Here is a 49,686-nt window from a genome sequence, read left to right on the forward strand (position 1 = left end):
GAGACCCATTTTCGCGGGCATTCCTTACCTGATGCATGGATCAGATCTCGCGGGCATCTTGACTTGATGCATCACGCACCCGCAATGTTGGCGCGACGTCCGGACCTGGCCGGGTGCCGGTGGGCAGTCGACCCTGAGCTCCGGCGTTCCGGCTCGTGGCGGGACCAGGCATCCAGTTTGGTAGCCCAGTGCGGATTCAGATCGATGGGAGCGGAACATTCCTGCCCGGGGGCTGTCGAATCCCCGTTACGCTGAATTCTCGCCGACTTTCTCGGTGGCGCTCCGACGGGAGAGGTAGCGATGGCTTCTGTGATCGCGTCGCCCGAAATGGTTGCCGCGGCCGCGACGGATCTCGCGGGCATCCGCGCGGCGATCAGCTCGGCCAACGCCGCCGCCGCCATCCCGACCACGGGTATGTTGGCCGCCGGGGCCGACGAGGTGTCGGCAGTCATCGCCGCGCTGTTCGATGCGCACGCGCAGACGTATCAGGCGTTGAGTGCCCAGGCGGTCGCTTTCCACGACCAATTCGTCCAGGCGCTCGGCGCGGGTGCGGCCTCCTACGCGACCGCCGAGGCGGCCAACGCGTCGCCGCTTCAGGCGTTGCAGACCCTGGAACAGAGCCTGCTCAACGCGGTCAATGCGCCCGCTCAGGCCCTGCTGGGCCGACCGCTGATCGGCAACGGCACCAACGGTTTACCCAACACCGGTCAGGACGGCGGGCCGGGCGGCCTGCTCTACGGCAACGGCGGCAACGGCGGCTCCGGCGGACCGGGTCAGCTTGGCGGCAACGGAGGGTCGGCCGGACTGATCGGCAATGGCGGGGCGGGAGGAGCCGGCGGTCCTGGCACGGTCGCCTCGGTGGTCGGCAAAGCGGGCGGGGCAGGCGGCAGCGGCGGGTGGCTATTCGGCAACGGAGGCGCCGGGGGGCCGGGCGGCGTGGGTGCGATCGCGGTAGGCGCCAATGGTGGGGCTGGTGGTGACGGCGGCAACGCTGTCGGTCTGTTCGGCAACGGTGGCCCCGGTGGGGCGGGCGGGGTCAGCGGGCCGGGAGCTAACGGCGGCAACGGGGGCAATGGCGGTGACGGCGGCCAGGCGGCGCTATTAGGGGACGGCGGGCTCGGCGGTGACGGCGGCATCGGCGCTGACAACGGTGGGCGTGGCGGTGCCGGTGGTATCGGCGGGCTGGTGGGTGACGGCGGCGACGGCGGGGCTGGCGGCTTCGGCAGCAACGACAACGGCGGCGGCGGCGGCAACGGCGGCAACGGCGGCTTGATAGGTACCGGCGGCGCCGGCGGGGTCGGCGGCTTTGCGGGCAGCGTCAACGGCGACGGCGGCGCCGGCGGCACCGGCGGAAGGGGCGGTGGGTTGCTCGGCGACGGCGGCGCCGGCGGGGACGGCGGGATCGGCTCCAATGCAGGGCTTGCCGGCAACGGTGGCGACGCCGGATTCTTCGGTAACGGCGGCGCCGGCGGCGACGGGCAGTTCGGCACCGCGGGCACGTCGTCGGCCGGTGGTGTCGGCGGTAGCGGCGGCATCGCCGTCGGCAACGGCGGCAACGGCGGCGCGGGCGGAATGGGCGCTCCGGGCGGCAAAGGCGGTAACGGTGGCAACGCGATCGGTTTGTTCGGCCAGGGCGGTGCCGGCGGCGCCGGCGGGCCCGGCCTCGGCGGCATCAGCGGTGGCGGCGGTGGTGACGGCGGCACCGCGGGATTCATCGGCTGGGGCGGGGCCGGTGGTAATGCCGGCACGAGCATCGGACAGCCCGCCGCCGGCGGCAATGGCGGTAACGCCCGGTGGATCGGCGACGGTGGCGACGGGGGGGACGGCATTTTCGGCGGGCCGGGAGGTGCCGGCGGCAAGGGCGGCACCGTCTATGGCTCCGACGGTGCTGCTGGGGCAAGCTAGCCGGCGTCAGTTCGGCGTTGCTTGAAGAACACGCTGACGCGGGAGATCAGACCGTCGTCGTTCTGCTCGAAGAGGATGCATTCGGGCCATTCGGCCTGAGCACCGTCGATCTCGAAGGCCTCGGTCAATTCGACGTAGGACAGCCGCGCATCCACCCTCGAGACCCGCTGCACCCGCAGCTGGTGGTCTTTGAGGCTGGTGAGCACCTTGCGCAGGTAGGCGACGTAGTGCTGTTTGCCCTCGATGACGTCGCAGAACGGGCCCTCCCGGGTCAGGCCGTCGTCGGCGATGGTGGCGGCCAGGCCGTCCCAATCATGAGCGGCCAGACAGGTCAGATAGCGCTCGACAACTCCGGCGCCGGTATCGGTCATGCCCTTGACTCCACGAAAAAACGGTAAGGCAACGCGCTGGGCCAAGAAATATGCGTTCGCCCAACCCACCGCACCCGCGGCGGCGACCCGGGCAAGAATGGTGCGATGAGTAGCCCCAGCGCACCGGAATCGCCGACCTGTTACCGGCATCCGGGCCGTCGGGCGTACGTGCGCTGCAACCGGTGCGAACGGTATATCTGCGCGGACTGCATGCGCGACGCCGCCGTCGGACACCAATGTGTGCAGTGCGTTCAGGCGGGTGCTCGGACCGTTCGACAGCCGCAGACCCGCTTCGGCGGCCGGCAGCGGTCGGCCACGCCGGTGGTCACCTACGCGCTGATGATGATCAACGTGGCGGCCTTCGTCGCGCAGATGTCGTCGGGGGACTTGGAAAAGCAGCTGACCCTGTGGTCGCCCGCGGTGGCCGACGGCCAGCTGTACCGCCTGGTGACCTCGGCGTTCCTGCATTACGGCGCGACGCATCTGCTGCTGAACATGTGGGCGCTGTATGTCGTAGGCCCACCACTCGAAATGTGGCTGGGGCGATTGCGTTTCGGCGCGCTATACGCGCTGAGCGGGCTTGGCGGGTCGGTGCTGGTCTACTTGCTGTCGCCGCTGAACACGGCGACCGCGGGCGCATCGGGAGCAATCTTCGGCCTGTTCGGTGCCACCTTCGTGGTGGGAAAACGGCTGGCCCTCGACGTTCGCTGGGTCGTCGCGGTGATTGTGATCAACTTGGTCTTCACTTTCGTCGTTCCGGCGGTCAGCTCACAACTGATCAGCTGGCAGGGACACGTGGGCGGGTTGGTCACCGGTGGGCTGGTCGCGGCGGCCTACGTCTACCCGCCGCGGGAACACCGGAACGCGGTCCAAGTCACTGCGACGGTCGTTGTGCTGGTCGCGTTGGCCGCGCTGACCTGGTGGCGCACCGCCAGTCTGCTCGCGGAGTTTTCGGCATGAGCTGGTGGGTGGCGTGCGCCGAGCGGACGTTGTCCGAATCAGTACCGGCGCCACCGGATCGGGTCCGCGATTTCTACGTGAACCTGGACAACATCAAGCTCGTGCACCCGCTGATCATTTCCGTGCAGCCGACGGCCCGCGCCGACACCGCGGATGGCTATCTGCAGAGCTATCGAGTGGTAGATCGGATCCCATTGGGGCCGTTTGCTATCCAGATCCGCTATCGGTCGCGGGTACAGGTCCCCGACGACGGCGATGTCAGCACCGAGGCCGACCAGTCGCCCGGGGTCCACGTACGCGCAACCGTGAGTTTCGAGGCGATTGACGCGGGCACCCGGCTCACCGAGCGGATCCGGATCACCGCGCCTCGGCCCCTGGCCCCGTTCACCATCCGCGAGGCGGTCAAGGCGCATCGGGCAATGCTGGCCGGCATCCGCCGCCACTTCGAATGCGGCACGGCGGGATAGGCGAGCACCCGGTGGCAGGTTAGTTTGCCACGGCGATTGCACTGTGTGCGTTTACCTCCCGCTGAATTGAGAGGCTTGCGCGCCACGTCAGAAACGGTCATGACTTACGCACCGCACCGCGTTTGCCGCCGATTTGGCTGGGGGCGGCAATCGAGATCGGTGCACGTGCGCGCGTTAGTTCCGTCGATGTTGGCAACGTATCTATACCATGTATATGTCAAACATAGGAGGCTTGTCATGTCGGTGACTCAGATCGACCTCGACGACGACGCGCTGGCCGAGGTGATGCGGATTGCGGGCGTACACACCAAGAAAGAGGCAGTAAACCTCGCCATGCGCGACTATGTCGCTCGCTTCCGGCGGATCGACGCGCTGGCCAAGTCCCGCGAGCAGGCACAGAGCTGGGATTATGAGGGTTGGCTGGACGCTCGAGCTGGTGAGAAGGCTGCGGGGGCTTGATCTGCTTCCTCGCGGATTCCTCCGCGGTCTGGCGGCTGCTGCGACAGCCCGACCTCACCACGGCGTGGACCTCATCGCTCCTGAGCGGGGCCGTTGGTTCGTGCGAACCACAACGAGCCGAGTTCCGTCGATCAGCGCGTAACACCGACGAGCTCGATCAGATGAACCGGACGTTTGGTGCCATTTTCCCTGACGTGCCGGTACCGAAATCCGTTTGGCGATGGATAGATTCAGCGCAATCCCGGCTCGCGGCCGCAGGTGCGGTACGGGCCCTGTCAGTGGTCGATTTGCTCATCTGCGGTACCGCCGCAGCGAGCGGACTGGTGGTCCTTCATGACGACGCCGACTACGAACTGGCACAGCGACACCTCTCCGATGTCAGAGCACGGCGCGTCACGACCGGCTGATCTCAGCGGATGCCGCACGAGAGTTGAACTGCGGCAGGTCAATTCGCTTGACGCTGGAATGACAGGCGTGCACGTTGTAGCAGAAACGGTCATCACCCACGCAGCGCAGGGCCTGCGTCGACGCAGTGGCGCCAATCGAGATCGGCGCACGTGCGTGCGCTAGTTCGGATCATTCAGTATGGCGCGGACGATGTCTGGCTGGGCGACCCTTATCCCTGGGACCCATGTACACGGCGCACTGGCCTGCCCGGTTCTGCCCGGCATATCTCGGGGTTCGCCCCCGGGCCGCGAAGGGGCCCTTCATACCACATGTGCCAATCAACCAAGTAGAAGCCTCGGCCGACGCATTGACTTGTGTGCCTATTAGGCACACAATGGGGTCTATGTCCAGGAAGACTGAGCGTTTCGCGGTGCGTCTGACACCTGAGCAGGATGCACTAATTCGTCGTGCCGCTGAGGTAGAGGGGACTGACCTCACCAATTTCACGGTGACGGCGACATTGGCGCATGCGCGCGACGTATTGGCCGACCGCCGACTGTTCCTGCTCGATGACGCAGCGTGGAGCGAGTTTCTGGCGGTACTGGACCGGCCGGTGTCGCATAAGCCGCATTTGGAAGAGCTATTCGCGGAGCGGGCTATTTTCGCCGCTGAGACGTGAGCGGTTACAGCGCCCCGCGACCGATCTGTGAGGGCGACGATGTCGCGACCTTTGACAGCGGCGAACCGAGCCTGGATGAGTACCTGTGTACGCGAGCGTTTGCGAACCACCTAGAAGGCGCATTGCGCTGCTTCGTGACATGCCGTGACGGGAGGGTGGTGGGTTTCTACGCGGTCGCGTCGGCGTCGGTGGAACGGCACGCTGCTCCAGGTAAGGTTCGGCGCAACATGCCTGACCCGGTGCCGGTAATCCTGTTGTCACGCCTAGCGATTGACCGCAAGGAGCAGGGCAAGGGGCTGGGCAAGCACTTGCTGCGTGATGCCATCACGCGAAGTGTCGGGGCGGCAGAAGTGATCGGGGTGCGCGCGCTGCTCGTGCACGCGCTGCATGAGGATGCGCGCGCGTTCTATATGCACTTTGACTTTGAGCCGTCCCCGACCGATCCGTTACACCTGCTGCTATTGATCAAAGATGCTCGCGCGCTCATCAACGCCCGAGGTTAGAAGTAGGCCCCGGCATTCATCTCTTGGTTCACCGGCTTTGCGCGACTGCCTCAATAGCCGAAGATTATTGGGATTGGCCCGGCCCACCAAGATCGCGGCCAACCCCGCACCAACACGTTCCATCACCCCGAAAACCTGCTCCACGACGATGACGACGACGACGAAACGGAGTAACTCGGTCAGCCACGAGCTAACTGCTAGCACGCATTTCGGAGTAGTTCGCCCCGACGCGAGGTTGTGAATAACGGAAAGCCCTTCTGTTGCAAGGGAAACTGTGGTTACCACACGCAACAGGTCCAAAGACAGAAGGGCACTTCCGAGTCTGGTTGCTATGACTGGTGGACCGAGGGCTTATCGGCGGCGATGGCGCCGACCAAGAAGCGCTGCCGTGGTCATGACCGGGGCCGGTGCTGACCCATCCGGGGGTTGCCATCGCCGACGTCCCGCATGGTCTATTCGGTTTTCCACTGCGCGGTCAGCGCAGATTCGGAAAGATATTTCGTGGAACTCCAGCCGCCGTCGACGACGATCGTCTGGCCGTTGATGAAGGACCCGCCGGGGGAGCACAGGAACGCCACGGTGCTGGCGACGTCGTCGACGGTCCCCAGCCGGGTATGCGGCGTCATCTCGACATTGATCCGCCGGAAACGCTCGTCCTGCAGCCGGTGCTCGGTCATGGGTGTCTGAATGACCCCGGGAGCCACGGCGTTACACCGTATTCCCTGCGCCCCGTATTGGCAGGCGATGTGGGTGGTCAGCGCGGTGAGCCCACCCTTGGCTGCCGAATAGGCCCCGCCGCGCATGCCGCCGACGACGGCGAACGTCGAGGTGATGTTGACGATCCCGGAGCCGGCGGGCAGGTGCGGCAGCACCTCCCGAATCAGCCGGAACGGCGACCGCAACATCAAGTTCAGGAAGTAGTCCAGCGCCTCGTCGTCCGTCTCGTGCAGCGGCTTCGGGCTGCCCACTCCGGCGGCGTTGACCAGGAAATCGACATGGCCCCAACGGGTTACCGCGGCGTCGGTGATCCGCCGGGGGGCGTCGTCATCGGTCAAGTCGACGGCCCAGGTGGTCACCCGTTCCGGATCGCCGATGGTGTGTGCCAGCGCGGCGAGCTTGTCCGCATTGCGTCCCGTCGCCACCACCGCCATGCCCATCTCGGCAAGCCTTGTCGCGCAACCGAACCCGATTCCGCCTGTTGCGCCCGTGACGATGGCCACCTGCATCTCACTGCTCGCTTTTCATCAGTGCCGCCTTGATCTGGTGCTTGAGGACCTTCCCCGCATCGTTCTTCGGCAGGACAGACCAGATCACCACCTGTTCAGGAATTTTGAACCGGGCTACCCCGGCGGCCTCGAGGAAGCGGCGCAATCCGGTGACGTCCGGCCCCGGCGGGCTGGTGGGTACGACTACGGCACAGGCCCGTTCCCCGGTGCGCTCGTCGGGCAGGCCGACGATCGCGATCTCGGCGATACCGGGATGGTTGACCAGGATGTCCTCGATTTCCTTGGGGGAGATGTTCTCGCCGTTGCGGATGATGACGTCCTTGGCCCGCCCGGTGACCACCAGGTAGTCGTCGTCGACCCAGCGTCCGAGGTCTCCGGTGCGGAAATAGCCCTCGGCGTCGAAGGATCCGGCCTCGTCGTCGGGGTGCTGGTAGCCGGCCAGCATCTGCGGGCCGCGCACCAGGATCTCCCCGGCCACCAGCTTGACGTCGGCGAACCCGACCCGGCCGTCGGTGTCGGCGGCATGGTCAGAGTCATCCGGTGAGCCTACGGTGGTGACCGGCACCTCTGTCGAGCCGTACACCCGGGTGACGACGGTATGGTCGAAATACGCTGCGGCGCTGCGGATCAGCGACGGGGAGACCGACGCGCCGCCGCACACCAACAGCTTCAGGTCGGGCAGCCTGGTGTCGGCTCGTCGCGCGGCGGTGAGCAGTTGCTCCAAGAATGGGGTGGCGCCGGCCAAATGGGTGCAGTGTTCGGCGTGCAGGAGCCGCAACGCATGCTCGGCGCTCCAGGCGTCCATCAGCACCGCGGTTGTACCCAGCAGCAGCGGGCATTCGAACGCATAGATGGAGCCGCCGATGTGGGCGATCGGTGACGGGACCAGGAACGCGTCGCCCTGCTCGATCAGCCAGTGCTCACCGATTTGACGGATCAGCGCATGGATCGAGTTATGAGTGTGCAGTACACCTTTCGCGCGGCCAGTGGTCCCCGAGGTGTACAGAATCATCCTGACGGCGTCGGGATCCGGCTCGGGCAGAAGGGTTTCCGGCGCCGGTTCGGCGAACAGCGACAGGAAGGGAATCTGGGTGTGATCGCAACCGCCGCGCAGCACGACGACATCGGGTGGGGACGCCAGCTCGGCGGTCACCGCACCCAACATCGAAGGATAATCCTGATGGCCGAAATATGAAGGGACAAAGATAATTCGGCTGCCAGAGTCGTCGAGGATGAACCGAAGCTCGTGATCCCGCAGGGACGGCAGGATGGGGTTAACCACCATCCCCGCCAGCGTTGCGGCCAGATAGATTACCGCCGCCTCGTGCCAGTTGGGCAGCATGAACGACACCACACTGTTCGGCGGCAGCCGCGCGTCTAGCTCGCGTGCCAGCGTGGTCGCCCGGTGGTGCAGGGTTTCGCAATCCAGGCGGTGATCGCCGTCCACCAGCGCCACCCGCTGCGGAGTGTTCCGCGCGGACCGGCGCAGTGCATCGGCCAGCGTTTCGCTTACCCACCAGCCGCGGGCGTACGCCTCGGCGGCGCGTTCATCATCCCAGCGAATCCATCGCCCGCCGAGCAGCTTCCGTTCTGCGGCCATGGTCAGCCGCGCATTCGCCGCATCGTCATCGAATGCCGAAACCGCGACGCAGGATGGGTGTTGAGAGTGACTTGGGCGACCCGCCCGTCGGACGCGGTGTAGGTACGGCGCACCCTCAGCGCAGGCGAACCCGGTTCGACGTCGAGACCGTCTGCCAACGCCGGTGAAATGAGTACGGCGGCAATCTCTTGATGAACCTCGACGATGCTTAGCCCGAACAGGTCTTCGATCAGCGGGAAAATGGGACCGTGGTGGCGCTGCAGCAGCCTGCCGACCGCGGCGAACGCGCGGTTGATGTAGTACTCCGTGCGGCACAGCGCTGCCTCGGCGGGCTCGTTCAGCCGGAATCCGCGGACGGCCAGCCATTGCTCGCCGGCGGCCAGACCGGTGGCGGCCGCCAACTCGTCGTCGACGGTGACCATGGCGATGGAGTCGATCGCGAATCTGGTGCCGGTGGCGAACGCGAGTAGATCGTTGATCGACATGACATGCTGGACATAGGAATCCGCCGACGGCCGCGGCATGACGAGCGTCCCGGTGCGTGGCCGCGACGACACCAGGTTGTCGTCGCGCAGGCGGCGCAAAGCCTCGCGAACGGTGTAGCGGCTCACCGCGAACCGCTCACACAGCTCGTGCTCGGTCGGCAACTGCGACCCCACGGGATACACGCCGTCGACAATCTCTTTGCGTAACGTGCGTGCGACCTGCAGGTAACGGTGGTCGATCACTTTTGGTTCGGACAATGTTGGCGCCCTTCAGGATTCCGGGCGCATTGGGCGCAAGGCCAGTATGCTGCCGTCGGCGTCCGCGGACACATACAGGGTGCCGTCGGGCCCGGCGGCGATGCCGGCGAACGGACCCTGTGGTCCGGAGAACGGCGGCATCCCGCGCAGCGGTTTGGGTATGACCCCCGGTGGAGCGCCGACCGGCAGATCGGACGCGATGGTGTGCCGGGCGCCGCCGTCCAGGTCGAAACGGACGAGTTCCTGTGCGCCGGCGTCGACGACGTAGACGTGCCGGTCGAGCACCAGGATGCCCTGGGGACGTTGCAGCCCGTCCAGCAGTGTTCCGGTGCCGCCGATACCGAGTACCCGGCCGGCGCCGGCTTCGGAGACCAGGCAGGTTCCGTCGGCTGTGATCGCCACCCCAACCGGCTCGCTCAGGCCCGATGCCACCACGTCGACCCGGTCGTTACCGATCGACAGCACCCGTCCGGTTCCCAGCTCGGCCACCACCACGGCGCCGGACGGCGCTACCGTCACACCGTAGAGTTGGTCGAAACCGCTTGCCACGACATCGCTTTCACGGTCACCGGGACGGTAGCGGGCCACTTCGCCGTTGGACGTGGTGACCACAAATTCCCCTGGGCTGACGGCCGTCACACCGCGCAGGAAGCCGGGATATCCTGGGGCGAACAGCATTCCAACGGTCCGCGGCGTGCCGTCCCCTGACAATAGGTAGAAGTATGTCCCGTCGGCGATGTAGAGGTTGCCGTCGGCGCCGTCCGCCAGATCCAGCGGCCAGTTCAACCCACCGTCCAGCACGGCGCTGGTAGTTCCGTCGGGAAGGATTTCGGTGATCGCGCCGGTGAAATTCGAGACGAACAGCCGCCCACCGGCGAAAGCCAGGTTGTCCAGGCCGGGTTTCAGCGTCGCCAGCACCGTGCGGTCCCCGCTGCGGGGATCGATTCGCAGCACCTGACCGGTCTGCACTTGGGTGGAGACGAGGTTGCCGTCGGGATCGAATTTCACCGCGTCGGGTACGCCGAGCTCGCCGGCCACGCATTCCGGGACGCCGCCGTCGGGATCGATGCGCCAAATCTCGTTGGCGCCCATGACCGGGAAGTACAACAACCCGTCCGGTCCGACCTCCATGGCGTTGGGTAACGGCACGTTTTCCAGCAGGACCCGCGGCTCACCACCGTTGAGGTCGAGTTCCAGCAGGCGTCCGGCTTCGCGGCATTCGCCGACGAACAACCGGCCCCGATGAAAGGTGATCCCGTTCGCGGACGGCACGTCATCCCGAAGCACCCGGGTGCAGCCGGCCTTGTCCCGCAGGCTGACCCGCCCGTCCATCACCTCGGTCGCGTAAAGGTTGCCGTCCGAGTCGAAGGCGATGTCGTCGGGTGCGACGATGTCGCCTCCCTTGGGACTGATGATGTCGAGGTGCCCGGTCGCCAAGTCGAGCGCACTGATCTGGCTGCCGCTCACCTGCGCTATATACACCCGGCCATCCGGACCGGTGCGTAGACCGTTGGCGCCGAACAGCGGGCTGGGGGCGGTGAGCCGGGTCAGGCTCCAGCCTTCGGCGACGCTCGGCGGCCGCGCGGCCGGGTAGCGGCCCTGGGGAGAGCCACTGTGTTGTCTCGATCCGGTTCCGGCAGTCACTGCTCGGACCATAGCAATCGCTCGCTGGTCCAGACAATATGACTACTGCAATCCGAGACAGCCTTGACGCGCCTTGCCCCTGGCGAGAATCATGTTCTTCGATGAATGCACGCCGTTATCTTGTCCAGACAATTAGATGAGTGGCGATCTGTTGAGTTTGGCCGGCCGGGTTGTGGTGATCGCCGGTGCGGCGGGCGGCGGTATCGGCACCACCGTGACGCGCCTGGTTGCCCAGGCGGGGGCGACGGTGGTCGCGGTGAGCCGCGGGCAAGACAATCTCGACCGGCACCTGGACCCGTTGATCGCCGAGGGGCTGCCGGTGGTGAAGGTGGCGGCCGATATCTCCACCGACGACGGCATCGATACCACCATGGACGCGGTCCGGCGCACCGACGGCCAACTGCACGGTCTGGTCAATGTCGCCGGCGGCGCCGACCCGCCGACCTGGATGCCCTCGACCCGGGTAACCCGCAGTGACTGGCGCGAGCTGTTCACCCGCAATCTGGAGACGATGTTCTTCATGAGCCAGGCGGTGGCCACGGAGTTGAAGCGCCAAAAGCATTCGGGGTCAATCGTTTCCCTCTCCTCGATCAGCGGAATGAATACCGCGCCGTTCCATATCGCCTACGGCAGCGCCAAAGCGGCGATCGTGGCGGCTACCCGCACGATGGCCCTCGAACTCGCTTGCGACGTCAGCGGAACCGCCATTCGAGTCAACGCGGTGGCACCCGGGATCACCGAGACGCCGGCGTCGCGCACCTACACCGGCGAGGACCCCGACCGCGACCGGCGTGCCATTGCGATGGGGCGGCGGGGACGCCCGGAGGAGGTCGCGGGCGCCATCCTCTTCCTGCTGTCCGACCTGTCGAGCTACATCACCGGACAAACGCTGCTGGTCGACGGCGGGTTGAACCTCAAGTGGGGACATCTGGGCGCCGACAACACCTCGTTGTTTCTCAAGGACGACTCGTTTCGCGCGGCAATCAAGCGCTGGGAGGCCTGAGCTGGATGGAGATTTCGATGAACCCGGCCGATAACGACGCTGAGCTGAGCGCACCGGTCACGATCGGCGTCGAAGCCTACGTTTCCGAAGACTACGCCCGCGCCGAACGGGACAAGCTGTGGCGCAAGGTATGGCAGCAAGTCGGGCGCGTCGAAGACCTGCCGAAGGTGGGCAGCTACCTGACCTACGACATTCTCGACGACTCGATCGTGGTGGTGCGCACCGCACCCGACACCTTCAGAGCACACCACAACGTCTGCATGCACCGCGGCCGCCGGCTGGTGGACGTCCCCGCGGGCGCCAAAAGCGCGTGCGGCCAGAAGAAGTCGTTCGTCTGCGGGTTTCACGGCTGGACCTACGACCGGGACGGCAACTGCATCCACATTCCCGAACACCAGGATTGGCAGGGTGCTCTGACCCCGGAGAACACCCATCTGGCGCCCGTGCACGTCGACACCTGGGGCGGCTGGATCTGGATCAACATGGATCCCGCCGCCGAGCCGTTACGCGACTATCTGGAGCCCGCCGCCACCACGCTCGACCCGTTCAACCTGCAGGACATGCGCTGCAAATGGCGAAAGTGGCTGCATTTCCAGTGCAATTGGAAGGTGGCGATGGAGGCCTTCAACGAGACCTACCACGTCGCGACCACCCATCCGCAATTCAACAAGTTCGGCAACTTCCGCGGCTGGGCCAAGGCGCACGGAAAGCACAGCAACATCGGCTACGACGCACCGAAGGGCCTGGAAGAAACCAAATCCAAGATCCGGCTCGGCACCGGCGCCGACCCGCGGGTGTCCACGGCCGAAATGCAGCGCTACACCCTGGAAGAGACCAACGCCACCACCACCAAGACGTTGGTGGACGCGGCACTTCGGCTGGTCGACGAGCTGCCCGAGGACACGCCCGCCGGCCAGGTGCTGGACCACTGGCTGACCTCGGCTCGCCGGGACGACGCCGCCCGGGGAGTGATCTGGCCGGCCATCAATCCCGAGCACCTGGCCGGCAGCGGTACCGCCTGGCAAATCTTTCCGAACTTCCAGATCGGGCAGGGCCTTACGACGGCGCTGTGCTACAGCGCCCGGCCGCACGGCTACCAACCCGACCAGTGCATCTTCGAGGCCGCCTGCTACGAGCTGTTTCCGAAAGGCGAAGAGCCCCACACCGAATGGGTGTATGCGTCACCCGATGACCCGAGCTGGCGCACTGTGCTGCCGCAGGACTTCTCCAATATGGCCGCGGTTCAGCAGGGCATGAAGTCGCTGGGCTTCCCCGGTCCCAAACCCAATCCCTACATGGAACGCAGCACCGCCAACCTGCACCGCAATCTCGCTAGGTATATGGACACCGGTGCGCCACGCCAATTGACAACGGAGACCAAGCGATGAAAGTCAATATCGGGCTGGGAGCACACAACTCCCACGACTGGGAACGCGTGCTGGCCGGAGATTTCGGCCACCCACCGACAACCCCGGACTGGCAGTGCGTCCAGGCCACGCTCGCGCTCGGTGATCTGGCCGAACCGCTCGGGTTCGACGGCATCTGGCTGCCGGAACACTGCGGCACCCCGTACGGCATGACACCCAACCCGATTCAGGCACTCAGCTACTTCGCCGGACGCACGCAGCGGATCGGACTGGGGACCTTTGTTGTCGTGGCGCCCTGGTGGCATCCGGTCCGGCTGGCGCACCAGATCGCCTATCTGGACATACTTTCCAACGGCCGCTACACCACGATCGGGGTCGGGCGCGGGGTGTCGAAGGGAGAGTTCGCCGCCGTCGGCGTCCCGCGTGACGAAAGCCGCCAGCGTTTCAACGAAACGCTCGACATCCTGCAGTTGGCATTGTCGGGGGAGCGGTTCGGCTACGAAGGCGAGATCTTCACGGTCCCGGAGATGTCGCTGCGTCCGGAGCCCCAAAGCCGCGACCTGTTCTCCCGGATCTACAGTTCCTCGTCGACGGCCGAGTCGCTGGAGATCCTGGCGCGCCGGGGTATGGTGCCGCTGTTCGTGGGCAACAAGCCGATCGAGGACGCCGGCCGGGAAGTCCAGCAGGTCAACATCTTCCGCAAAGAAGAAGGCCTGCCGCCGTGTCAGCCCAAAAACGTCATGTTCATGTATTGCACTGCCAACCCCGAAGACGCCGCCAAGTCCGAGGAGTGGATCTGGACGGCGAACCGGGATGTCACGGTGCACTACGGATTCGCCGATGCATCGAACTTCAAGGGCGTCAAAGGCTACGAGGCCTATGCGGCCCGCGAGGCCAGCGCCACCGCCGTGCTGGCCTCGTCGGTGACCGGCCCCTCGCCGAGTGACACCAAGAGCGCTCAAAAGACGCCCGGCTATCACGCCTCCAACTTGTTGATCGGCACGCCGGAAGAAATCCTCCAGCGGCTGAGCGCCGCTCAGCAGGCATGTTCATTCTGCGAGCTGACCATCGTCCCGCAATTCGGCACCATGCCCTACGAAGAGGCGATGGCCAGCACGCGACTGTTCGCCGCGGAGGTGCTGCCCGCCGCGCACGAAATGAAGGCGCCGCTGCATCCGGCGGCGCTGCCGGAAAACGCGCTGGCATGACGGCACCCGACTGCCCGCCGACGCAGACGCCGCAGGATATCGACCTGCCTGCGCTGCGGGAAAGGTACCGCCGTGAGCGGGAAAAGCGGCTGCGGCCGGAAGGCTCCCAGCAGTACATCGAGCTCGTCGACGAGTTTGCGGGGTATTACGAAACCGACCCGCATTCGCCGCTGCTGGTTCGCGATCCGATCTCGGCGGACATCGACGTCCTGGTGCTGGGCGGCGGCTTCGGCGGGCTGCTGTGCGGCGCGTATCTGAAGAAGGCAGGGGTCGACGACGTCCGGATCATCGAGCTGGGCGGCGATTTCGGCGGTGTCTGGTACTGGAACCGCTATCCCGGACTGCAGTGCGACAACGAATCCTATTGCTACATACCGCTGCTGGAAGAACTCAACTACATGCCCAGCAAGAAGTTCGCCGACGGCACCGAGATCTACGAGCATTGCCGGCGCATTGGAAAGCACTACGGGCTCTACGATTCGGCGATCTTCTCCACCCAGGTGCGCGCCTTGCACTGGGACGAGTCGATGAAGCGCTGGCGGGTGAGCACCAACCGCGACGACGACCTGCGGGCCCGGTTCGTGGTCATGGCGTCCGGGCCGTTCCACCGGCCCAAACTGCCTGGCATTCCGGGCATCAAAGACTTCAAGGGCCACAGCTTCCACAGTTCCCGCTGGGACTACGACTACACCGGCGGAGACAGCAATGGTGGCCTGGTCAAGCTCAGCGACAAACGCGTCGCCGTCGTCGGGACCGGGGCAACCGCCGTCCAGATCGTGCCGTACCTGGGCCGGTATGCCAAGCAGCTCTATGTCTTTCAGCGCACGCCATCGTCAGTCGGGCCGCGCAACAACGCACCCACCGATCCAGAGTGGGTGAAATCGCTGCGGCCGGGCTGGCAGAAGGAACGCCAACGCAACTTTCACGCCTGGACGTTCGAGGGTATGGCGCTCGGCCAACCCGACTACGTCTGCGACTTCTGGACCGAACTCGGACGCAACACCGCCGCACGGGTGCTCGCGCTACCGGATCCGGCGTCGATGACGCCGGAACAGTTCATGGCGATCCGGGAGGAGGAGGACTACAAGGTCATGGAGCGGCTGCGGCGCCGGGTCTCGAGCATCGTCGAGGACCCGGAAACCGCCGAGGCGCTCAAACCGTACTACCGGTTCCTGTGCAAGCGACCCTGCACCAACGACGAATACCTGCAGACCTTCAACCGTCCCAATGTGACGCTGGTGGACGTATCGGCGACCAAAGGTGTGCCGCGGGCCACCGAAAAAGGCCTGGTAGCCAACGATATTGAGTACGAACTCGACTGCATCATCTACGCCAGCGGCTTCGAGATCACCACCGAGATCAGCCGCCGCTATTCGATCGACACGATCGAAGGCCGGGACGGGCGTTCGCTGTTCGACTACTGGCGCAACGGCTACCGGACTTTTCACGGGTTCACCAGCCGTGGCTTTCCCAACCAGTTCTTCACCGGCTTCACCCAGGTCGGTATCTCGGCCAATATCGCCGCCAACTACGAACTGCAGGGCGAGCACATCGCCTACATCATCTCGCAAGCCCTGGCCCGTGGCGCCACGACAGTGGAGCCGACCCGAGAGGCACAAGACGATTGGTGCCGGACCATCCGGGAGACGGCGATCGACAACAGCGCGTTCGACCTGGAATGCACACCCGGCTATTACAACAACGAAGGCGGCGGCGGCGAAGGGATCCGATCGCATCTGGGCGAGCCGTATGGGCCGGGCTTCTACGCGTTCAGCGACCTGCTGACCGCCTGGCGCGACCAAGGCGACCTGGACGGCCTCGCCCTGGAATCCTGATGAGCGAACTCAGATTCGACGACCGGGTGGCCGTGGTCACCGGGGCCGGCCGCGGACTGGGCCGCTCCTATGCCCTGCTGCTGGCTGCCCGGGGCGCCAACGTCGTCGTCAACGACACCGGATCCAGCCTGACCGGCGAGGGTTTGGACCCCGGCCCGGCACATGAGGTGGTGGCCGAGATCCGGGCGGCCGGCGGCGACGCTGTCGCGTGCGTCGACTCGGTGGCCACCGCTGCGGGCGGCCAGGCGATCATCCGGACGGCCCTGGACCGCTACGGCCGGATCGACATCCTCATCCACAACGCCGGCACGGTGCGACGAGCCTCGTTGAAGGAGATGAGCTACCAGGACTTCGATTCGGTGATCGACGTGCACTTGCGCGGGGCCTTTCATGTGGTGCGGCCGGCGTTTCCGCTGATGTGCGAAGCGCACTACGGCCGCATCGTGTTGACGTCGTCGATCGGCGGCCTGTACGGCAATTGCGGCGTGGCCAGTTATGCTGCCGCCAAGGCGGGCCTAGTCGGCCTGTCCAATGCCGTGGCACTCGAAGGCGCCCCGGAAGGAGTGCTCTGCAACGTGATCGTTCCCGCGGCGGTGACCAGAATGGCTGACGGACTGGATATGTCGGCGTACCCGCCGATGGACGCCGACCTGGTGGCACCCGTCGTCGGGCTGCTGGCTCACGAATCGTGCCCGGGCACCGGTGAGATGCTGGTCGCCGTCGCCGGCCGGGTCGCCAGAGCGGTGGTCGCCGAATCCCCTGGCGTGTACCGTCCGTCGTGGTCGATCGAGGACGTGGCCGAATGCCTAGACGACATCCGCGACCTCACCGAGCCGCTGGTGTTTGCGGTGGTGCCCGACGGTCATGGCGAACATCTCCGGTACAGCTTCGAAATGGCGACGCGCAATACAGGTCTGCCAGATGCCTAGCAACAGCGCGGGCCCGCTGGTCGGGGTGCGTGTCGTCGATCTGACCGCGATGGTGATGGGGCCCTACTGCACCCAGATCATGGCCGACATGGGCGCCGACGTCATCAAGGTGGAACCGCCGGACGGTGACGACACCCGCTACATTTCGGTCGGTCCGGCCCGCGGTATGAGCGGTGTGTTCGTCAACGTCAATCGGGGCAAACGTGCCATCACTGCGGACTTGCGGTCCGACTCCGGAAAGGCCGCGCTGCGGGCGCTCGTCGAGCAGGCCGACGTCTTCATCCACTCGATGCGGTCCAAGGCGATCACCCGGCTCGGATTCGGCTACTCCGAGGTGGCCGCCATCAATCCGGGCATCGTCTACACCAACTGCTATGGATACGGCCGACACGGACCCAACCGAGATCTGCCGGCCTACGACGACACCATCCAGGCCGCTTGCGGTTTACCGTTCGTCCAGGAGCAGCTGACCGGTGAGGCCAATTATGTGGGAACGATTTTGGCCGACAAGGTCGCCGGTCTGACCGCCCTCTACGCCACGATGATGGCGCTGTTCCACCGAGAGCGCACCGGCGAAGGGCAAGAAGTGGAAGTCGGCATGTTCGAAACCATGGCCTCCTTCATGCTGGTGGAGCATGCCAACGGCGCCATGTTCGATCCGCCGCTGGGTCCGGCGGTCTATCCGCGCACGGTGGCTCCCAACCGGCGGCCGTACCGAACCAGCGACGGCTACATCGCCGCGCTGATTTACAACGACAAGCACTGGGCGGCGTTCGTCAACGCGGTGCGACCGCCCTGGGCCAACGGTTGTTACGCCACGCTGGAGGGACGAGCGCGCGAGATCGACACGGTGTATGCGCGATTGGCCGAAACGATTGCCCAGCGCACCACAAAGGAATGGCTCGAACTGTTCCGGGAGCTGGAGATACCGGCGTCGCCGCTGTCCAGTCCCGCAGCATTGTTCGACGACCCGCACCTCAACGCCGTGGGATTCTTCGAGACGGTGGCCACGCCCGCAGGCCCGGTGCGCTTTCCCGGTGTGCCGACCTGGTTTTCCCGAACGCCCGGCCGGGTCGCCGGCCCGGCCCCCGAACTGGGCGCACATACCGCAGAAGTGCTTGATGAGCTGGGACTGGGCGTCGAGGCCGACATCGCTGAATGAGCCCGCCCTCGCGTGTCTTCGAAGGATTTCTACGTCGCCGTAGCTAAGCTGGCTGGGATCAAGAGGAGGGGCAGCGACGTATCGGCAGCAACGACGGCGCCGGGCGGCAATGCGGTCAGGGCGCGCTAACAGCGAGCACTGAGCCGGACGGGAAACATTCCGTACCGGCACGTTCGGCAGCACGACGCCGTTGGGTGGCGCCGGTGCGCCGCGGCGGACGGCGGGCCGTCCCGGATCGGCCCGAGCGACACGGCGGTATCCCGGCGCTGGATGGGCTGCGCGCGATCGCGGTTGCCCTGGTCCTCGCCGGGCATGGCGGCATTCCCGGCATGGGTGGCGGGTTCATCGGTGTCGACATCTTTTTCGTCCTCAGCGGGTTCCTGATCACGTCGCTGCTGCTCGACGAGCTGCGGCACACCGGCCGCATCAGCTTGACCGCGTTCTGGATTCGCCGTGCCCGGCGGCTGCTGCCGGCGCTGGTGTTGATGGTGCTCACCGTCACCGCGGCCCGCGAATTCCTTCCCTACCAAGCGCTTACCGGTCTGCGCAGCGACGCGATCGCCGCTTTCCTGTGGATGGCGAACTGGCGGTTCGTGGCGCAGAAGACCGATTACTTCACTCAAGGCGCCCCGCCGTCACCGCTGCAGCACACCTGGTCACTGGGGGTGGAGGAGCAGTACTACATTGCCTGGCCGCTACTGCTGATCGCCGTGACGTTGCTGTTGGCGGCGCGGGCCAAACGCTACTTCGCCAAGACCACGGTGGGCCACGTTCGGTTCGCCGCCTTCGTGATAGCGACCCTGGGTGCGCTCGCCTCGGCCGCGGCGGCCATCGTCTTCGTCTCCGCGGCGACGCGTGACCGGATCTATTTCGGCACCGACACGCGTGCCCAGGCCCTGTTGATCGGCGCCGCGGCATCGGCTCTGCTGGTTCGGGATTGGGCCGCACTGAACCGCGGCTGGTGTCTGGTCCGCAGCCGGTGGGGGCGGCGAATGGCCCGCCTGCTCCCGGTCATCGGTGTGGCCGCGCTGGCGGCGATGATTCACTTCGCGACCGGCGGCGTCGCCGAATTCCGGCACGGTCTGCTGCTGGCCGTGGCCGTGGCCGCCGTCTTGGTGGTCGCCCCGGTGGCGCTCGAGCAACGCGGAGCGGTGGCGCGGGTGCTGGCGTGGCGGCCGTTGGTCTGGCTGGGCACCATTTCGTACGGCGTCTATCTATGGCACTGGCCGATCTTCCTGACGCTCAACGGTGAACGCACCGGCTGGACCGGATTCCAATTGTTCGGCGTTCGCTGCGCCGCCACCGTGGCCTTGGCCGCCGCGTCATGGTGGTTGATCGAACAACCCATCCGGCGCTGGCGACCCTCAGGTGTTCCGCTGCTGCCGCTGGCCGCGGCAACCGTGGCGACCGCGGCCGCGGCGACGATGCTGGTCGTCCCCGTCGCAACCGGACCCGGTCTGCGCGAAGTTGGTCTGCCGCCGGGCGTTTCGGCGGTCGCGGCGGTATCCCCGTCGCCACCGGGCGCGGGCCATTCGGGTCCGAATCCGGGCCCGCGGGATCCCAACCGGCCGTTCACCGTTTCGGTGTTCGGTGATTCGATCGGCTGGACCATGATGCATTACCTGCCGCCCACCCCCGGATTCAGATTCGTCGACCACACGGTCATCGGGTGCAGCCTGGTGCGCGGCACGCCGTATCGGTACATCGGCCAGACCCTGGAGCAAAGACCGGAATGCGACGGCTGGCCCAGCAGGTGGTCGACGCAGATCAGCCAGGATCAACCCGATGTCGCGCTGCTGATCATCGGCCGGTGGGAGACCGTGGATCGGGTCAACGAAGGAAAATGGACCCACATCGGTGACCCGACCTTCGATGCATACCTCAATTTCGAGCTGCAGCGGGCCCTCAATATCGTCGGCTCCAGCGGTGTCCGGGTGACGGTGGCCACCGTCCCCTACAGCCGCGGCGGTGAGAAACCCGACGGCCGCCTGTACCCGGAGGACCAACCCGTCCGGGTGAACCAATGGAACACCATGCTGCGCAACACCGTCCGCGACCACCCGAACGTCGGGATCATCGACCTCAACAAGAAGCTGTGTCCCGACGGTGTTTACACCGCCAAGGTCGACGGTATCCAGGTGCGCAGCGACGGTGTTCACCTCACTCCCGAAGGCGTGAAGTGGCTGTTGCCCTGGCTCGAGGAGTCGCTGAGGTAGTCAGCGGTAACCGCCTCGGTGATATCCCGTTTGACGCGCCGGCGGTACCGGTGTAAGCATTAAATCCGCAAGCACCTCGGTAGGTGAGGCGTCTGCGTGGATACAGGCCACTGACCCCGAACGTCGAGAGACGCCCCGGGTCAGGACAGCTCTTCCCGGCCTAAGGGTTGAGCCCAAGTGGCTTCCGGGCGAGGTCCGGATACGCCGTGCAGTGCCAAAGCTCCGACGAGAGGGGTGCGCCCAGCGGTTGGCGCCGGGCGAGCCCTCCTCGTACAGGTGACTGTGGTGACACCCCCGTGTGTCCTGGCCGTGAGGAGGTGAGGGCGAGATGAGTAGTCCGGGCGATAGTCCGTATCCGAAATCCGTCTTGTCCCGATCCGGCTCCGGCATTTCTGCCTTCTGAGTCTTCCCGGACTTCCGTTGCCGCGTAGGCGTTTTCATGCGGCACTTGGCCGGGTGCTCGGATCGCCGGCGAAGTGACGCAAGTCGATCGGGCTGCCGGCAGGAGAAAGCAATGACCACGATGGCCACGAATTTTGCGGTGCCGCGACGGTTTAACCAGGCTGCCAAGGTACGGGGCCGGTCGGTGCTGCGCACCGGCCGCAGGCTGTCGGGCAAGCTGAGCGCGTCCTTCACCATGACCCCACAGCAGCGGGCCGACGCGTATCTGGCGCGGATGCCTATCGCGGTGATCACCGACCCGCACTAAGCGACAACATGTCACTAACCGATTCAGCGGGCAGGCGTCGATCGGGCACCCGCCCGCTGAATCGGCCCGCCCGCCCGGCCAACCTCACTCAGATAGCGAGTAATCCGATGACTTCGATCACCACCCGGCGCCACGGTGGGCCACCCGGACGCGCGCCCGGCCAAACCCCGCCCACTCCCGTCGTGCCCGACCCTGTGGTGGCGGATATGGCACATTGCGGTGACATCGTCGGTGCTTTCGGACGGATTTCCCGCGATGGCGATGGCGACGGCGCAAGCCGCGGACGCTGGGCGCGTCTGCGGACCTTGATGATCATCAGTGGCCCCGGCCTGATCGTGATGGTTGGCGACAACGACGCCGGCGGTGTCGCGACGTACGCGCAGGCCGGTCAGGACTACGGGATGAAGCTGTTGTGGACGCTGACGTTGCTGATCCCGGTGCTGTATGTAAACCAGGAGATGGTGCTGCGACTCGGTGCCGTCGCGCGGGTTGGGCACGCGCGGTTGATATTCGAACGCTTCGGCAAATTCTGGGGCGCATTCAGCGTCGGCGACCTGCTGATTCTCAACGCGCTGACGATCGTCACCGAATTCATCGGCGTATCAATGGCACTCGGGTTCCTGGGTTGTCCCAAGGTCATTGCCGTTCCGGCCGCTGCGGTGCTGTTGTTCGCCGTGGTGGCCGGCGGGTCGTTCCGCCGCTGGGAAGCGATGATGTTCCTTCTGATCGCGGTGAACGTGGTGATCATTCCAATGGCTCTGCTGGTGCACCCGACCCTTACCGGGACCGTCGACGGACTGCGCCCACAGTTCCCGGGCGGACTCGACGCCACCGTGCTGTTGCTGATCGTCGCGATCGTAGGCACCACCGTCGCGCCATGGCAGTTGTTCTTCCAGCAGTCCAACGTGGTGGACAAGCGCATCACCACACAGTGGATTCCTTATGCGCGAGCCGATTTGGTACTCGGCATCGTCGTCGTGATGGCCGGTGCGACAGCGCTGATGGCGGTGACCGCGTTCGGATTGTCCGGCACCGCCGACGCCGGGCACTTCACCGACGCGGGTGCAGTGGCAACGGGGCTGGCCAACCACTTCAGCGGCACGGTGGGCATGCTGTTCGCGATCATCCTGCTCGACGCGTCATTGATCGGGGCGAACGCGATCGGCCTGGCCACCACCTATGCCGTCGGTGACGCGATGGGCAAGCGGCACTCGCTGCACTGGAAAGTCAGTGAAGCGCCGCTGTTCTACGGCGGCTACGCCGTCCTCCTTGCGGTGTCGGCCGCGATTGCGTTCAGTCCTGATCAGGTCCTGGGCCTGGTGACCCAGGGCGTGCAGGCGCTCGCCGGCATCCTGTTGCCCTCGGCGACCGTCTTCCTGGTCCTGTTGTGCAATGACCGCGCGGTTCTAGGGCCATGGACAAACACGTTGCGGCAGAACATCGTTGCCTGGTCGACGGTGTGGTGCCTGGTGTTGCTGTCGCTCGCGTTGACGACGGCGACGTTCTTCCCGCACCTGTCCACCACCACCCTGGTGACCGGGCTCGCGGCCGGAGCGGTGACCGGCATCATCGGCGGCATCGCCGTGCTGATCGCCGGCCGGCGCAAGGGCGATCGCCGCAAAGCGGAGACGATTTCGCGGGCATTCGGTGGCGGCCTGGATCCGCAAGACGTCGACGAACTCGACGACACCTCGCTGCTGACCCGCGCCGAGCGGCGTGCTGTTCGCCGGCAGGACCGGGCGAACTGGCGTACCCCCGATCTGGCCACCATCACCCGCCCGACCATGTCACCGGCCCGTCGTGCGGGCCTGTTCACCCTGCGCGGCTATCTGGTGGTGGCGGTCGTGCTGGTCGTCGTCAAGGTCGTCGAGGCCGGCCTGGGCTGATCGGGATCACGACACGCGGCACTGTCGACCCCGACCGTGGGCTGGTGCGGTTGGGTCGGCGGCTGACGGTGCCGAGTGTGCGCGGATGGCGCCGAGTGTGCGCTCAGGGCGGGCCGATCGTGAATGTTCCCGCCCTACATGCACAGTCAAAGCCGTCACCGCACACTCGATACGGCGGCATGACAGCCGATTCGGTGAGCACGTGAGACATCCCCCAAACGCCTGCCATCACGAGAGGTTTGAGCGAAGGTGCGGTATCGGCGCGCCGAAAACGCTGAAAACAGAGCCAGGCATCCAAGGCTGCGCAAGAGAACATTGTTCACCAGCAGCATTCGTGCTCACCATGAATTTCCAAGTGAGGCGGGCATTTTCACGAGTCGACGCGCACCGGGCTCAGCCTGGGGCCCATGTGAAAGATGTGATTGCCTTACCCGGGACTCCGCTCAGCGCGGTGACTAGATCAGCACCGTCTTAGGCGACCACTTCGATCGGATCGCCGACGTTGACGGTGTTGAAGTACCAGGCGGCGTTGTCCGGACTGAGGTTGATGCAGCCATGGCTGACGTTGGCGTAGCCCTGTGAGTTGACCGACCACGGCGCCGAGTGCACGTACACGCCGCTCCAGGTGACCCGAACCGCGTAGGAGGCGGTGATCAGATAGCCGTCGGAAGAGTTCAGCGGAATGCCGATGGTGCGTGAATCCATTACCACAGTGCGCTCTTTCGACAGCGCGCTGAAGTTGCCGGTCGGTGTCGGACGGCTGGGCTTGCCCATCGACGCCGGCATGGTGCGCAGGACCTCTCCGTTTCGGCTGACGGTGAACGTGTGCGCGGAGATGCTGGCCACCCCGAGCAGCTCGTCGCCGGTTTCGAAGCCGTCCGTCAGCTCCTGCACACCCACCGAAATGTGGCTATGGGCCGGCCAGTAGTGGTCTGGAATCCACTGCACGACAAAGCTGTCGACCCACTCGAAATGTCCGGTCATGTTGCTGGGGGAGGTGACTCGAATGGTCCGTTCGGCGGCGCGTCGATCGATGACCGGAGCGGTGAACGTCACCACGACCGGGTGTGCCACGCCCACCACTGCGCCATTGGCGGGCAACACCGCGGCGACTCCGGGCACGGGCTGCGGCAGGGGCACCGCGGCGCTCGCCACAGCGCCCGACCCGGTCAGCGCCATCGTCGTGATTGCAACCATAACGGACAGATAACGAACTGCGTGGCGCATTACGGTTACCCTTCGGGACGGTGCAATCAACACAACCGCATTCTAGTGGCTGTGTACCCGCTACGTGCTGCAGCAAACATCTCAGACTGGCGGTCCGGCTTTGCTCCGGTCGTCATGGTAGCGGTTCGTAGTCAGTCTTCCCTGAGCCGAGGCGCGGCTGGCACCCGCTGCGGCGGCCGGCCCACGGCCTGATCAGACTGGCTGACCGGCCGACGACACGTTAGCCTCAGCGAAATCGTGCTCCACGGCCGAGGAGGTGTAAGTGCTCTTTCGTCAGCTGGAGTATTTCGTGGCGGTCGCCCAGGAGCGGCACTTCGCCCGGGCGGCCGAGAAGTGCTACGTCTCACAACCCGCGCTGTCGTCGGCGATCGCCAAGCTCGAACGCGAACTCAACGTCACCCTGATCAACCGCGGCCATAGCTTCGAGGGCCTTACTCCCGAGGGGGAGCGGTTGGTGGTGTGGGCCAAGCGGATTCTGGCCGAGCACGACGCGTTCAAGGCCGAGGTGGACGCGGTGCGCTCCGGTGTCACCGGGACGCTGCGGCTGGGCACCGTCCCGTCCGCGTCGACGACGGCGTCGCTGGTGCTGTCGGGTTTCTGTTCGGCGCACCCGTTGGTCAAGGCTCAGATCTGCTCCCGGCTGGCCTCAACCGAGCTGTACCGCCGGCTGCGTGACTTCGAACTCGACGCGATCATCGTGCATCCGACAACGGAGGACAGCCGCGACGTCGATGTGGTGCCGCTCTACGAGGAGCGCTATGTGCTGCTCGTGCCGCCCGACATGGTGCCCCCGGGAGCGTCGACGCTGCGCTGGCCCGACGCCGCGCAACTGCCGCTGGCGCTGCTCTCGCCGGACATGCGGGACCGCCAGATCATCGACGCCGCCTTCGCCGAACACTCCATCACGGTTACCCCCCAGGTCGAGACCGACTCCGTCGCTTCGCTCATCGCTCAGGTGGCCACCGGCAACTGGGCGTCCATCGTTCCGCACACCTGGCTATGGACAACGCCGACCGGCGGCGAGATTCGTCCCGTCCCGTTGGTCGATCCCATTCGCAAGGCTCAGATCGGTTTGGCCACCAACTCCGCCGGCCCGGGATCGCCCGTCGCCCGCGCGCTCGTGGCATGTGCGCAGGAGTTGGATCTGGGCGAGTTCTTCGAAGCGCGAATGTCGGGAATCAGCCGCCGGCGCTGACCGGTGCCGGCGGGGCGGTGGCCGCGCTGGTGGGGTTCAGGCTCGCCAGGTGTCCGCTCTCCACACCCGCGGCCGGGCTGAGCTCGCAGTCGATGACCGACGGTCCCCCCGACGCCAGCGCCTCGGTCAGTGCCGCGGTCAGCTCCGACGGGGTGGTGACGTGATATCCCTTGCCGCTGAACGCCTCTGCGATCAGCTCGTGACGCGCGCGAGCGTTCAGCACGGTAGGCGCCGGATCGGTGCCGGACGCCGACGCCTCGTCACCGCGGTAGACGCCGCCGTTGTTGAGGATGACCACGGTCACCGGAAGTCGATACCGGCAGATGGTCTCGATTTCCATGCCGGAAAAGCCGAATGCGCTGTCACCTTCGATCGCGATCACCGGTCGCCCGGTCTCCACCGCGGCCGCGATTGAATAGCCCAGGCCGATTCCCATCACCCCCCAGGTACCGGTGTCGAGCCGGTGTCGCGGCAACTGCATGTCGATGACGTTGCGAGCCAGGTCCAGCGCGTTGGCGCCTTCGTTGACCACATACACATCGGGATTGCGTTGCAGCACCGCGCGAATAGCGCCGAGCGCGTTGTAGAACCGCATTGGGTGCGGGTCCTCGGCCAACCGTTCGCGCATCTTGGCCTCGTTGCGCGCCTTGCGATCCGACAGCTCGCCGGTCCATGCCGCCGGCGCCGCGACGGGACATCCGGCCAGGCCGTCCAGCAGCGCCGACATCACCGAGCCGATGTCACCGGTCAGCGGTGCCACCACCGGCCGGTTGCTGTCGAACTCCGAGGCCGCGATATCGACCTGGATGAACTTGGCGTCGGCTGCCCACTGCGGCGACTCGCCATGGCCCAGAAGCCAATTCAGCCGGGCACCGACCAGCACGACGGTGTCGGCACGCGCGATGGCCAGCGAGCGGGCCGCGCCGGCGGACTGCGGATGCGAGTCCGGCAGTAGCCCCTTGGCCATCGACATGGGCAGGAACGGAATTCCGGTGGTCTCGACGAACTCGCGAATCACGTTGTCGGCCCGGGCGTATGCCGCGCCTTTGCCGAGCACGATCAGCGGCCGCCGGGCCGCGGCGAGTATCTGCAGGGCGCGGTCGACCGCCTCGGCCGCGGGAAGTTGTCGCGGTGCCGGGTCGACCAGCCGCCAGATGCTGTCGACGGCAACGGAGACCTCCAGGGCCTGACCGAGCACCTCGCCGGGGATGTCGAGGTAGACACCGCCCGGCCGGCCCGAAATTGCGGTGCGAATGGCGCGCGCGACCCCGAGCCCGATGTCCTGGACCCGGTTGATCCGGTAGGCCGCCTTGGCAAATGGCCGGGCGGCATCGAGCTGGTCGATCTCCTGGTAGTCGCCGCGCTGCAGGTCCACGATGGACCGCCGGCCCGAACCCGAGATCTGGATCATCGGGAAGCAGTTTGCGGTTGCGTTGGCCAGCGCGGGCAGGCCGTTGAGAAAGCCGGGGCCAGACGTCGTCAGGCAGATGCCGGGACGCGCCGTGAGGAAACCGGCGGCCGCGGCCGCGTTGCCGGCCGAACCCTCATGACGGAAGCCGATGTAACGGATACCAGCGGCCTGGGCGGTGCGGGCGAGGTCGGTGATCGGGATGCCGACGATCCCGTAGATGGTGTCGACGTCATTGGCCTTGAGGGCATCCACCATGAGGTGAAAGCCGTCGGTCAGGCGATCCCTGGCCGGTCCAGCCGCCGCTGCGCCGGGAGATGCCGATTGCGTGCTCATGGTGGCGACTCCTCGTGTCCGTGTCTCTGTGTGTGTGGAGGGGGGACCGGAGTGCTCCGGGCCGCGGATGTCTCGGTCATCACTTTGTTCCAGGGCCGGGGCGGTGTCCAAGACCGGGTCGCTATTCAGTGATTTACGTTGTCTATCGACCCTGGCCGCCAGCGGCTTCCGGAGTGCATTCAATAGGTTCCGGCTATCGAGCGGTAGCGGATCGGTATTGGACAAGCAGCGTTGTCACCGGCAGGGTGGCCATCAGGAGCCGATCCGGCACCGGCAACACCCGAGAGGAGCGTGCGATGTCATCGATCACCAAGGCGGTGGCGCAACAGTTCGCGGCCGAAGGTTCCACCGAATCGTCGAATCCGCGAATTGTCGATCTGGTGATGGTGGCGGCAACCCGCCGGCCGGAGGCCGTCGCGCTCGTCGTGACCGCCGACCGCGTCGCAATCAGCTACCGTGACGTGCTCCGGTTGGCCGACGACCTGGCCGGGCAGCTGACCAGGGCCGGTCTCTTGCCGGGCGACCGGGTGGCGCTGCGCTCAGGCAGCAACGCCGAATTCGTCGTCGCGCTGTTGGCCGCGTCGCGAGCCGATCTTGTTGTGGTCCCGTTGGATCCGGCGTTGCCCGTCAGCGACCAGCGCGCCCGTGCCGAGGCTTCCGGAGCGCGCGTGGTGCTGGTGGACGGCAGCGGCCCGGACAACGCGGACGATCCGGCGATCAGGTGGTGGCCGGTGGCGGTGAGCGTGGGCCGCGATGACGGCGCGCTGTCGGTCCGTTTGGAGGCTGCCGGGGAACCGAAGCCGGTCACGTCGGCGCCCCAGGGGCTGCGGCCTGACGACGCCATGATCATGTTCACCGGCGGGACGACGGGACTGCCGAAAATGGTCCCCTGGACACACGGAAACATCGCCAGTTCGATCCGGGCGATCATCGCCGCGTATCGGCTGGGTCCGCAGGATGCGACGGTCGCGGTGATGCCGCTATACCACGGTCACGGCTTGATCGCCGCGTTGCTGTCGACCCTGGCATCCGGGGGCGCGGTGTTGCTGCCGGCCCGCGGCAAGTTCTCGGCCCACACCTTCTGGGACGACATCGACGCCGTGCGGGCCACCTGGTACACGGCGGTGCCGACCATTCACCAGATCCTGTTGGAGCGTGCCAAGACTGAACCGTCCGGCACCAAAGCCGCCCTGCGTTTCATCCGCAGCTGCAGCGCCCCACTCACCCCGGAGACGGCGCAGGCGCTGCACGCAGAGTTCAGCGCGCCGGCGGTGTGTGCTTTCGGGATGACCGAGGCCACCCACCAGGTGGCCACCACAAGCCCCGACGACGATGAAAACCCGGCGGTGTCAACCGGTCTGGTGGGCAAGTCGACCGGGCCCGAGATCCGGATCGTCGGGTCCGGCGCAGTGCCCGTCGGCCCCGGCGAGGTCGGCGAGGTCTGGCTGCGCGGCCCCACCGTGGTGCGTGGCTACCTCGGCGACCCGAAGATCACCGAAGCCAACTTCACCGACGGTTGGCTGCGCACCGGCGATCTGGGGACATTGTCGGACGACGGTGACCTGAGCATCCGTGGCCGGATCAAAGAGCTGATCAACCGGGGCGGCGAGAAGATTTCGCCGGAACGTGTCGAGCAAGTGCTGGCCACCCATCCCAACGTGTTGGAACCAGCCGTCTTCGGCGTTGCCCACCCGCTCTACGGCGAAGCCGTCGCGGCCGTCATCGTGCCTCGGCAACCCGCGCCGACTCCCGAAGAACTCACCGAGTTCTGCCGGGAACGCTTGGCGGCCTTCGAGATTCCTGCCAGCTTCGAGCTGGCGAGCGAGCTGCCGCACACCGCGAAAGGTTCGCTCGACCGTCGCGCGGTGGCCACCCGGTTCGGCGGGTCCGGGTAAGACGGTTACGCGACCGAACCCCACGCCGCTCGCGCGCCGGAGTCGCCCACCCGGTATGTCTGGACCAGGGTGGCCGCGGCGGCAGTCACCACCAGCAGCGTGACCAGCAGGTGCACGACGGGTTTGACCGCGCGTCCCCGCGCCCGGTGAAGGTGAACGACCGCCAGCGCGACCACCGCCGCCGCCAGCGCGGCCGCGAAGTAGGACAGGGTTTGGCCGAGGTTCGCGTGGCTGTCGATCGCCGGCGACTGGCCGAGCTTGCCGGCCAACCACTCGCCCGAGTCCGCGGTCAACGGGGTCACGATGAGCGTGATGACGGCCAGGACTAGAGTCAGCCAGACCAGTCGTTGGCGGGCGGCCGGCGACAGCGCGCAGATGATCGCCAGGATCGCCGTCAACGGACCCAGCACGACGACCAGATGGTTGAGCAATATGTGGGCCGGTAGTCCGCCAACCGTCGACATGAGGCTGGCGCTACGCGGTTGACTTCACCCGGGCCGCAGCGGATTCCGGCATCGGTTCGTATCGGGCGAACGTGCGGGTGAACGATGCGGCGCCGTGGGCGAGCGAGCGCAAGTCGATGGCATAGCGGGTCAACTCGACCTGAGGCACTTCGGCTTTGACCACCGTACGTTCGTTGGCAGCGGTCTCGGTACCCAACACGCGGCCGCGGCGCCCGGACAGATCACCCATCACCGCGCCTACGAAATCGTCGGGCACTAACACCGAGATCTCGTCGATCGGCTCCAGCAGGATCACCTTGGTCGCAGCGGCCGCATCCCGCAACGCCAGTCCACCGGCCATCTGGAAGGCGAAGTCGGAAGAGTCGACGCTGTGGGCTTTACCGTCGAGCAGGGTGACCCGCAAGTCCACCACCGGGTAACCGGCGAGTACCCCCTTTTCCATCTGCGCCCGGACGCCCTTCTCCACACTCGGGATGAATTGGCGTGGCACCGCGCCACCGACCACCTTGTCGACGAACTCGAAACCGGAGCCCTCCGGCAGCGGCTCCACCTCGATGTCGCACACTCCGTACTGGCCGTGCCCGCCGGATTGCTTGACGTGACGGCCGTGGGCTTTTGCCTTGCCGGCGAACGTTTCCCGCAGCGGTACCCGCAGCTCCACGGTGTCCACGGTGACGCCGTACCGATTGGCCAGCCCGTCGAGCACCACGCCGGCATGGGCCTCGCCCATGCACCACAGCACGATCTGGTGGGTTTCCTGGTTCTGCTCGATCCGCAATGTCGGGTCTTCGGCGGCAAGACGGCCCAAGCCGACCGACAATTTGTCCTCGTCGGTCTTGGCGTGCGCCTGAATGGCAATGGGCAACAAGGGTTCCGGCATCGTCCAGGGTTTGAGCACCAAGGGCTCGGACTTGTCCGACAGGGTGTCGCCGGTTTCCGCGCGGCTCAGCCTGCCGATGGCACAGATGTCGCCGGCCACCACCGCCGTCGCGGGGCGCTGCTGCTTGCCGAGCGGGAACGACAGCGGTCCGATGCGTTCGTCTTCGTCGTGGTCGGGATGGGTGTTCGCCGAACCGTTCTGATCGCCGAAAAACGACGAGAAATGGCCCGACACATGCACCGTGGCGTCGGGCTTGATGGTTCCGGAGAACACCCGCACCAGGCTGACCCGGCCGACGTAGGGGTCGGACGTGGTCTTCACCACCTCGGCGAGCAATGGCGCGTTCACGTCGCAGGCCAACCCGGCGTGTGCGGCGCCCTGCGGGGTGAACACCTCCGGTAGCGGGTGTTCCATCGGAGACGGGAAGCCGCGGGTGGCGACCTCCAGCAGTTCCAGGGTGCCGACGCCGGTGCCGCTGCACACCGGGATCACCGGGAAGAACGAGCCCCGGGCGACGGCCTTCTCCAGATCCTGGATCAGGATGGATTCGTCGATGTCCTCGCCGCCGAGGTAGCGCTCCATCAACGACTCGTCCTCGGACTCCTCGATGATCCCTTCGATCAGGCTGCCGCGGGCTTCCTCGATACGATCGGCGTCCGACGGGTCCGGGGGTCGCGTGGTGCGCTTGCCGCCGGAGTACTCGTAGTGGATTTGTGACAGCAATCCGATCAGGCCCTCACCGGCGGGTCCGGCGGGAAGGTACAGCGGTAAGACTTTGTCGCCGAACGCGTCCTGGGCGGCGGCCAGTGCCTCCTGATAGTTCGCCCGGGCGTGGTCCAGCTTGGTGATCACCACTGCGCGCGGCATGCCGACCTGGCTGCATTCCTGCCAGAGCGACTTGGTGGGTTGGTCGACGCCCTCGTTCGCCGCGATCACGAACAGCGCGCAGTCCGCGGCTCGCAACCCGGCGCGCAGCTCACCCACGAAATCGGCGTATCCAGGGGTGTCGACGAGGTTCACCTTGATGCCGTCGTGCGACAGCGAGGCCACCCCGAGCCCGACCGAGCGCTGCTGGCGGATCTCCGCGTCGTCGTAGTCGCAGACCGTGGTGCCGTCGGTGACCGATCCCGGCCGGGACAGCACTCCGGATGCGACGAGCAGGGCCTCGACCAGGGTGGTTTTGCCGCTGCCTGATGGCCCCACCAGAACCACGTTGCGAACGGCGTCCGGGCCATCCGCGGTGGGTGCGGCTCCCGCCCCCTGGGAGGCACTCGCTCTGTCGGCCATGACTTTCCTCCAGTTCTTCCGGGTATTAGGAATCCGGGCCCGCCCACTCCCGTAAGCGGTGTGTTCCAGCCCACAGGACGCACCCACAGGACGCACTCACAGGACGCAGTAGCAACTTTTCCCCCAACCGCCGCCCAGCACAAGGGCCGGCCCATGCGGTGCGACGGGGGCGCGGCGCCGTCGTCGACCTCCGGGGCCGGCCGATGCGGGGATCCGTCAGGGGGTCTTGTGATCGGCGGGCCGGGTCAGCCGTGCCAGCTGGACCAATGCCGCACCGACACGGTGACCACCGGCCCGTTCAACGGAATCGACTGGTACTGAGGGTATTTCGTGCGCAGCAGCCGGTATCCGGTCTGCATGGCCGCGCCGTCGTGATGGATTGCGGCGACTCCGTCGGCCCTGACCCACCACAACTGCGTCCAGTCGTCGTCGTAATCATCGACGAGCAGGCTGACGTGCGGATTGCTTTCGATATTGGTGAGGCGCCGCAGCCGCTGGGTGGTTTTCGGCTTCGCGTCGACGGCGGTGAAGATGAGGTCCCGATCCACCGCGAAAACCACCGGCACCAGGTGGGGCGTGCCCGCGGGCGTGATCGTGGCCAGCCGCGCCACCGGGGATTGCGTGAAGGCGGCCTTCGGGTCGAATTCGCCCACTGGCTCAGCCTAAGGCCGGGCTGCCGCGCGGCTCGGGCCGATGGCCGCGGAAACTCTCTCGCCGGGCTACCGTTACCCCATGCCGGCGGAGACGCAGATCGCCAATCTCCTCTATCGCTATGCGGAGTGCATCGACGCCGGCGACCTGGACGAGGCGGCCGCGCTGTTCGCGCACGCTCGCATCCGGATCGACGCTGCCGGCCACGACACCATCGATGCGGCAGGGCTGCTGAGGATCTGGAAGTCGCTGATCGTTTTGTATCCCGACGGGACACCCCGAACCAAGCATCTGGTCACCAATCCGATCATCGAGATCGACGGGCACGCCAAAACCGCGCAATGCCGCAGTTACTACACGGTGCTGCAGCAGACCGAGGACTTTCCGCTGCAGGCCATTGTTGCGGGCCGCTATCATGACCGCTTCGAATGCGTCGAGGGCACCTGGCGTTTTGCCTATCGCGACCTGACCCTGATCGACATGGTCGGTGATACCAGTCACCATCTGAGTTATGGCATTGCGCCTGCCTAGGGACCCTTGGCGAAACTCCGGAGAATTTCCGCAATTTTGGCCGTCCGAAGTCTTGAGAACTACTCAGGTGGGTATTTGGACTACGGTAGATGTAGACAAAGTTGTGCTGCCCGGACCTTAAGGCTGGGACAATTCAGCTTCTTCCCCCGACGCAGGAGGTTACGGGATGAGCAACGTTCGCCACCGCCCGGTGGGGTGGTCATGGCTGGTCGCCATATTGGCCGTGCTCGGATTGGGTCTGGCCACACCGCCGGCGCCCGCATTGGCGGCGCCGTCCACATTCGCGCTGGACCGGTTCGCCGATTACCCGGCGCTGCCGCTGGACCCGTCGGCGTTGGTCGCCCAGGTAGGGCCGCAGATCGTCAACATCAACACCAGGCTGGGCTACAACAACGCGGTGGGAGCCGGCACCGGCATCGTCATCGATCCCAACGGTGTCGTGCTGACCAACAACCACGTGATTTCGGGCGCCACCGACATCAGCGCGTTCGACGTCGGTAACGGCCAAACCTACGGCGTCGACGTGGTCGGCTACGACCGCACCCAGGACATCGCGGTGCTGCAGCTGCGGGGTGCGGGCGGTTTGCCCACCGCCACGATCGGTGGCGGGGTGTCGATCGGCGAGCCCGTCGTCGCGCTGGGCAACACCGGCGGGCAGGGCGGTACGCCGCGTGCGGTGCCCGGGCGGGTGGTCGCCCTCAACCAGACCGTCCAGGCCTCGGACGCGCTCACCGGTGCCGAAGAAACGCTCAACGGGCTGATCCAGGTCGACGCCGCGATCCGGCCCGGCGACTCGGGCGGGCCGATCGTCAACAACCAGGGGCAGGTTGTCGGCATCAACACGGCCGCTTCCGACAACTTCCAACTGTCCCAGGGCGGGCAGGGCTTTGCCATTCCGATCGGCCAGGCGATGGCGATCGCCAACCAGATCCGCTCCGGAGGCGGGGCGCCCACGGTGCACATCGGACCGACCGCCTTCCTCGGCCTGGGTGTCGTCGACAACAACGGCAACGGCGCGAGGGTGCAGCGAGTGGTGGGGACCGCGCCCGCCGCGTCGATCGGGATCTCCAACGGCGACGTGGTCACCGCGGTCGACGGCGTCGCGATCAGTTCGGCTACCGCCTTGTCGGATGTGCTCAACGGGCATCATCCCGGCGACGTCGTCTCGATCAGCTGGCTGTCCAAATCAGGGGTCGCGCGCACCGAGAACGTGACGCTGGCCGAGGGGCCGCCGGCTTGAGCTACGCGGGGATGATCACTGCCGGCCGGTGAATTCGATTGGCGCCGGCAGTGATTGCCCGCATGGTTCCCGAAGTTCCACCTCGGGTATCCGTGGCATCGTGGAGTTGATGAACGACGCTAGAGAAGCCTCCCGGCACGATCCTGCGCACCATCCCACCGAGGGCAGCCATGTCGAAGGAGGTGTGGTCGAGCACCCCGATGCCAAGGATTTCGGCAGTGCCGCCGCGCTTCCTGCCGACCCGACCTGGTTCAAGCACGCCGTCTTCTACGAGGTACTGGTCCGGGCTTTCTACGATTCCAGCGCTGACGGCTCGGGTGATCTGCGCGGACTCGTGGACCGGCTGGACTACCTGCAGTGGCTCGGCATCGACTGCATCTGGCTGCCCCCGGTCTATGACTCACCGCTGCGTGACGGCGGGTACGACATCCGCGACTTCTACAAGGTGCTGCCCGACTTCGGCACCGTCGACGACTTTGTCGCCCTGGTCGATGCCGCCCACCGCCGCGGAATCCGGGTCATCACCGACCTGGTGATGAACCACACCTCGGAATCCCACCCGTGGTTCCAGGAATCCCGCCGCGACCCCGACGGCCCGTACGGCGACTACTACGTGTGGAGTGACACCAGCCAGAAGTACACCGACGCGCGGATCATCTTCGTCGACACCGAAGAGTCGAACTGGACGTTCGACCCGGTCCGGCGCCAGTTTTATTGGCACCGCTTCTTCTCCCACCAGCCGGACCTCAATTACGACAACCCGGCCGTTCAAGAGGCGATGATCGATGTCATGCGCTTCTGGCTGGGCCTGGGCATCGACGGGTTCCGGCTGGACGCGGTCCCCTACCTTTTCGAACGCGAGGGCACCAACTGCGAAAACCTGCCCGAGACGCACGCCTTCCTCAAGCGGGTCCGCAAGGTGGTGGACGACGAATTTCCCGGCCGGGTGTTGCTGGCCGAGGCCAACCAGTGGCCGGCCGACGTCGTCGAGTACTTCGGCGACGTCACCACCGGCGGCGACGAATGCCACATGGCCTTTCACTTCCCGCTGATGCCGCGCATCTTCATGGCCGTCCGCCGCGAGTCGCGGTTCCCGATTTCAGAGATCCTGGCGCAGACGCCGCCGATACCCGATATGGCGCAATGGGGGATCTTCCTGCGCAACCATGACGAGTTGACGTTGGAGATGGTCACCGACGACGAGCGCGACTACATGTATGCCGAGTACGCCAAAGACCCGCGGATGAAGGCGAATGTCGGCATCCGCCGCCGGCTGGCGCCGCTGCTGGATAACGACCGCAACCAGATCCAGTTGTTCAACGCGCTGCTGCTCTCGTTGCCGGGCTCGCCGGTGCTGTACTACGGCGACGAAATCGGCATGGGCGACGTGATCTGGCTGGGGGACCGCGACGGCGTGCGGACCCCGATGCAGTGGACACCGGACCGTAACGCCGGATTCTCCTCAGCCAACCCCGGCCGGCTCTACCTGCCACCGAGCCAGGATCCGGTTTACGGCTACCAGGCGGTCAACGTCGAGGCGCAGCGCGACACCTCGCCGTCACTGCTGAACTGGACCCGGACCATGCTTGCGGTGCGGCGGCGCCACCAGGCGTTCGCCGTCGGGTCCTTCCAGGAACTGGGCGGGTCTAACCCGTCGGTCCTGGCTTTCGTCAGGGAAACGCCGGGTAGTGACGGCAGAGACGGCAGAGATGGCAGAGACGGCAGAGACGGCAGAGACGGTGATGTGGTGCTCTGTGTGAACAACCTCTCGCGGTTCCCGCAGCCCATCGAATTGAATCTGCAGCAATGGAACAACTACATACCGATCGAGCTCACCGGGCATGTGGAATTTCCCCGTATCGGCCACCTGCCCTACCTGCTGACCCTGCCGGGTCACGGCTTCTACTGGTTCCAGTTGTCCAGAACCGAGGAGAACGCATGATCCGCGCCGGCGACGATGCAGTGGGGGCACCGCCCGCTTGCGGGGGACGTAGCGATGAGGAGGAGCGGCGCACATGATCCACGCCGGCGACGATGCGAAGCGACGCGAACAGGAGCGGCGTACATGAGCCTGCCAGCCAAGCTGCCCTGGTCTGCGTGGCTGCCGCAGCAACGGTGGTACGCCGGACGCAACCGCGAGCTGTGCCGCGCAGAGGTCAGCGTGGTCGTCGCGCTGAAGGACGATCTCGACCTGGTGCTCGTCGACGTCGACTACGCCGATGGTTCGGCGGAGCGCTACCAGGTGATCGTCGGTTGGGACGCCGCGCCGGTGTCCGAGTACAGCACCGTGGCAACGATCGGCGCCGCAGAAGACCGCACCGGCTTCGACGCCCTGTACGACGCTGATTCGCCGCCGTTTCTGCTGTCGTTGATCGACTCGTCCGCCGTCCGCGTTGCTTCCGGCGTGGAAGTGACATTCGCCAAAGAACCGGACGTCGAATTGCCGTTGAATGCGTCGCCGCACGTCTCCGACGCCGAGCAAAGCAATACCAGCGTCATTTTCGATCGGCGCGCGATCTTCAAGGTGTTTCGCCGGGTCTCCGGCGGCATCAACCCCGACATCGAATTGAACCGGGTGCTCGGCCGTGCCGGTAACCCGCACGTAGCCCGGTTGCTGGGAACCTACGAGATGGCCGGGCCGGACGCCGGCAGTTCGGCCGCCGGTGCGCAGGCGTGTCCGCTGGGCATGGTGACGGCATTCGCCTCCAACGCCGCCGAGGGGTGGGCGATGGCCACCGCCAGCGTCCGTGATCTGTTCGCCGAGGGCGACTTGTATGCCCACGAGGTTGGCGGAGACTTCGCCGGCGAGTCCTACCGGCTCGGCGAGGCAGTCGCGTCGGTGCACGCCACCCTGGCCGAGTGCCTGGGAACGGCCCAGGCGCCGTTCCCGGTGGACACCGTGCTGGCGCGGCTGTCGTCGACCGTGGCGGCGGTTCGGGAGCTGGAGGGGTACGCGGCGACGATCGAAGAGCGAATCCAGAAGCTCGCGGGCGAGACCATCACCGTTCAGCGGATCCACGGCGACCTGCACCTGGGGCAGGTGTTGCGGACCCCGGAGAGCTGGCTGTTGATCGATTTCGAAGGCGAGCCCGGTCAGCCGCTCGATGAGCGCCGGGCACCCGATTCGCCGCTGCGCGACGTGGCCGGTGTTTTGCGCTCCTTCGAGTACGCCGCCTACGGGCCGCTGGTGGACCAGGCCACCGACAAACAGCTGGCCGCCCGTGCCCGGGAATGGGTCGAGCGCAATCGCACCGCGTTCTGCGAGGGCTATGCGGCCGCATCGGGAACCGACCCACGGGATTCGGCGCAACTGTTGGCCGCCTACGAACTGGACAAGGCGGTCTACGAGGTGGGCTACGAGGCGCGGCATCGGCCCGGTTGGTTGCCGATTCCGCTGCGGTCGATCGCCCGCCTGACCGCCTGAGCCGGCTTTTCCGCGGTTGCGTGGCGGGGTCTCCGATCCCGGGCCGTCGGCTGGCTTCTGCGAAGCTCGGGAGTCTCTGGAAGCATGCTCGTGTGCAAAAAGAGACTTACGACAGCGAAGCGAGGTTGTCCTGGGTGCTGGCGGGGCTGGCCGGGGTGCTCGGGGCTACGGCGTTCACCCACTCCGCCGGCTACTTCGTGACGTTCATGACCGGCAATGCGCAGCGCGCTGTGCTGGGCGTCTTCCGCGACGATGTGTGGCTGTCGATAACTGCGTCGTTGTTAATGGTGTGCTTTGTGGCCGGTGTGGTGGTTGCCTCGATATGTCGGCGCCATTTCTGGGTCGCTCATCCGCACGGCCCCACCGTGCTGGCCACCTTCAGCCTGGTGGCGGCCACCGCGCTCGACATTCTCCTCGGTGGATGGGAACAGTCCCTGCTTGATTTCGTCCCGATTCTGTTCGTGGTGTTTGGGATCGGCGCGTTGAACACATCGTTCGTCAAGGACGGGGAGGTGTCGGTGCCGTTGAGTTACGTGACGGGCACCCTGGTGAAGATGGGTCAGGGCATCGAACGTCACCTGGCCGGCGGGAAGGTGGACGACTGGCTCGGCTACTTTTTGCTGTACGCCAGCTTCAGCCTGGGCGCCGCGGCCGGAGGCGTTATCAGCTTGGTGGTCAGCGGATCCCAGATGCTGGCGGTGGCGACGATCGTCTGCGCGGTCACCACCGGCTATACGTATTTCCACTCCGACCGGCGGGCGTTGTTGAAGGAATCCTGACCCGGAGCAGCCAGTGAGCACCCGGTGAGTACAAGAACATCGGCAGCAGCGCTGGCCGTGTGCGCTGCTGCCGATGCTGGCTTGTGTCTTAGCCGGGTCTCATGCGGCAGGGGCGGTGGGGCCGTTGAGCACCTGCAGCATGTCCGGCTTCATGGCGACCAGTTGCTGATTCCAGTAAGGCCATGAATGCGTTCCGTTCGTCGGGAAGTTGAACACCCCGTTGCGGCCGCCCGAGGCCAGGTAGGTGTCCCGGAAGGTTTGGTTGGTGCGCAGCGTCAGGCCTTCGAGGAACTTGGCCGGCATGTTGTCGCCGCCGAGGTCGCTGGGGGTGCCGTTACCGCAGTACACCCAGACACGAGTGTTGTTGGCGACCAGTCGCGGAATTTGAATCATCGGGTCATTGCGCTTCCACGCCGGGTCAGTGGACGGGCCCCACATGCTGTTGGCGTTGTAACCGCCGGAGTCGTTCATGGCCAGCCCGATCAGCGTCGGCCACCAGCCCTCGGACGGGTTGAGGAATCCCGACAACGACGCCGCGTAGGGAAATTGCTGCGGGTAGTACGCGGCCATGATCAGCGCCGAACCGCCCGACATCGAAAGGCCCACCGCCGCATTGCCGAGCGGCGAAATGCCCTTGTTGGCCTGCAACCAGGCGGGCATTTCCCTGGTGAGGAAGGTCTCCCACTTATAGGTGTAACTCTGACCGTTGCCCTGCGAAGGCTGGTACCAGTCGCTGTAGAAACTGGACTGGCCGCCGACGGGCATGACCACCGACAGGCCGGACTGGTAGAACTCCTCGAACGCGGGCGTGTTGATGTCCCAACCGCTGTAGTCGTCCTGCGCGCGCAGCCCGTCCAGCAGGTAGACGGAATGCGCTCCGCCGCCTTGGAATTGGACCTTGATGTTGCGGCCCATCGACGGCGACGGGATCTGCAGATACTCGACGGGCAGGCCCGGCCTGGAGAACGCGGCGGCGGGCACCGAGCCGCCGACGGCGCCGGCCACACCGGATAACAGGGCGGCCCCCACGGCCGCGATACCCAGCCGGCGGGGCATGGTTTTCGCTGCGCCACGCAGCTTTTCAACGAACCTCATGGCTTGTAACCCATCCCAACTCTCGTCTGCCGCATGTCGCGGTCGAACCTGTCTTGGGCGAGTGAAACACAGCAGACCGCCGCGACGGGCCTGTCGCCGCCGACGCGGGACATCGCGGTTGGCTAACAATTGGGCGTCGGCCCGGAATCGGTTCGTCCAGTTAACGATCGGCTGCCAACTCGATTGAGCGTCTTGTCTTGTCCGGCGGGACCGCGCACCGGCCGCTCGACCGCGGGCTATCTTTTTAGGTCATGCGAAATGATGCTGTTTGTGGTGTGAGCAGGCGGTGTTTTCACGGCCACCGTGGGTGATCTGGGGTACTTGGTGCGTCCGGCAATCAGCAGCCGCCGCACCCGATTTATGCTTACCCCCGACAAGAGGAGACATTCATGCGTACCTTCGAGTCAGTTGCCGACCTCGCCGCCGCCGCGGGTGAGACCATCGGGCAGAGCGACTGGGTGACCATCACTCAAGAAGACGTCAATCTGTTTGCCGATGCCACGGGTGATCACCAATGGATCCACGTGGACCCGGAACGAGCGGCCAAGGGCCCGTTCGGCAAGACGATCGCCCACGGCTTCATGACGCTGTCACTGTTGCCGCGGCTGCAGCATGAGATGTACACGGTCAAAGGCATCAAACTGGCAATCAATTACGGCCTCAACAAGGTCCGCTTTCCAGCGCCGGTGCCCGTCGGCTCCAGGGTCCGGGCGCAGAGTTCGTTGGTCGGCGTCGAAGACCTCGGTAACGGCGCTGTACAGGCCACGGTGTCGACGACAGTCGAGATAGAGGGTTCGCCCAAGCCCGCATGCGTGGCCGAAAGCGTCGTTCGCTACATCTCCTGAGCGCTCGCAGGTCAGTACTCGGCGACCGCGTGCTCGAGGCGCTCGGCCAGCCGGGCCTCGGCGGCCGCTCGGCGGGTCGGGATGTGCTGCGACGGGAAGGGCGTTGTCACCGGCTCGTATTCCCGCAGGGTACGCCGCGCCACCGTCATCTTGTGCAGCTCGGTGGCCCCATCGGCGATACCCAGTGATTCGGCGCCGACCATCATCTTGACGAACGGCATCTCGTCGGAGACCCCCAGCGCGCCATGCAGGTGCATGGCGCGCTGCGCCACATCATGCAGCACCTGGGGCATCGCGACTTTCACCGCCGCGATGTCGCGGCGCACCTTCTGGTAGTCGTGGTGCTTGTCGATCAGCCACGCCGTTCGCAGCACCAGCAGCCGGAACTGCTCGATCTGGATCCAGCTGTCGGCGATCTTCTCTTGGGTCATCTGGAAGTCGGCCAATCGCCCATGCCTGGTCTTACGTGATACCGCGCGCTCGCACATCATGTCGAAGGCCCTGCGCGCCAATGCAATTGTGCGCATCGCGTGGTGGATCCGGCCGCCGCCGAGTCGGGTTTGCGCGATCATGAACGCCTGGCCTTCGCCGCCCAGCACATGATCTGCCGGCACCCGCACGTCGTGGTAGCGGACATAGCCGTGACTGGCATGCCGGGAAGACTCCGAGCCCACACCGACATTGCGCACGATCTCGATGCCGGGTGTCTCGCCAGGAACGATGAACAGCGACATCTTCTCGTGGGTATGGGCCTCGGGGTTGGTGACGGCCATGACGATGAAGAACGACGCGTGCCTGGCGTTGGTGGAAAACCACTTCTCGCCGTTGATGATCCAGTCGCCTGAGCCGTCGCGGGTCGCGGCAGTGACGAACAGGCCGGGATCCGAGCCGCCCTGCGGCTCGGTCATCGAGTAGCACGACGTGATCTCGCCGTCCAGCAGCGGCCGCAGGTAGCGCGCCTTCTGTTCCTCGGTGCCGAAGAGTGCGAGGATCTCGGCGTTGCCAGAGTCCGGCGCCTGGCAGCCGAACACCGACGGCGCCCACCGCGAGCGCCCGAGGATCTCGTTGAGCAGCGCAAGCTTGACCTGGCCGAAGCCTTGGCCGCCGAGTTCGGGGCGCAGGTGTGCGGCCCACAGCCCCTGGTCCTTCACCTGCTGCTGCAACGGCCGCAGCACCGCCATCGTCTCGGGATTCGCTTTGTCATACGGGTCGAGTGCGATCAGATCGAGCGGTTCGACCTCGTCGGCCATGAATTTCTCGACCCAGTCGAGTTTCGCCTGGTATTCCGGCTCTGTTTCGAAATCCCACACCGTCGCCAACCGTTCCCCGGCGCAGCGTCGCACCGGCATCGTTGATGGAGCTACCCCATGGTAAGGGGCGGTGAGGGTCTGGCGAGGCCGCAACATCCGCGGCCCCGCATCGCGACCGCGGTTTCCGCGTCACGACCCGGACCGCACGACAATCACCACAATCAGAGTCTTTGTGCAAGCAGCTGTTTAGCTAGCTCTGCACCCTTGCGGCTGTCGGCCCGCGCCGTGCGGAACAGGTCGGCCGTCTCCCGGTCGCCGTCGCGCTCGGCATCCTCGATGTAGGTCTCGAGCCGCAGTGCATTGTCCAGGCACTGCTCGGTGTACCAGATCAGGTTGTAAGTCTTGTCGCGGGTGCCGGTCACATGACCTGTTTCGATGCTCACCGGTGGTCCTCCCTCCGTCGGTATCAGTTGCGACACCCAGTGAGCTACCCACCCGCGTCATGTTCAAACGGTTCCGCCGGAGGCGATTTCGATGGCCAGCTAGGAACTTCGGCTTTAGGCCGGCTTTAGGCCCAATACCGTTGTTAATGCGGGTGGATCGCGAAGTCTGGTGGGCGTTGGGGTTGGGGCCAGTGAGCGTGAGCTGCGCGTTTGACGTGCCATTTGGACATTTTGCGTTTGATCACCCGCGGTGCGGATCGTCGGCGCCTGGCGGGGTTGAGTCGGTCGAGCAGTCGGTGCAGGAAGGCCCACCAGTGCTGATCGGCGGCTTGGGGGTCCTCAGGGGGGAAATGCGCCCTGCTGGGCGACGGATTGGCGGGTGATGCGCAGCGCGGCGGTGAAACTGACCCGGTCGGGGTCTTCGCCGGCGTGCTCGGCAGCCTGGGCCATCAGGGCACGAATGGCGTAGTGACAGCACAGATGTCCCCAAATCTCTTGCAGGACAAGGTCAGGGGACTTCGAGCGCAGCACCACCTGGGGTCCGCGCTGATGGGTCTTGAGTTCGTCGAAGGTGTTCTCAATCTCCCAGCGCTGGGCATAGGCAGCGGCCAATTCGACGGCCGGGGCCTGCTCGGGGTCGGTCAGCGTGGTCAGCAGTCGGTAAACGGTGGGGTTGTCGCGGCCGTCATCGAGTGTGTAGTCGATGACGCGGGCCAACATCGGGGTGCTGCGACGGTCGGTGCTGGGCTGCAGATAGGCCAGCCAGGAACCGTCGGGAAGGTCCTGCACATGGGCCGGGGCCGGTCCGCCCTTGTCGGTGCGTACCCGCCACAACAGATCGGCTCCGGTCGCAGATGCCTTGCGCCACAGCGCATAGGAGAAGAATCCGCGATCAGCCAGGACCAACATCCCGGGCTCGAAAGCCGACAGCAGTTCCTCGGCGAGTTTGGACTCCGAGTCGCGGTAGCCTCCGATCTTGACGGCAAAGACCGCGTGGGTGGCGCACTCGGCCAGTCCAAGGACCCGCGCCTGCGGGAAGGCAGCCTTCTCACCCCTGCCGCCGGCCCCCGGCCGACTGAAATACCCGTCATTGGCCGGCGTGTCGGCCACATCCAAACACATCCCGTCGATGGCGACCAGCCGCCGCCCGGCCAGCCACGCCCCTGGCGTGTCCGGGCTGGCCAACGGGCGCGCCACCCGGGAAAACAAGCTGGCCAGCGGGGCCGATCCCAACCGCTCACGGGCCTGAAAGATCGCCGACTTCCCCGGCAGCCGATACTGCTCACGCCACCCCGACGCCCAGGCCAAACCATCAGTGAGCTGTGCCAACACATCCTCGTAGGAGCCCTCGGCATACAAACCCATCGCGATCGCGAAATACGCCATCACCCGCGCCGGCAACGACCGATGACGCTGCTGCGTGCGACCCTCCGCCTCGATCACCTCGTCGACCAGCGCCGCGGGAAACACCCGTGTCAGTACCCCCACCGACACCAAATCCGACAACCGGCGATCCGACTCAGGCTTACGCCAACCCGCACGAGGCACAGAATACAAACTACACCCATGTAGTCTTAACTGAACGGTATTGCATCTAGGTGTGGACGAGACGGACCTTGTGGCGGAGGACTATGTCCCATGCCCGGCAGCCTACTAAGCTCCGGACATGTCGCCCCGATCGCGATACGATGCCGCTTGTCCAGCGTTTCAATGCAGATCGGCGCCAGTCCGATTTGCCAGCGGGTGGTCGGAGAACACCATGTCGTTTGTGATCGCGGCTCCAGAGATGCTCGTAGCGGCAACCACGGATTTGAGCAGTATCGGTACGGCTATCAGCGCGGCGAATACCGCGGCGGTGCTCAAAACGACGCGCCTGGTGGCGGCGGGCGCCGATGATGTGTCGGCGGCTATCGCTGCGGTGTTCGGTGTGCACGCCCAGGAATTTCAGGCGGTCAGTACGCAAGCCGCGGCCTTTCACAGCCAATTTGTTCAGGCCTTGAGCGCCGGCGCGGGCTCGTACGCGAGCGCCGAGGCCGCCAGCATGTCGCCCCTACAGACGGCGGTGCAAGATGTGCTCAACGTGGTCAACGCGCCCACCCAAACGCTGCTGGGGCGCCCGCTGATTGGCAACGGCGCCGACGGGACGCTACCGGGGCAGTCCGGCGGGGCGGGTGGGTTGTTGTTCGGCAATGGCGGTAACGGCGCGGCGGGCAACGCCGGCCAACCCGGTGGCGGTGGCGGCGCGGCGGGGTTGCTCGGCAATGGTGGCGCCGGCGGACAGGGCGGTGCCGGTGCCGCCGGTGGGGCCGGCGGAGCCGGCGGGATCCTGCAGGGCAATGGCGGCGCGGGTGGGGCCGGTGGGGCCGCCATGGCCGGCATCAATGGCGGGATCGCGGGGCACGGTGGGAACGGCGGCGCCGCCATAGGCCTGTTCGGCGACGGCGGGGCCGGCGGACCAGGTGGCGCCGGCCTGGCCGGGGCAAATGGTGTCAACCCCACCTTCAATGGCACAGCCGCCGCCGGCAGCAACGGCGCCGATCTAAGCGTGAGTACGGGCCCCGCTACCGCAGGTGCGGGCGCTCCCGGCGGTAACGGCGGCCCGGACACGATCGGCGGCACCGGCGGGGCCGGTGGTTCCGCGTTCGTCAACAACCCCAGCGACGCCACCGGCGGCGCCGGCGGCAACGGGGGCAGCGGCGGCGCCGGCGGCAACGGCGGCGCCGGCGGTAACGCTACTAGTGGCGGTACCGCCGCCGGCGGCGCCGGAGGTAACGGCACCGGCGGCGGAACCCCCGGGGGTGCCGGCGGGGCCGGCGGCTTGGGCGGATCCGCAACCGCTGCCGGCGGCAGTGCCCTCGGCGGCGCCGGCGGCCTGGGCGGTAACGGCGCCGCCGGCGCGGCCGGTGGTGCGGGTGGACTCGGTGGTGCTGGCGGCGACGGCGGCCACGGCGGGATCCTGGCGGGCAACGGCGGCGCCGGCGGCAATGGCGGCGTCGGTGGCAACGGAGGTGCAGGCGGCAATGGTGGTGCCGGCGGTGGTGGCGGTGGCGGAACCATGGGCAAAGCAACCGTCACCGGTCAGGGGGGCGCGGGTGCTGATGGCGGCAGCGGGGGTGCCGCCGGATCCGGCGGCACCGGCGGCACCGGCGGCCCGGGTGGTAACGGTGGTGCCGCCTCGTCAATGTTCGGCAGCGGCGGCGCCGGTGGTATCGGCGGCATCGGCGGTGTCGGTGGCGGTGGTGGCAACGGCGGTGTGGGCGGCGACGGTGGTGGGGGCGGAAACGGTGACGGCTTTGTGACGAGCATCGCTGGCAGTGGCGGTATCGGCGGTGGCGGCGGCGCCGGTAGTGACGGCGGCGCGGGCGGCGGAGTCGGCAGCGGCGGCGCCGGCGGTGCGGGCGGCTTCTTTGGCGAGACCGGCATCGGCGGTGGTGCCGGCACCGGCGGCAACGGCGGCGGCGCCGGTAGCGGTGGTAGCGGAGGTAGCGGCGGTGCGGCCGGGCAGGCGATCAACGGCACCTTAGTTCCTGGCACTCCGGGTGTCGGCGGCGCCGCTGGCGCCGACGGCACGGCCGGTCCCCAGGGCTAACGGAGCTTTAGGCCGGCTTTAGGCCGGCTAAGCAACGCCGCGAGTAGTTGGGCGTGGCCTCCCCTCGGCCGAGGGAAGCTGGCCGGGGCCGAGAGTTCCGCGCCGGGGTGGAAGTCACATCTGTCACAGGAATCTCCGGGGGGGCGCTACTGGTTGTGCCCGCCTCACTGGCCGGAAATTCATGGTGACCACGAATGCTGCTGGTCAACGGCACGCTGATACCGCACCTTCGCTCGAACCTCTTGTGATGGCAGGTGTTCCGGGGATATCTCACGTGCTCACCGGGTGTTGAGCGTCTCTCGTGCTGACGACACAAGGGTGGTTGTGGGTCACTGTCGGTGAGGATGTCGGGTTGGGCCGCCGTGAGCTGATGGTGGTGGCGTCACCGTGAGGACGGGCTGTTTAGGCTCGGCGTGATCTTGAAAGTCAACGGCCCTTCCCGCTCGCTTTGACTGGCTGTCGGGAAGGGCCGTTCGAACGCGCCTGGAGGCGGTCCGTTGCTGAGCGTAGGTGTTGATCCGGCCGGTGTCGAACAGCGGTTGATCTCGGGTGGGCTGGTGTGCCCGGATTGCGGTTCGCGGCTGGCGCCGTGGGGGCATGCCGCGGAGCGGTTCGTGCGCCAATCCGCCGAGTCGGTGCGGCGGATCCGGCCGCGGCGGGCGATCTGCTCGCGAGCCGGTGGCTGTGGGCGCACCCATGTGTTGTTGCCCCGGTTTTGGCTGGCCCGGCGGGTCGATCCGGTGGCAGTGATCTGGGCGGCGCTGCTGGCGCGGGCCGCGGGTTGGGGCTGGCGGCGGATCTGTGCAGCGGCGGGGCGGCCGGCCTCGACGGTGCGGGGTTGGCTGGCGCGGTTTAGCGCGCATGCCGAGGAGATCCGGGTCGGGTTCGCGCGGTTGGAACGGCTGGCCGGTGTGGGCGCAGACATGGATCGGTTGGCCCCGGCCGGCTCGCCGGTGGCCGACGCGGTCGCCCAGATCGGTGCCGGGTGCGCGGCGGTGCGCCGGGCAGCTGGTTCGGCGGTGGTCGAGGTGTCGGCGGCCGAGGTGGTTGCGGCGTGTTCGGGCGGCTGGGCTTTTGGGTGCGCGGCCACCGGAGATCGCGGCGGTGCCGATCAACATCTGACCGCGTCTGTGACCGAGTGGCCCAGCGCGTCAGGGTCGACGGCGTCACTGTCGTCGATCACGAAAGCGTTGAGGTGGGCCACCGATGTCGAAGTCGCAGCCGAAGAAGTCGCGAACCGACCGGGCGCAAGATGTTGCGCTGTACCGGTATTCGCTGATTAGGTCGCTGGCCGATCCGAACCTGTTACCGACCGAGCGAGGCCGGCTGGTGCGCCAACTGGCCGCTCAGGTCCATCTCGGGCCGGGCGGGCAGCCGGTGACGGTGTCGCGGGCCAGCCTGGACCGCTGGATTAGGGCGTGGCGCGCCGGCGGGTTCGACGCGCTGACCCCGGCCGAACGCCAGGTCACCCCACGCACCGACGCCGAGGTGCTGGAGCTGGCGGCGCGGCTCAAGCGGGAACACCCCGCGCGCACCGCCGCGCATATCGCCCGCATCATCGAGGCTGAGCAGGGCTGGACGCCCTCGCCGCGGACCCTGCAACGCCACTTCGCCCGCCTCGGGCTGGGCACCCGACCCGAGGGCAACCCGCCAAGCGCGTTCGGACGGTTCGAGGCCGCCGAACCCGACGAGATGTGGATCAGCGACGGCCTGCACGGCCCGATCGTTGACGGCGGGCGGGCGGTGCTGTTCGCGCTGCTCGATGACCACTCCCGTTACGTGCCCGGACACCGGTGGGGCCACGGCGAGGACACCTTGGGCATCCAGGCAGCACTGCACGACGCGGTCAAAACCCACGGCTGCCCACGAAAACTGTACTGCGACAACGGCAGCGCGTATTCCTCGCATCAGCTGGCCTGGTCGACGGCGGTGCTCGATATCCGACTGGTGCACAGTAGGCCAGGAAAACGGCAGGGACGCGGGAAAATCGAGAGGTGGAACCGCACCGTGCGCGACCAGTTCCTGGTCGAGATCGAGGCCGTCGGCGGGGTCGGTTCGCTCGATGAGCTCAACCGGTTGTTCACCGCCTGGCTGCACCAGCACTACCACCGGGCCGTGCATTCAGAAACCGGCGCCACCCCCGCCCAGCGCTACCACGCCGCCGACCGGACCCCGGCGCCGCGGCCAGACCCGGCACTGCTGCGGCGCGCGTTTTTGTGGCGCGAACAGCGCCGGGTGACCGCGTTCGCCACGGTGTCGTTGCACGGCATTCTCTGAACTACGAAACTGTCACGACCCCAGGGGTTTTCGAGGTGATCATGATCGTTGACGGACGATGTCGTCGACGAGGCAGTGGATGTGGTGGGCGGTGAAGCTCAGGTCGTCGATCAGGTTGCAGGCCCTGAAGCCCGGGTGGGCGCGACCGCGGCGGGTCATGAACACGGTGAGCAGGTCGGTGACGTCTGTTCCGCTGCGAAGGAATTCGTCGATCTCGCCGAGCAGTTCGGCGAGGTGAACGAGGCTGCCGATGGGATAGGCGATGGTCGCGGGTTCGCCGGGGTGGTTCGAGGTCATCAGGTTAGGTCCTCACGCGTTCCTGATCTCGGTGTCTGTGATGGTGGTGCGGCCGGCGAGTTCGCCGAAGGTGGGTATTCCGAGCTGGATGGTGGCGGCCCGGCGGGCCATCCGATCGAGTTGGGCGAGTTTGGTTTCCGCGCCTGCGAGGCTGACCCGGAGTCCTTCGACTTCGCCGTGCCATCCTTCGCGTTCGGCCTCGGCGATCCGGTCGAGCAGGTTGTCGCGGATCTCGGCGATCCGCCTCCGTTGGCTCGGCGACGGGCGCAGGAGGGGGCAGCGCAGGCAGCTGTGCTCGTGGATACACGGGCTGGAATAACTTCTGCCGCATTCGCCGAGGGCGACGTGTCGCCGCTGGAAGTGACCGAGGAATTCTTCCCATTCCTCGTCGGTGGGCACCCGGTATTCTTCGCTGGGTCTGAGCTCACGGCGGCGGTTGATGAACGCCCGGTGGCCGTTGATGACTTCTTCCGGGTAGACGGCCTTGTATCCCATGGTGACGTTGATGTCGCGGTGACCCGCGACGAGTTGGGCGATGTGGGGTGGCATGCCGTGCATGACCGCGTCGGTGATGAACAGGCGACGAAAATCGTGGGGTGTGAATCTCAGCGGCGTGCCGGTGGTGTCGGTGAGTCCGGTGCTGGCCAGTGTGTCGTTGATCAGGGGGCGGATCACGGTGGGGCTCAGCGGCCGGTCTTCCAGGCGCCAGTGCCATTGGAACAGCAGCGGCATCGGCGGGTTCCAGGTCTTCTCGTTGTAGTCGTATGCCGCGACCAGCGGGATGCCGCCGCTGGGCTGGCGGATGCGGGTGACGATGGTGGCTAGCACGTCAGCTAGTTCCGGTGAGATCACCAGCAGCCGTTCGGCGTCGGTCTTGGATGGGGCGATCTGCAGCAGCGGAATCAGCTCGCCGGTGGCCGGAAGCCGGTATTGGATGAGGCTGTGGTGGCTGAGTTCGGTCAGTTCCTCGACACGGATGCCGGTCAGCCGCAGCACCTCGATCGCAGCCCATGCCCAAAAGGTGCGCCGCTCTTCGGCTTTCAGGTCGCGGCGACTACCGGTTATGGGATCCTCGGCCCAGAGGTGGCTGCCGGATTCCGGTGAGCGCTCGGCACGCCGCAGCACCTGCCCGTCGAGACTGAACTCTCGACCAGGTTCGGTGGCCAGCGCTGCGGCGAGTGCTCGCGCGGTCCGGCTGCGCCGGTTCTCGGCAGCGGCCACCAGCGTCGGCAGCACGGGCAGTCGTTCGCGGGTGCGCTGGTCCATCCGGGATTTGCGGGCGGCAACGGTTTTGGCGCGGCCGCTGGTCAGTTC

Annotated in this window: 40 protein-coding genes, 4 pseudogenes and 1 riboswitch; of the genes and pseudogenes, 28 read left to right on the top strand and 16 right to left on the bottom strand. The window is 66.4% G+C overall.

Annotated elements, in window-relative coordinates; all coding sequences use genetic code 11:
- Nucleotides 1-300 precede the first annotated feature (300 nt).
- Entirely contained in the window at nucleotides 301-1,905 is a 1,605-nt protein-coding gene (locus AWC07_RS09355) for a PE family protein (protein WP_036418020.1), read from the top strand.
- Here the strand turns inward: AWC07_RS09355 and AWC07_RS09360 are convergent.
- Complete coding sequence (locus AWC07_RS09360; protein WP_036418028.1) at nucleotides 1,902-2,276, bottom strand: nuclear transport factor 2 family protein; 375 nt, start codon at nucleotides 2,274-2,276, stop codon at nucleotides 1,902-1,904. The genes AWC07_RS09355 and AWC07_RS09360 overlap by 4 nt on opposite strands.
- 105 nt (nucleotides 2,277-2,381) lie before the next feature.
- Here AWC07_RS09360 and AWC07_RS09365 point away from each other — a divergent pair, with 105 nt between their 5' ends.
- From AWC07_RS09365 to AWC07_RS09390, 6 genes and pseudogenes are all read left to right on the top strand, one after another.
- Nucleotides 2,382-3,236 carry a rhomboid family intramembrane serine protease gene (locus AWC07_RS09365; protein ID WP_084293707.1) on the top strand — a complete coding sequence of 285 codons (855 nt, stop codon included), beginning with the start codon at nucleotides 2,382-2,384 and terminating at the stop codon, nucleotides 3,234-3,236.
- Nucleotides 3,233-3,703 (top strand): SRPBCC family protein, encoded by a 471-nt coding sequence (locus AWC07_RS09370; protein ID WP_036418024.1) that lies wholly within the window; start codon nucleotides 3,233-3,235, stop codon nucleotides 3,701-3,703. Before AWC07_RS09365 ends, AWC07_RS09370 begins: the two co-directional genes overlap by 4 nt.
- Nucleotides 3,704-3,940: 237 nt before the next feature.
- A pseudogene (locus tag AWC07_RS09375) lies at nucleotides 3,941-4,093 on the top strand (type II toxin-antitoxin system VapB family antitoxin); the annotation flags it as partial.
- A gap of 97 nt (nucleotides 4,094-4,190) precedes the next feature.
- Nucleotides 4,191-4,569, top strand: a pseudogene (locus AWC07_RS28600) (PIN domain-containing protein).
- A gap of 344 nt (nucleotides 4,570-4,913) precedes the next feature.
- A pseudogene (locus tag AWC07_RS09385) lies at nucleotides 4,914-5,228 on the top strand (type II toxin-antitoxin system TacA family antitoxin); the annotation flags it as partial.
- On the top strand, nucleotides 5,225-5,731 hold the full coding sequence (locus tag AWC07_RS09390; RefSeq protein WP_036413541.1) for a GNAT family N-acetyltransferase: 507 nt from the start codon (nucleotides 5,225-5,227) through the stop codon (nucleotides 5,729-5,731). The pseudogene AWC07_RS09385 and the gene AWC07_RS09390, both read left to right, overlap by 4 nt.
- A gap of 452 nt (nucleotides 5,732-6,183) precedes the next feature.
- On the opposite strand, the gene AWC07_RS09400 is transcribed toward AWC07_RS09390, so the two are convergent.
- Genes AWC07_RS09400 through AWC07_RS09415 form a run of 4 tightly spaced genes read right to left on the bottom strand, consistent with a single transcriptional unit; the run spans nucleotide 6,184 to nucleotide 10,956 of the window.
- A complete protein-coding gene (locus tag AWC07_RS09400; protein WP_036413538.1) occupies nucleotides 6,184-6,957 on the bottom strand; it encodes an SDR family NAD(P)-dependent oxidoreductase in 774 nt (257 codons plus the stop codon).
- 1 nt (nucleotide 6,958) lies between these two features.
- Nucleotides 6,959-8,557 (bottom strand): AMP-binding protein, encoded by a 1,599-nt coding sequence (locus AWC07_RS09405; RefSeq protein WP_051508001.1) that lies wholly within the window; start codon nucleotides 8,555-8,557, stop codon nucleotides 6,959-6,961.
- A gap of 2 nt (nucleotides 8,558-8,559) precedes the next feature.
- Complete coding sequence (locus AWC07_RS09410) at nucleotides 8,560-9,300, bottom strand: GntR family transcriptional regulator (RefSeq protein ID WP_036413536.1); 741 nt, start codon at nucleotides 9,298-9,300, stop codon at nucleotides 8,560-8,562.
- 12 nt (nucleotides 9,301-9,312) lie between these two features.
- Nucleotides 9,313-10,956, bottom strand: coding sequence for an SMP-30/gluconolactonase/LRE family protein (locus AWC07_RS09415; protein WP_036413534.1), 1,644 nt, complete (start codon nucleotides 10,954-10,956; stop codon nucleotides 9,313-9,315).
- A gap of 124 nt (nucleotides 10,957-11,080) precedes the next feature.
- On the opposite strand from AWC07_RS09415, the gene AWC07_RS09420 reads away from it, so the two are divergent.
- The 9 genes from AWC07_RS09420 (at nucleotide 11,081) to AWC07_RS09460 (ending at nucleotide 23,259) form a co-directional block, all read left to right on the top strand.
- Complete coding sequence (locus tag AWC07_RS09420) at nucleotides 11,081-11,947, top strand: SDR family NAD(P)-dependent oxidoreductase (RefSeq protein WP_036413532.1); 867 nt, start codon at nucleotides 11,081-11,083, stop codon at nucleotides 11,945-11,947.
- A 17-nt stretch (nucleotides 11,948-11,964) separates the two neighbouring features.
- Complete coding sequence (locus tag AWC07_RS09425; RefSeq protein ID WP_036413548.1) at nucleotides 11,965-13,335, top strand: aromatic ring-hydroxylating oxygenase subunit alpha; 1,371 nt, start codon at nucleotides 11,965-11,967, stop codon at nucleotides 13,333-13,335.
- On the top strand, nucleotides 13,332-14,522 hold the full coding sequence (locus AWC07_RS09430; RefSeq protein WP_036413530.1) for an LLM class flavin-dependent oxidoreductase: 1,191 nt from the start codon (nucleotides 13,332-13,334) through the stop codon (nucleotides 14,520-14,522). The genes AWC07_RS09425 and AWC07_RS09430 overlap by 4 nt, the downstream gene beginning before the upstream one ends.
- Nucleotides 14,519-16,357, top strand: a complete 1,839-nt coding sequence (locus AWC07_RS09435; protein WP_036413527.1) for a flavin-containing monooxygenase — start codon at nucleotides 14,519-14,521, stop codon at nucleotides 16,355-16,357. The genes AWC07_RS09430 and AWC07_RS09435 overlap by 4 nt, the downstream gene beginning before the upstream one ends.
- On the top strand, nucleotides 16,357-17,286 hold the full coding sequence (locus AWC07_RS09440) for an SDR family NAD(P)-dependent oxidoreductase (RefSeq protein ID WP_036413524.1): 930 nt from the start codon (nucleotides 16,357-16,359) through the stop codon (nucleotides 17,284-17,286). The genes AWC07_RS09435 and AWC07_RS09440 overlap by 1 nt, the downstream gene beginning before the upstream one ends.
- Nucleotides 17,279-18,448: a CaiB/BaiF CoA transferase family protein gene (locus AWC07_RS09445; RefSeq protein ID WP_036413522.1), complete on the top strand. Its 1,170-nt coding sequence runs from the start codon at nucleotides 17,279-17,281 to the stop codon at nucleotides 18,446-18,448. Before AWC07_RS09440 ends, AWC07_RS09445 begins: the two co-directional genes overlap by 8 nt.
- 203 nt (nucleotides 18,449-18,651) lie before the next feature.
- Nucleotides 18,652-20,664, top strand: a complete 2,013-nt coding sequence (locus AWC07_RS09450) for an acyltransferase family protein (protein ID WP_036416356.1) — start codon at nucleotides 18,652-18,654, stop codon at nucleotides 20,662-20,664.
- 68 nt (nucleotides 20,665-20,732) lie between these two features.
- A riboswitch (M-box (ykoK) riboswitch) is annotated at nucleotides 20,733-20,905 on the top strand.
- Between the two features lie 273 nt (nucleotides 20,906-21,178).
- Nucleotides 21,179-21,373 carry a hypothetical protein gene (locus AWC07_RS09455; RefSeq protein ID WP_036416354.1) on the top strand — a complete coding sequence of 65 codons (195 nt, stop codon included), beginning with the start codon at nucleotides 21,179-21,181 and terminating at the stop codon, nucleotides 21,371-21,373.
- Between the two features lie 107 nt (nucleotides 21,374-21,480).
- Nucleotides 21,481-23,259 (top strand): NRAMP family divalent metal transporter, encoded by a 1,779-nt coding sequence (locus AWC07_RS09460; RefSeq protein ID WP_084293637.1) that lies wholly within the window; start codon nucleotides 21,481-21,483, stop codon nucleotides 23,257-23,259.
- Between the two features lie 471 nt (nucleotides 23,260-23,730).
- On the opposite strand, the gene AWC07_RS09465 is transcribed toward AWC07_RS09460, so the two are convergent.
- Nucleotides 23,731-24,486 carry a L,D-transpeptidase gene (locus AWC07_RS09465; RefSeq protein ID WP_036412701.1) on the bottom strand — a complete coding sequence of 252 codons (756 nt, stop codon included), beginning with the start codon at nucleotides 24,484-24,486 and terminating at the stop codon, nucleotides 23,731-23,733.
- A 262-nt stretch (nucleotides 24,487-24,748) separates the two neighbouring features.
- On the opposite strand from AWC07_RS09465, the gene AWC07_RS09470 reads away from it, so the two are divergent.
- Nucleotides 24,749-25,681: a LysR family transcriptional regulator gene (locus AWC07_RS09470; protein ID WP_036412707.1), complete on the top strand. Its 933-nt coding sequence runs from the start codon at nucleotides 24,749-24,751 to the stop codon at nucleotides 25,679-25,681.
- Here the strand turns inward: AWC07_RS09470 and oxc are convergent.
- Nucleotides 25,665-27,425 (bottom strand): oxalyl-CoA decarboxylase, encoded by a 1,761-nt coding sequence (oxc, locus tag AWC07_RS09475; protein ID WP_036412709.1) that lies wholly within the window; start codon nucleotides 27,423-27,425, stop codon nucleotides 25,665-25,667. The two genes, AWC07_RS09470 and oxc, sit on opposite strands and share 17 nt — an antisense overlap.
- A 296-nt stretch (nucleotides 27,426-27,721) precedes the next feature.
- On the opposite strand from oxc, the gene AWC07_RS09480 reads away from it, so the two are divergent.
- The gene (locus AWC07_RS09480; protein WP_051507962.1) at nucleotides 27,722-29,320 is read left to right on the top strand and encodes a FadD7 family fatty acid--CoA ligase; all 1,599 of its coding nucleotides are present in this window, start codon (nucleotides 27,722-27,724) and stop codon (nucleotides 29,318-29,320) included.
- A 5-nt stretch (nucleotides 29,321-29,325) separates the two neighbouring features.
- Here AWC07_RS09480 and AWC07_RS09485 read toward each other — a convergent pair whose 3' ends face one another.
- The 3 genes from AWC07_RS09485 to AWC07_RS09495 form a co-directional block, all read right to left on the bottom strand.
- Complete coding sequence (locus tag AWC07_RS09485) at nucleotides 29,326-29,784, bottom strand: DUF2231 domain-containing protein (RefSeq protein WP_036412711.1); 459 nt, start codon at nucleotides 29,782-29,784, stop codon at nucleotides 29,326-29,328.
- Between the two features lie 10 nt (nucleotides 29,785-29,794).
- Nucleotides 29,795-31,951, bottom strand: coding sequence for an elongation factor G-like protein EF-G2 (locus tag AWC07_RS09490; protein ID WP_085105044.1), 2,157 nt, complete (start codon nucleotides 31,949-31,951; stop codon nucleotides 29,795-29,797).
- Nucleotides 31,952-32,196: 245 nt separating this feature from the next.
- Nucleotides 32,197-32,604, bottom strand: a complete 408-nt coding sequence (locus tag AWC07_RS09495) for a TIGR03668 family PPOX class F420-dependent oxidoreductase (protein WP_036412037.1) — start codon at nucleotides 32,602-32,604, stop codon at nucleotides 32,197-32,199.
- A gap of 79 nt (nucleotides 32,605-32,683) precedes the next feature.
- Here AWC07_RS09495 and AWC07_RS09500 point away from each other — a divergent pair, with 79 nt between their 5' ends.
- The 6 genes and pseudogenes from AWC07_RS09500 to AWC07_RS09520 all read left to right on the top strand — a co-directional run bounded on the left by AWC07_RS09500 (nucleotide 32,684) and on the right by AWC07_RS09520 (nucleotide 38,576).
- A complete protein-coding gene (locus AWC07_RS09500; RefSeq protein ID WP_036412034.1) occupies nucleotides 32,684-33,133 on the top strand; it encodes a nuclear transport factor 2 family protein in 450 nt (149 codons plus the stop codon).
- 166 nt (nucleotides 33,134-33,299) lie between these two features.
- Nucleotides 33,300-34,373 carry a S1C family serine protease gene (locus AWC07_RS09505; protein WP_036412032.1) on the top strand — a complete coding sequence of 358 codons (1,074 nt, stop codon included), beginning with the start codon at nucleotides 33,300-33,302 and terminating at the stop codon, nucleotides 34,371-34,373.
- Between the two features lie 109 nt (nucleotides 34,374-34,482).
- Nucleotides 34,483-36,315 (top strand): maltose alpha-D-glucosyltransferase, encoded by a 1,833-nt coding sequence (treS, locus tag AWC07_RS09510; protein WP_036412031.1) that lies wholly within the window; start codon nucleotides 34,483-34,485, stop codon nucleotides 36,313-36,315.
- Nucleotides 36,316-36,317: 2 nt separating this feature from the next.
- Nucleotides 36,318-36,392 (top strand): annotated as a pseudogene (locus AWC07_RS28605) (16S rRNA (guanine(966)-N(2))-methyltransferase RsmD); the annotation flags it as partial.
- A 46-nt stretch (nucleotides 36,393-36,438) separates the two neighbouring features.
- Entirely contained in the window at nucleotides 36,439-37,797 is a 1,359-nt protein-coding gene (locus AWC07_RS09515; RefSeq protein WP_036412028.1) for a maltokinase N-terminal cap-like domain-containing protein, read from the top strand.
- 92 nt (nucleotides 37,798-37,889) lie between these two features.
- A complete protein-coding gene (locus AWC07_RS09520; RefSeq protein WP_036412026.1) occupies nucleotides 37,890-38,576 on the top strand; it encodes a YoaK family protein in 687 nt (228 codons plus the stop codon).
- A gap of 99 nt (nucleotides 38,577-38,675) precedes the next feature.
- Here AWC07_RS09520 and ag85C read toward each other — a convergent pair whose 3' ends face one another.
- Nucleotides 38,676-39,671 carry a diacylglycerol acyltransferase/mycolyltransferase Ag85C gene (gene ag85C / locus AWC07_RS09525; protein ID WP_036412025.1) on the bottom strand — a complete coding sequence of 332 codons (996 nt, stop codon included), beginning with the start codon at nucleotides 39,669-39,671 and terminating at the stop codon, nucleotides 38,676-38,678.
- Between the two features lie 389 nt (nucleotides 39,672-40,060).
- Here ag85C and AWC07_RS09530 point away from each other — a divergent pair, with 389 nt between their 5' ends.
- Nucleotides 40,061-40,516 carry a MaoC family dehydratase gene (locus tag AWC07_RS09530; RefSeq protein WP_036412022.1) on the top strand — a complete coding sequence of 152 codons (456 nt, stop codon included), beginning with the start codon at nucleotides 40,061-40,063 and terminating at the stop codon, nucleotides 40,514-40,516.
- Nucleotides 40,517-40,527: 11 nt separating this feature from the next.
- On the opposite strand, the gene AWC07_RS09535 is transcribed toward AWC07_RS09530, so the two are convergent.
- From AWC07_RS09535 to AWC07_RS09545, 3 genes are all read right to left on the bottom strand, one after another.
- Entirely contained in the window at nucleotides 40,528-41,826 is a 1,299-nt protein-coding gene (locus tag AWC07_RS09535; protein ID WP_036412041.1) for an acyl-CoA dehydrogenase family protein, read from the bottom strand.
- 161 nt (nucleotides 41,827-41,987) lie between these two features.
- Entirely contained in the window at nucleotides 41,988-42,209 is a 222-nt protein-coding gene (locus tag AWC07_RS09540; RefSeq protein ID WP_036412019.1) for a hypothetical protein, read from the bottom strand.
- A gap of 339 nt (nucleotides 42,210-42,548) precedes the next feature.
- Nucleotides 42,549-43,757 (bottom strand): IS4 family transposase, encoded by a 1,209-nt coding sequence (locus AWC07_RS09545; RefSeq protein WP_036412016.1) that lies wholly within the window; start codon nucleotides 43,755-43,757, stop codon nucleotides 42,549-42,551.
- A 211-nt stretch (nucleotides 43,758-43,968) separates the two neighbouring features.
- On the opposite strand from AWC07_RS09545, the gene AWC07_RS09550 reads away from it, so the two are divergent.
- The 3 genes from AWC07_RS09550 to AWC07_RS09560 all read left to right on the top strand — a co-directional run bounded on the left by AWC07_RS09550 (nucleotide 43,969) and on the right by AWC07_RS09560 (nucleotide 48,075).
- Nucleotides 43,969-45,798 (top strand): PE family protein, encoded by a 1,830-nt coding sequence (locus AWC07_RS09550; RefSeq protein WP_036412013.1) that lies wholly within the window; start codon nucleotides 43,969-43,971, stop codon nucleotides 45,796-45,798.
- A 497-nt stretch (nucleotides 45,799-46,295) separates the two neighbouring features.
- Complete coding sequence (locus tag AWC07_RS09555; RefSeq protein WP_208622387.1) at nucleotides 46,296-47,081, top strand: helix-turn-helix domain-containing protein; 786 nt, start codon at nucleotides 46,296-46,298, stop codon at nucleotides 47,079-47,081.
- Complete coding sequence (locus tag AWC07_RS09560; protein ID WP_051508259.1) at nucleotides 47,005-48,075, top strand: DDE-type integrase/transposase/recombinase; 1,071 nt, start codon at nucleotides 47,005-47,007, stop codon at nucleotides 48,073-48,075. Before AWC07_RS09555 ends, AWC07_RS09560 begins: the two co-directional genes overlap by 77 nt.
- Nucleotides 48,076-48,114: 39 nt before the next feature.
- On the opposite strand, the gene AWC07_RS09565 is transcribed toward AWC07_RS09560, so the two are convergent.
- A complete protein-coding gene (locus tag AWC07_RS09565; protein ID WP_036419330.1) occupies nucleotides 48,115-48,372 on the bottom strand; it encodes a hypothetical protein in 258 nt (85 codons plus the stop codon).
- A gap of 12 nt (nucleotides 48,373-48,384) precedes the next feature.
- Nucleotides 48,385-49,686 (bottom strand): site-specific integrase (locus tag AWC07_RS09570; protein ID WP_139829617.1); only part of this gene is annotated, 1,302 nt, incomplete at its 5' end.

Source organism: Mycobacterium gastri, assembly GCF_002102175.1.
GTDB lineage: Bacteria > Actinomycetota > Actinomycetes > Mycobacteriales > Mycobacteriaceae > Mycobacterium > Mycobacterium gastri.

What these genes read in the sequence shown, in the direction of transcription:
- AWC07_RS09435 (WP_036413527.1), top strand. Translation starts at nt 14,519, where the DNA reads ATGACGGCACCCGACTGCCCGCCGACGCAGACGCCGCAGGATATCGAC.
- treS (WP_036412031.1), top strand. Translation starts at nt 34,483, where the DNA reads ATGAACGACGCTAGAGAAGCCTCCCGGCACGATCCTGCGCACCATCCC.
- AWC07_RS09360 (WP_036418028.1), bottom strand. Translation starts at nt 2,276, where the DNA reads ATGACCGATACCGGCGCCGGAGTTGTCGAGCGCTATCTGACCTGTCTG.
- AWC07_RS09460 (WP_084293637.1), top strand. Translation starts at nt 21,481, where the DNA reads ATGACTTCGATCACCACCCGGCGCCACGGTGGGCCACCCGGACGCGCG.
- AWC07_RS09445 (WP_036413522.1), top strand. Translation starts at nt 17,279, where the DNA reads ATGCCTAGCAACAGCGCGGGCCCGCTGGTCGGGGTGCGTGTCGTCGAT.
- AWC07_RS09455 (WP_036416354.1), top strand. Translation starts at nt 21,179, where the DNA reads ATGACCACGATGGCCACGAATTTTGCGGTGCCGCGACGGTTTAACCAG.
- AWC07_RS09490 (WP_085105044.1), bottom strand. Translation starts at nt 31,951, where the DNA reads ATGGCCGACAGAGCGAGTGCCTCCCAGGGGGCGGGAGCCGCACCCACC.
- AWC07_RS09500 (WP_036412034.1), top strand. Translation starts at nt 32,684, where the DNA reads ATGCCGGCGGAGACGCAGATCGCCAATCTCCTCTATCGCTATGCGGAG.
- AWC07_RS09420 (WP_036413532.1), top strand. Translation starts at nt 11,081, where the DNA reads ATGAGTGGCGATCTGTTGAGTTTGGCCGGCCGGGTTGTGGTGATCGCC.
- oxc (WP_036412709.1), bottom strand. Translation starts at nt 27,425, where the DNA reads ATGAGCACGCAATCGGCATCTCCCGGCGCAGCGGCGGCTGGACCGGCC.
- AWC07_RS09515 (WP_036412028.1), top strand. Translation starts at nt 36,439, where the DNA reads ATGAGCCTGCCAGCCAAGCTGCCCTGGTCTGCGTGGCTGCCGCAGCAA.
- AWC07_RS09530 (WP_036412022.1), top strand. Translation starts at nt 40,061, where the DNA reads ATGCGTACCTTCGAGTCAGTTGCCGACCTCGCCGCCGCCGCGGGTGAG.
- AWC07_RS09465 (WP_036412701.1), bottom strand. Translation starts at nt 24,486, where the DNA reads ATGCGCCACGCAGTTCGTTATCTGTCCGTTATGGTTGCAATCACGACG.
- AWC07_RS09370 (WP_036418024.1), top strand. Translation starts at nt 3,233, where the DNA reads ATGAGCTGGTGGGTGGCGTGCGCCGAGCGGACGTTGTCCGAATCAGTA.
- AWC07_RS09425 (WP_036413548.1), top strand. Translation starts at nt 11,965, where the DNA reads ATGAACCCGGCCGATAACGACGCTGAGCTGAGCGCACCGGTCACGATC.
- AWC07_RS09480 (WP_051507962.1), top strand. Translation starts at nt 27,722, where the DNA reads ATGTCATCGATCACCAAGGCGGTGGCGCAACAGTTCGCGGCCGAAGGT.
- AWC07_RS09565 (WP_036419330.1), bottom strand. Translation starts at nt 48,372, where the DNA reads ATGACCTCGAACCACCCCGGCGAACCCGCGACCATCGCCTATCCCATC.
- AWC07_RS09485 (WP_036412711.1), bottom strand. Translation starts at nt 29,784, where the DNA reads ATGTCGACGGTTGGCGGACTACCGGCCCACATATTGCTCAACCATCTG.
- AWC07_RS09550 (WP_036412013.1), top strand. Translation starts at nt 43,969, where the DNA reads ATGTCGTTTGTGATCGCGGCTCCAGAGATGCTCGTAGCGGCAACCACG.
- AWC07_RS09365 (WP_084293707.1), top strand. Translation starts at nt 2,382, where the DNA reads ATGAGTAGCCCCAGCGCACCGGAATCGCCGACCTGTTACCGGCATCCG.
- AWC07_RS09505 (WP_036412032.1), top strand. Translation starts at nt 33,300, where the DNA reads ATGAGCAACGTTCGCCACCGCCCGGTGGGGTGGTCATGGCTGGTCGCC.
- ag85C (WP_036412025.1), bottom strand. Translation starts at nt 39,671, where the DNA reads ATGAGGTTCGTTGAAAAGCTGCGTGGCGCAGCGAAAACCATGCCCCGC.
- AWC07_RS09440 (WP_036413524.1), top strand. Translation starts at nt 16,357, where the DNA reads ATGAGCGAACTCAGATTCGACGACCGGGTGGCCGTGGTCACCGGGGCC.
- AWC07_RS09400 (WP_036413538.1), bottom strand. Translation starts at nt 6,957, where the DNA reads ATGCAGGTGGCCATCGTCACGGGCGCAACAGGCGGAATCGGGTTCGGT.
- AWC07_RS09430 (WP_036413530.1), top strand. Translation starts at nt 13,332, where the DNA reads ATGAAAGTCAATATCGGGCTGGGAGCACACAACTCCCACGACTGGGAA.
- AWC07_RS09355 (WP_036418020.1), top strand. Translation starts at nt 301, where the DNA reads ATGGCTTCTGTGATCGCGTCGCCCGAAATGGTTGCCGCGGCCGCGACG.
- AWC07_RS09560 (WP_051508259.1), top strand. Translation starts at nt 47,005, where the DNA reads ATGTCGAAGTCGCAGCCGAAGAAGTCGCGAACCGACCGGGCGCAAGAT.
- AWC07_RS09405 (WP_051508001.1), bottom strand. Translation starts at nt 8,557, where the DNA reads ATGGCCGCAGAACGGAAGCTGCTCGGCGGGCGATGGATTCGCTGGGAT.
- AWC07_RS09415 (WP_036413534.1), bottom strand. Translation starts at nt 10,956, where the DNA reads ATGGTCCGAGCAGTGACTGCCGGAACCGGATCGAGACAACACAGTGGC.